The 56,395-nt window shown below is 59.9% G+C and carries 54 protein-coding genes and 1 riboswitch (1 of these 55 cut by a window edge); of the genes, 12 read left to right on the top strand and 42 right to left on the bottom strand.

All coding sequences use genetic code 11. The features are described from left to right. Positions 1-536: 536 nt before the first annotated feature. Together rmuC and PspCFBP13508_RS24410 are read right to left on the bottom strand one after the other, a co-directional pair. Positions 537-1,901, bottom strand: coding sequence for a DNA recombination protein RmuC (gene rmuC / locus PspCFBP13508_RS24405; protein WP_178084511.1), 1,365 nt, complete (start codon positions 1,899-1,901; stop codon positions 537-539). Between the two features lie 175 nt (positions 1,902-2,076). Beyond that, entirely contained in the window at positions 2,077-2,400 is a 324-nt protein-coding gene (locus tag PspCFBP13508_RS24410; protein ID WP_024012181.1) for a hypothetical protein, read from the bottom strand. A 912-nt stretch (positions 2,401-3,312) separates the two neighbouring features. Here PspCFBP13508_RS24410 and PspCFBP13508_RS24420 point away from each other — a divergent pair. The 3 genes from PspCFBP13508_RS24420 to PspCFBP13508_RS24430 all read left to right on the top strand — a co-directional run bounded on the left by PspCFBP13508_RS24420 (position 3,313) and on the right by PspCFBP13508_RS24430 (position 5,709). Continuing rightward, positions 3,313-3,537, top strand: coding sequence for a hypothetical protein (locus PspCFBP13508_RS24420; protein ID WP_016773719.1), 225 nt, complete (start codon positions 3,313-3,315; stop codon positions 3,535-3,537). Positions 3,538-3,808: 271 nt separating this feature from the next. Then, positions 3,809-4,291, top strand: a complete 483-nt coding sequence (locus tag PspCFBP13508_RS24425; protein ID WP_024012180.1) for a hypothetical protein — start codon at positions 3,809-3,811, stop codon at positions 4,289-4,291. Between the two features lie 146 nt (positions 4,292-4,437). Continuing rightward, positions 4,438-5,709 carry an outer membrane protein transport protein gene (locus PspCFBP13508_RS24430; RefSeq protein ID WP_056783953.1) on the top strand — a complete coding sequence of 424 codons (1,272 nt, stop codon included), beginning with the start codon at positions 4,438-4,440 and terminating at the stop codon, positions 5,707-5,709. Between the two features lie 203 nt (positions 5,710-5,912). Here PspCFBP13508_RS24430 and PspCFBP13508_RS24435 read toward each other — a convergent pair whose 3' ends face one another. The 14 genes from PspCFBP13508_RS24435 to cobO all read right to left on the bottom strand — a co-directional run bounded on the left by PspCFBP13508_RS24435 (position 5,913) and on the right by cobO (position 17,453). Next, positions 5,913-6,473: a hypothetical protein gene (locus tag PspCFBP13508_RS24435; protein ID WP_071171497.1), complete on the bottom strand. Its 561-nt coding sequence runs from the start codon at positions 6,471-6,473 to the stop codon at positions 5,913-5,915. A 54-nt stretch (positions 6,474-6,527) separates the two neighbouring features. Continuing rightward, positions 6,528-6,650 carry a hypothetical protein gene (locus PspCFBP13508_RS27775; RefSeq protein WP_024012178.1) on the bottom strand — a complete coding sequence of 41 codons (123 nt, stop codon included), beginning with the start codon at positions 6,648-6,650 and terminating at the stop codon, positions 6,528-6,530. Next, complete coding sequence (locus PspCFBP13508_RS24440; protein ID WP_137215939.1) at positions 6,647-7,855, bottom strand: MFS transporter; 1,209 nt, start codon at positions 7,853-7,855, stop codon at positions 6,647-6,649. Before PspCFBP13508_RS24440 ends, PspCFBP13508_RS27775 begins: the two co-directional genes overlap by 4 nt. Before the next feature lie 52 nt (positions 7,856-7,907). Beyond that, positions 7,908-8,312 (bottom strand): MarR family transcriptional regulator, encoded by a 405-nt coding sequence (locus PspCFBP13508_RS24445; protein ID WP_016773714.1) that lies wholly within the window; start codon positions 8,310-8,312, stop codon positions 7,908-7,910. A 175-nt stretch (positions 8,313-8,487) separates the two neighbouring features. Continuing rightward, positions 8,488-9,210 (bottom strand): adenosylcobinamide-GDP ribazoletransferase, encoded by a 723-nt coding sequence (locus tag PspCFBP13508_RS24450; RefSeq protein ID WP_137215941.1) that lies wholly within the window; start codon positions 9,208-9,210, stop codon positions 8,488-8,490. Between the two features lies 1 nt (position 9,211). Beyond that, positions 9,212-9,787: an alpha-ribazole phosphatase family protein gene (gene cobC, locus PspCFBP13508_RS24455; RefSeq protein ID WP_137215942.1), complete on the bottom strand. Its 576-nt coding sequence runs from the start codon at positions 9,785-9,787 to the stop codon at positions 9,212-9,214. Continuing rightward, positions 9,784-10,839 carry a nicotinate-nucleotide--dimethylbenzimidazole phosphoribosyltransferase gene (gene cobT, locus PspCFBP13508_RS24460; protein WP_137215944.1) on the bottom strand — a complete coding sequence of 352 codons (1,056 nt, stop codon included), beginning with the start codon at positions 10,837-10,839 and terminating at the stop codon, positions 9,784-9,786. Before cobT ends, cobC begins: the two co-directional genes overlap by 4 nt. Then, a complete protein-coding gene (gene cobU / locus PspCFBP13508_RS24465) occupies positions 10,836-11,357 on the bottom strand; it encodes a bifunctional adenosylcobinamide kinase/adenosylcobinamide-phosphate guanylyltransferase (protein WP_137215945.1) in 522 nt (173 codons plus the stop codon). The genes cobT and cobU overlap by 4 nt, the downstream gene beginning before the upstream one ends. A 120-nt stretch (positions 11,358-11,477) precedes the next feature. Next, positions 11,478-12,929 carry a cobyric acid synthase gene (locus tag PspCFBP13508_RS24470; RefSeq protein WP_137215947.1) on the bottom strand — a complete coding sequence of 484 codons (1,452 nt, stop codon included), beginning with the start codon at positions 12,927-12,929 and terminating at the stop codon, positions 11,478-11,480. After that, positions 12,926-13,918, bottom strand: a complete 993-nt coding sequence (cobD, locus tag PspCFBP13508_RS24475; protein ID WP_137215948.1) for a threonine-phosphate decarboxylase CobD — start codon at positions 13,916-13,918, stop codon at positions 12,926-12,928. Before cobD ends, PspCFBP13508_RS24470 begins: the two co-directional genes overlap by 4 nt. Continuing rightward, entirely contained in the window at positions 13,911-14,819 is a 909-nt protein-coding gene (gene cbiB, locus PspCFBP13508_RS24480; protein WP_137215949.1) for an adenosylcobinamide-phosphate synthase CbiB, read from the bottom strand. The genes cobD and cbiB overlap by 8 nt, the downstream gene beginning before the upstream one ends. After that, positions 14,816-15,466: a 5,6-dimethylbenzimidazole synthase gene (gene bluB / locus PspCFBP13508_RS24485; RefSeq protein WP_130912555.1), complete on the bottom strand. Its 651-nt coding sequence runs from the start codon at positions 15,464-15,466 to the stop codon at positions 14,816-14,818. The genes cbiB and bluB overlap by 4 nt, the downstream gene beginning before the upstream one ends. After that, complete coding sequence (locus PspCFBP13508_RS24490) at positions 15,463-16,845, bottom strand: cobyrinate a,c-diamide synthase (protein ID WP_130912556.1); 1,383 nt, start codon at positions 16,843-16,845, stop codon at positions 15,463-15,465. Before PspCFBP13508_RS24490 ends, bluB begins: the two co-directional genes overlap by 4 nt. Continuing rightward, positions 16,842-17,453 carry a cob(I)yrinic acid a,c-diamide adenosyltransferase gene (gene cobO, locus PspCFBP13508_RS24495; RefSeq protein WP_016773703.1) on the bottom strand — a complete coding sequence of 204 codons (612 nt, stop codon included), beginning with the start codon at positions 17,451-17,453 and terminating at the stop codon, positions 16,842-16,844. Before cobO ends, PspCFBP13508_RS24490 begins: the two co-directional genes overlap by 4 nt. An 81-nt stretch (positions 17,454-17,534) precedes the next feature. Then, a riboswitch (cobalamin riboswitch) is annotated at positions 17,535-17,765 on the bottom strand. A 162-nt stretch (positions 17,766-17,927) separates the two neighbouring features. On the opposite strand from cobO, the gene PspCFBP13508_RS24500 reads away from it, so the two are divergent. Then, the gene (locus PspCFBP13508_RS24500; protein WP_137215951.1) at positions 17,928-18,512 is read left to right on the top strand and encodes a hypothetical protein; all 585 of its coding nucleotides are present in this window, start codon (positions 17,928-17,930) and stop codon (positions 18,510-18,512) included. A gap of 66 nt (positions 18,513-18,578) precedes the next feature. Further along, positions 18,579-19,892 (top strand): sorbosone dehydrogenase family protein, encoded by a 1,314-nt coding sequence (locus PspCFBP13508_RS24505; RefSeq protein ID WP_130912558.1) that lies wholly within the window; start codon positions 18,579-18,581, stop codon positions 19,890-19,892. Between the two features lie 128 nt (positions 19,893-20,020). Here the strand turns inward: PspCFBP13508_RS24505 and PspCFBP13508_RS24510 are convergent, their stop codons facing one another. The 5 genes from PspCFBP13508_RS24510 to PspCFBP13508_RS24530 all read right to left on the bottom strand — a co-directional run bounded on the left by PspCFBP13508_RS24510 (position 20,021) and on the right by PspCFBP13508_RS24530 (position 24,659). Next, positions 20,021-20,557 (bottom strand): C40 family peptidase, encoded by a 537-nt coding sequence (locus PspCFBP13508_RS24510; RefSeq protein ID WP_016773700.1) that lies wholly within the window; start codon positions 20,555-20,557, stop codon positions 20,021-20,023. A 215-nt stretch (positions 20,558-20,772) separates the two neighbouring features. Next, positions 20,773-21,390: an NlpC/P60 family protein gene (locus PspCFBP13508_RS24515; protein WP_016773699.1), complete on the bottom strand. Its 618-nt coding sequence runs from the start codon at positions 21,388-21,390 to the stop codon at positions 20,773-20,775. Positions 21,391-21,581: 191 nt separating this feature from the next. Continuing rightward, positions 21,582-22,286 carry a DnaA regulatory inactivator Hda gene (gene hda, locus PspCFBP13508_RS24520; protein WP_007919828.1) on the bottom strand — a complete coding sequence of 235 codons (705 nt, stop codon included), beginning with the start codon at positions 22,284-22,286 and terminating at the stop codon, positions 21,582-21,584. A 206-nt stretch (positions 22,287-22,492) separates the two neighbouring features. Further along, positions 22,493-23,566: an AI-2E family transporter gene (locus PspCFBP13508_RS24525; RefSeq protein WP_137215953.1), complete on the bottom strand. Its 1,074-nt coding sequence runs from the start codon at positions 23,564-23,566 to the stop codon at positions 22,493-22,495. Positions 23,567-23,600: 34 nt separating this feature from the next. Then, positions 23,601-24,659, bottom strand: coding sequence for a DUF2066 domain-containing protein (locus tag PspCFBP13508_RS24530; protein WP_137215955.1), 1,059 nt, complete (start codon positions 24,657-24,659; stop codon positions 23,601-23,603). A gap of 373 nt (positions 24,660-25,032) precedes the next feature. On the opposite strand from PspCFBP13508_RS24530, the gene purM reads away from it, so the two are divergent. Genes purM through PspCFBP13508_RS24545 form a run of 3 tightly spaced genes read left to right on the top strand, consistent with a single transcriptional unit; the run spans position 25,033 to position 27,463 of the window. After that, positions 25,033-26,091, top strand: a complete 1,059-nt coding sequence (purM, locus tag PspCFBP13508_RS24535) for a phosphoribosylformylglycinamidine cyclo-ligase (RefSeq protein ID WP_016773695.1) — start codon at positions 25,033-25,035, stop codon at positions 26,089-26,091. Next, on the top strand, positions 26,091-26,741 hold the full coding sequence (purN, locus tag PspCFBP13508_RS24540) for a phosphoribosylglycinamide formyltransferase (RefSeq protein WP_137215957.1): 651 nt from the start codon (positions 26,091-26,093) through the stop codon (positions 26,739-26,741). The genes purM and purN overlap by 1 nt, the downstream gene beginning before the upstream one ends. An 8-nt stretch (positions 26,742-26,749) precedes the next feature. After that, entirely contained in the window at positions 26,750-27,463 is a 714-nt protein-coding gene (locus tag PspCFBP13508_RS24545) for a DUF3108 domain-containing protein (protein WP_056783915.1), read from the top strand. 236 nt (positions 27,464-27,699) lie between these two features. On the opposite strand, the gene PspCFBP13508_RS24550 is transcribed toward PspCFBP13508_RS24545, so the two are convergent. Beyond that, positions 27,700-29,325, bottom strand: coding sequence for a methyl-accepting chemotaxis protein (locus PspCFBP13508_RS24550; RefSeq protein ID WP_137215958.1), 1,626 nt, complete (start codon positions 29,323-29,325; stop codon positions 27,700-27,702). 138 nt (positions 29,326-29,463) lie between these two features. Beyond that, positions 29,464-30,486: an amidohydrolase family protein gene (locus PspCFBP13508_RS24555; RefSeq protein ID WP_178084510.1), complete on the bottom strand. Its 1,023-nt coding sequence runs from the start codon at positions 30,484-30,486 to the stop codon at positions 29,464-29,466. A 153-nt stretch (positions 30,487-30,639) separates the two neighbouring features. Between PspCFBP13508_RS24555 and PspCFBP13508_RS24560 the strand changes: the two genes are divergently transcribed. Continuing rightward, entirely contained in the window at positions 30,640-31,056 is a 417-nt protein-coding gene (locus PspCFBP13508_RS24560) for an OsmC family protein (protein WP_137215961.1), read from the top strand. A gap of 61 nt (positions 31,057-31,117) precedes the next feature. Continuing rightward, the gene (locus PspCFBP13508_RS24565) at positions 31,118-31,984 is read left to right on the top strand and encodes a pirin family protein (protein WP_137215962.1); all 867 of its coding nucleotides are present in this window, start codon (positions 31,118-31,120) and stop codon (positions 31,982-31,984) included. Positions 31,985-32,311: 327 nt separating this feature from the next. Here PspCFBP13508_RS24565 and PspCFBP13508_RS24570 read toward each other — a convergent pair whose 3' ends face one another. The 4 genes from PspCFBP13508_RS24570 to PspCFBP13508_RS24585 form a co-directional block, all read right to left on the bottom strand. Next, the gene (locus PspCFBP13508_RS24570) at positions 32,312-33,040 is read right to left on the bottom strand and encodes a dienelactone hydrolase family protein (protein WP_137215964.1); all 729 of its coding nucleotides are present in this window, start codon (positions 33,038-33,040) and stop codon (positions 32,312-32,314) included. A 69-nt stretch (positions 33,041-33,109) separates the two neighbouring features. Then, positions 33,110-35,014: a molecular chaperone HtpG gene (htpG, locus tag PspCFBP13508_RS24575; protein WP_130912565.1), complete on the bottom strand. Its 1,905-nt coding sequence runs from the start codon at positions 35,012-35,014 to the stop codon at positions 33,110-33,112. An 81-nt stretch (positions 35,015-35,095) separates the two neighbouring features. Beyond that, positions 35,096-35,548, bottom strand: coding sequence for a PaaI family thioesterase (locus PspCFBP13508_RS24580; RefSeq protein WP_016773686.1), 453 nt, complete (start codon positions 35,546-35,548; stop codon positions 35,096-35,098). Beyond that, positions 35,545-36,021, bottom strand: coding sequence for a PaaI family thioesterase (locus PspCFBP13508_RS24585; RefSeq protein ID WP_024012154.1), 477 nt, complete (start codon positions 36,019-36,021; stop codon positions 35,545-35,547). Before PspCFBP13508_RS24585 ends, PspCFBP13508_RS24580 begins: the two co-directional genes overlap by 4 nt. Before the next feature lie 158 nt (positions 36,022-36,179). On the opposite strand from PspCFBP13508_RS24585, the gene PspCFBP13508_RS24590 reads away from it, so the two are divergent. Then, positions 36,180-36,416 carry a hypothetical protein gene (locus PspCFBP13508_RS24590; RefSeq protein WP_007959016.1) on the top strand — a complete coding sequence of 79 codons (237 nt, stop codon included), beginning with the start codon at positions 36,180-36,182 and terminating at the stop codon, positions 36,414-36,416. Positions 36,417-36,477: 61 nt separating this feature from the next. On the opposite strand, the gene PspCFBP13508_RS24595 is transcribed toward PspCFBP13508_RS24590, so the two are convergent. From PspCFBP13508_RS24595 to sdhC, 12 genes are all read right to left on the bottom strand, one after another. Beyond that, positions 36,478-36,879 (bottom strand): MAPEG family protein, encoded by a 402-nt coding sequence (locus PspCFBP13508_RS24595; protein ID WP_016773683.1) that lies wholly within the window; start codon positions 36,877-36,879, stop codon positions 36,478-36,480. Continuing rightward, positions 36,879-37,616: a DUF599 family protein gene (locus tag PspCFBP13508_RS24600; RefSeq protein ID WP_137215966.1), complete on the bottom strand. Its 738-nt coding sequence runs from the start codon at positions 37,614-37,616 to the stop codon at positions 36,879-36,881. Before PspCFBP13508_RS24600 ends, PspCFBP13508_RS24595 begins: the two co-directional genes overlap by 1 nt. A 267-nt stretch (positions 37,617-37,883) precedes the next feature. Further along, on the bottom strand, positions 37,884-39,197 hold the full coding sequence (gene brnQ / locus PspCFBP13508_RS24610) for a branched-chain amino acid transport system II carrier protein (RefSeq protein WP_137215968.1): 1,314 nt from the start codon (positions 39,195-39,197) through the stop codon (positions 37,884-37,886). A 361-nt stretch (positions 39,198-39,558) separates the two neighbouring features. Then, positions 39,559-40,443, bottom strand: a complete 885-nt coding sequence (gene sucD / locus PspCFBP13508_RS24615) for a succinate--CoA ligase subunit alpha (protein WP_016773680.1) — start codon at positions 40,441-40,443, stop codon at positions 39,559-39,561. Then, positions 40,443-41,609 (bottom strand): ADP-forming succinate--CoA ligase subunit beta, encoded by a 1,167-nt coding sequence (gene sucC / locus PspCFBP13508_RS24620; RefSeq protein ID WP_137215969.1) that lies wholly within the window; start codon positions 41,607-41,609, stop codon positions 40,443-40,445. The genes sucD and sucC overlap by 1 nt, the downstream gene beginning before the upstream one ends. A 182-nt stretch (positions 41,610-41,791) precedes the next feature. After that, positions 41,792-43,228, bottom strand: a complete 1,437-nt coding sequence (gene lpdA / locus PspCFBP13508_RS24625; RefSeq protein WP_016773678.1) for a dihydrolipoyl dehydrogenase — start codon at positions 43,226-43,228, stop codon at positions 41,792-41,794. Positions 43,229-43,336: 108 nt separating this feature from the next. Continuing rightward, complete coding sequence (gene odhB, locus PspCFBP13508_RS24630) at positions 43,337-44,563, bottom strand: 2-oxoglutarate dehydrogenase complex dihydrolipoyllysine-residue succinyltransferase (RefSeq protein WP_024012151.1); 1,227 nt, start codon at positions 44,561-44,563, stop codon at positions 43,337-43,339. Positions 44,564-44,607: 44 nt separating this feature from the next. Beyond that, a complete protein-coding gene (locus PspCFBP13508_RS24635; RefSeq protein ID WP_042607586.1) occupies positions 44,608-47,439 on the bottom strand; it encodes a 2-oxoglutarate dehydrogenase E1 component in 2,832 nt (943 codons plus the stop codon). 251 nt (positions 47,440-47,690) lie between these two features. Beyond that, positions 47,691-48,395 carry a succinate dehydrogenase iron-sulfur subunit gene (locus tag PspCFBP13508_RS24640; protein WP_016773675.1) on the bottom strand — a complete coding sequence of 235 codons (705 nt, stop codon included), beginning with the start codon at positions 48,393-48,395 and terminating at the stop codon, positions 47,691-47,693. A gap of 11 nt (positions 48,396-48,406) precedes the next feature. After that, positions 48,407-50,179: a succinate dehydrogenase flavoprotein subunit gene (gene sdhA / locus PspCFBP13508_RS24645; RefSeq protein WP_024012149.1), complete on the bottom strand. Its 1,773-nt coding sequence runs from the start codon at positions 50,177-50,179 to the stop codon at positions 48,407-48,409. A gap of 3 nt (positions 50,180-50,182) precedes the next feature. Next, positions 50,183-50,551 carry a succinate dehydrogenase, hydrophobic membrane anchor protein gene (gene sdhD / locus PspCFBP13508_RS24650; protein WP_008049683.1) on the bottom strand — a complete coding sequence of 123 codons (369 nt, stop codon included), beginning with the start codon at positions 50,549-50,551 and terminating at the stop codon, positions 50,183-50,185. After that, positions 50,545-50,919 carry a succinate dehydrogenase, cytochrome b556 subunit gene (gene sdhC, locus PspCFBP13508_RS24655; RefSeq protein WP_016773673.1) on the bottom strand — a complete coding sequence of 125 codons (375 nt, stop codon included), beginning with the start codon at positions 50,917-50,919 and terminating at the stop codon, positions 50,545-50,547. Before sdhC ends, sdhD begins: the two co-directional genes overlap by 7 nt. 363 nt (positions 50,920-51,282) lie before the next feature. On the opposite strand from sdhC, the gene gltA reads away from it, so the two are divergent. Further along, positions 51,283-52,572 carry a citrate synthase gene (gltA, locus tag PspCFBP13508_RS24660; protein WP_101158686.1) on the top strand — a complete coding sequence of 430 codons (1,290 nt, stop codon included), beginning with the start codon at positions 51,283-51,285 and terminating at the stop codon, positions 52,570-52,572. Between the two features lie 931 nt (positions 52,573-53,503). On the opposite strand, the gene PspCFBP13508_RS24665 is transcribed toward gltA, so the two are convergent. From PspCFBP13508_RS24665 to PspCFBP13508_RS24675, 3 genes are all read right to left on the bottom strand, one after another. Further along, positions 53,504-55,162, bottom strand: coding sequence for a cation acetate symporter (locus tag PspCFBP13508_RS24665; RefSeq protein WP_016771015.1), 1,659 nt, complete (start codon positions 55,160-55,162; stop codon positions 53,504-53,506). Next, positions 55,159-55,470, bottom strand: coding sequence for a DUF485 domain-containing protein (locus PspCFBP13508_RS24670; protein WP_016771016.1), 312 nt, complete (start codon positions 55,468-55,470; stop codon positions 55,159-55,161). The genes PspCFBP13508_RS24665 and PspCFBP13508_RS24670 overlap by 4 nt, the downstream gene beginning before the upstream one ends. Positions 55,471-55,710: 240 nt before the next feature. Beyond that, on the bottom strand, positions 55,711-56,395 hold the 3' portion of the coding sequence (locus PspCFBP13508_RS24675) for a glycine betaine ABC transporter substrate-binding protein (protein WP_041479599.1). The gene runs 167 nt beyond the window's last position; the window shows 685 of its 852 coding nt (coding positions 168-852); its start codon lies off the right edge, out of view — the gene reads right to left on this strand; it ends in the stop codon at positions 55,711-55,713.

Below are 56,395 nucleotides of genomic sequence, written 5' to 3' on the forward strand. Positions count from 1 at the left end.
TCGTTTACGGAGTGCTCAAGTCAGGACTGCCATATGACCCGAAACTTGCGCTTGCCCGGTGAGGCTCAAGACGGTATCTACAGTTGGGTTGCGTGAATTCGATAGGAATTGGTTGACCTTGAGATCGCTATCGCGAGCAGGCTCGCTCCCACAGAAAAGCAAAGCAGCGAAGCTGCCCGCGGCGAAGCCGCACCATTCAACAATGAGCGCAAGCTCGAGTGCTTTTGATCTTGATCCACCGGCGACGTCGGAAGGCTGAGCGCAGGGATTGATCCGGGCGTGGGAGCGCAGCGACCGTCTGGCGCAGCCAGACACAGCGGAAGGAGGTGCAGCGAAGCAAACCGGAGCCGCTGCGCCCGGATCAGTCCCGGAGCGAAGGAACCCGAGCTTGCGAGGGCCGAACGTAGGAGCAAGCGTTTTTTTGCTTACTTTTTTTAGGCGTTTGTAAAAAAAGTGAGTCGCCGTAAGGGCGAAACCGCCAGCCGCCACGACCGCAGCAACGGATATGCCCCCAAAATCAGCCCAAAAAACGACGCCTACTCAGGCAACTCAACCAACCCATCAACATCAGTCATCGCCCGCTCGAGCAAATCCGCCGGCAAACTCTTGCTCGCCCGTGCACCGAGCAACTTCAACTGCTCACTGCGGCTGACCAGATTACCGCGCCCCTCTGTCAGCTTGTTGCGCGCTGAGCTGTAAGCCTTGTCCAGTTGCTGCAGACGATTGCCCACTTCGTCCAGATCCTGAATAAACAAGACGAACTTGTCGTACAGCCAACCCGCGCGCTCGGCGATTTCCCGGGCATTCTGGCTCTGCCGCTCCTGCTTCCACAGACTGTCGATCACCCGCAACGTGGCCAGCAGCGTAGTCGGGCTGACGATCACGATATTGCGGTCGAAAGCGTCCTGGAACAGCGACGGCTCAGCCTGCAATGCCGCAGAAAACGCCGCCTCGATCGGCACGAACAGCAAAACGAAATCGAGGCTGTGCAAGCCTTCCAGACGCTTGTAATCCTTGCCGGCCAGGCCTTTGACATGGTTGCGCAGCGACAACACGTGCTGCTTGATCGCGATCTGCCCCAACGTGTCGTCATCAGCCGCAACATATTGTTGATAGGCCGTGAGGCTGACTTTCGAATCCACCACCACTTGCTTGTCGCCGGGCAGGTAAATGATCACATCAGGCTGGAAGCGCTCACCGTCCGGGCCTTTGAGATTGACCTGAGTCTGATACTCGCGGCCCTTCTCCAGACCCGCGTGCTCAAGAACGCGCTCGAGGATCAGTTCGCCCCAATTGCCCTGGGTTTTCTGGCCCTTGAGCGCGCGAGTCAGATTGGTGGCTTCGTCGCTCAGACGCAGGTTCAACGCCTGCAAACGCTCCAGCTCTTTGGCCAGCGAAAAACGCTCGCGGGCCTCGGCCTGATAACTTTCTTCCACGCGTTTTTCGAAGGACTGGATGCGTTCTTTCAACGGATCAAGCAACTGCCCGAGGCGTTGCTGGCTGGTCTCGGCGAAACGCTGCTCACGCTCATCGAAGATCTTGCCGGCCAGCTCGGCGAACTGCGCGCGCAGCTCATCACGCGAGCCTTGCAGATCGCTGAGGCGTTGTTGATGGCTTTCCTGCTGCTCGCGCAACTCGGCGCTCAGCGAGGCAGCATGGGCGTCGAGGCGACGCAGTTCAGCGTCCTTGTTTGCGCGCTCGAGATTCCAGGCGTGGGAAGCATCGCGAGCGTCATCGCGCTCGATCTGCAGCAATTCGACTTCACGACGAAGTGCTGCGAGGTCTGCCTGTTTGGCGGCATTGGCCTGGCCGAGATCGGCGATTTCATCGCGGCTCGCTTCAAGCTGCGCGGTGAGGCCGTCCTGAGCCAGTTGCGCCATGGCCAGGCGCTCCTCGAGCAAGGCCAGATCGGCCTGGGCGTTGCTGGCCCGGCGTTGCAGTTGCCAGGCGAGTGCCAGCAGCGGCAATCCTGCCGCCGCGAGACCGAGCAAGATGCTGGTCAAGTCCATAGCCATAGCGACTCCTGCCAATCGGATAAAGCCTGAAGGTTAACCAAGGTGTCTGGGCTTGGACAGCTCAGTCTTCGATCAGACCGAGTTCCTGCTGCGCGCGACGGTCGCCGGCGCGGGCGGCCTGACGCAGCAGCTCCTGGCCGATACGCCGGTCACGGGCATTGCCGCACTCCCGGCAAATCAATTGGCCGAGACGGCTTTGTGCGGCGACCACGCCTTCTCGGGCCGGTTGCTTGAGCAGACGGCCGGCCAGGTGCTTGGCGCTGGGACTGTCGCTCAGGCGCGGCGCATCGAGCAGCCATTCGGCCACACGCACGGAAAAACGCTTGGGAGCGGTAACAGAGGTCGGATTGGAGGTAACAGAGTCTGATACTGAGCGAAACTTCATAAAGCACTGCGGGACAGATCGGAAGGCGCGCCACTTTACTCTCTTTTTCTTACAGGTAAAGTCGAAAAAAACCCGGCACGCCCGTGCTAGAGCAAGCGCTAGGGACAATCCACAGAAGCTGTGGATAAGTCAGTGGACAACCGCTCTGTGATCCTCGCAAAGCCTTATGGAATGGGGCTCGCAGTCAAACTGACGATTTTTTCACCAACAAAAAAAGACGATATTTTTCATTGACTTAAACTTTTGATACAGGCAGCGACTGGAGTCAGGATCGATGTGACAGTTGCGTTACGCTCTGCGCAACTAATGTGCACAAGTACCTGCGACACGGTTATATGCATGCGCTTTTTCGGGTCATTTTGCGCAACTGCGAACAATCTAAAGGCTCTGCGAAAAGCCTGCACGCCGACGGACGGTGCGACACGACCTTTCCCTGTGATCCCTTTTTTTGGTCAAGGGGTTTGCTTCGCCGGAACGGATCCGTTACTATCCGCGGCGTTAGTACCAAGCTGAAAGTCAATTCCGGTCGAATATCTCCCCACGGTCAACTTCCAACAGGAAGCCACTGCCGAAAAAAGCGGGAACGACCCCTCGATGGTTTCCAGGTAAATCTTGCGACAACGCAGCCTTTGAATAAAAGCAAAGGGCGTTGCGAAGAACACTTACTCTGACCGAACCAACCTGCAAATTGATCAGGATCTTCACCCCGGGCCCAGAACCTTTGCCCTCGCTGTGATGCCTGTCCTCCTAAGTACCTACCTGCCAGCCCAAGCGCGCTCATTTATCAGCGCTTCAAACTGGCTGCTTTGTTCCAGTCGGGTTCTTCGTTCGATCAATGGTGATCAACGTTACTGGAACGTTTTAACGTTGCACGGTTCTTATCCGTGTCATTTGTAGGAACACCTAATAACTATGTCTACTCAAATCCAGACTCAGGATGCCATTCGCACCCTAACCAACGCTTTTGCTCCAATGAACTGCCTGATCATGGCCGCTCGCAAAGGCTGCTTCAGCTTCACCGTGGTCAATGAACACGGGATCGCTCGTCACAGCGAGCGCTTGTACCCCGATCAATACTCCAGCGCCGAGCCGCTGCAGGCCGTGATCGAGCGTACCCGTCAGGCACTGGTTGCCTGAAAGCCGAACAGGCTGCAAAAGCAAAGCCCTGCTGAAAAGCGGGGCTTTTTATTGCCTGATATTTCACTGTTAACGCTGCGCTTCTAAGCATATTCCGATCTAACGTTTGGAATGCGATGGCAGAAATATTTTAAAAACAGACCTTTACACGCTGAATATGACACTACACTTCAACTCAAGCGGCGTGACCCGCTTGCGGCGAGCCTGATTCGATCCACTGCTGCCAAAGCCCCTTCAGGACTCGCCCTCAATAACAAGAACCGAGGGTGTTATGGGTATCGCTGCCAGCGAACTGTGCCGCTATGTGATCCGTCCCACACTGATTTATCTGGGACGCCACTGCGCAACCGCCGAATCCCTGCTGCTGGGCATCGCTGCCAGCCAGTCCGCCCTCGGCTCTGCCCTGCATGACCGCCGTGGCCACGGCCTCTATCGGATCGCCGAGCACCGCCACCAGGCGCTCTGGGATGATTACCTGGCGCTTGATCCGGAGCGCGCCAGCCTGGTGCGCGGCCTGGCCAGTCAGCATGCGTTCCTCAGCGGTCCGCATCTGGAACTGACCGTGAACCTGCGTTACGCCACGGCCATCGCCTGGCTGCTGGTGGAAGAACAAAACCCCACCCTCCCCGCTCCGACCGACCTGCTCGGCATGGCGCGTATCTGGCGCCAGACCTTTCAACCGCAAGGCCGTTTGCGCGACTTCACCTATGCGTGGCAAACCTGTGTTTCACCGCTGAATCAGGTCGCTTGCTGACCGGGCGGTTTCACAAGTTCTCCCATCAGGTCGCCATTTTGGTCGGATTGTCCTACAAAACCGCTCTAACTCAAGGCATACAGGCTATAGCGCTGGGACGAAAATGTTGGTAATTTTCGCCCCGGTGATCACCAGGAGTTCTAATAATGAAAAAAGTCATGCTCAAAACCACCCTTAGCCTCGCCGTTACCCTTGCCTCTACACAAATCTTCGCGGCAGGTTTTGCCCTCAACGAACAAAGCATCAGTGGGATGGGGACTGGTTTTGCCGGGCGATCTTCTTCTGCCGACGACGCAAGCACTGTTTATGGCAACCCGGCAGGCATGGCGCGCATCAAGCGCGAACAAGTCACCGGCGGCGTCGCCCTGGTCGACGCGCATACCGATATCAGCGATACCAGCTCCAGCCCTAATGGCGGCAGCAACAAGGGCGACATGGTGCCCCTCACCGCCGTACCGATGGGCTTCTATGTAAAACCGATCGATGATCACTGGGCATTCGGTCTCGGTGTATATGTGCCATTCGGCCTGATCACGGATTATGAAAACGGCTTCGCCGGTCGTTACTTCGGCAGCAAGTCCGAAGTGCAAGTCATCACCTTCCAGCCAACCGTCAGCTATGCCTTCAACGACAAGGTGTCGATCGGTTTCGGCCCGACCATCAACCGCATCGACGGCTCGCTGGAATCCAACCTGTCGATCACCCAGGCACTGCCGGACGGCAAGGTCAAGATCAAGGGTGACGACACCGCGCTGGGTTACAACGTCGGCTTGCTGGTCCAGGCCACCGACACCACCCGTGTCGGCCTGACCTACCACTCCAAGGTCGACTACAAGCTTGAAGGCGACACCAAGGTCAACTACAACGCTCTGGCGCTGGTGGGCGTTGGCGCCAACCAGAAGTACGACGCTTCGTTGAAGATCACCACGCCGGAATCCGTGGACCTGTCGGTCACCCAGGCGATCAACGATCGCTGGAACGTCTACGCCGGCACCACCTGGACCCGCTGGAGCCAGCTGGACAAGATCACCGTGAAGAACTCCGGCGTGCAGCCTCTACTGGCCGGTCAGTTCGGTTCGATCAACGAAGACCAGAACTGGCATGACTCCTGGGCCTATGCCGTGGGTACCTCGTACCAGTTGAACAAGGAATGGGTCCTGCGTACCGGTCTGACCTTCGACCAGTCGCCAACCAATAACGAAGACCGCTCGCCGCGTATCCCGACTGGCGACCGCACCATCTTCAGTATCGGTGCCGGCTGGAGCCCGACCGACGACCTGACAATCGACGTCGCGTACTCGTACCTGAAAGAAGAGTCGGTCAACATCCGCAACGAAAACGCTCGTGGCCAGACCTACGATGCCAAGTATGAAAACTCGGCAAACGGCTTCGGTGTCGGCGCGACTTACCGCTTCTGATGCACCGTGGCGAGGCTAACCCCTCGCCCACGAAAAAGCCCCGCTCTCTTTACAGAGGCGGGGCTTTTTCATGCCTGAAAATTTGTACAACCCGTAGGAGCTGACGAGTGCAACGAGGCTGCGATCTTTTGATCTTGAATTCGAGGATCAAAAGATCGCAGCCTCGTTGCACTCGTCAGCTCCTACAGGATCATCACAAGGCTTCAGGGCTTCAGCGGTTTGGAGGCAATGGCCTTTTCGATCGCGGCGATAAACTCGGGGTCATCCGGTTTGGTCAAGCTGGAAAAACTTGCCACCACCTTGCCCTGCCGGTCGACCACGTACTTGTAGAAATTCCACTTCGGCGCATTGCTCTGCGCGGCCAATACCTGGAACAGGTGCGTGGCGTCATCGCCGCGAACCTTCTGCGGCTCGGTCATGTTGAACGTCACGCCATAATTGGCGTAGCAGACCTTGGCGGTTTCCGCGCTGTCCTTGGACTCCTGCTTGAAGTCATTCGACGGCACACCAAGCATCTCCAACCCTTGCGCCTTGTAGCGCTTGTTGAGCGCCTCGAGGCCTTCGAACTGCGGGGCGAAACCGCAGAAGCTGGCGGTATTAACCACCACCAGCGGCTTGTCGGCGTACTGCTTGCACAGATCGATGGATTCCTTGGCGCGCAGCTTTGGCAACGAGCCTTGCAGCAGCTCAGGACAGTCGGCGGCCTGGGCCAGGCCAGTCAACGCCATCAGCAACGCGGGAACAGCACACCAGCGCATCAACATGTCGAACTTCCTTGGGCAGTCATCAGGCTTCGACGTTACTCGCCGCGCTGCCATCTAGCAAATGCTCATGCCCAACTGCATCAGCGCCAGACCGCCGCGTTGCCAGCCCCACCACACCAGCGCCAACAGCGCAGCAGCCAGTGCGGTCACGGCGAATCGCGCGCAGATCCGGCTCATGCTGCACTCGACGCGGCTTGCAGGCGCGCCACCGGACGCTCACGCACCGGCCAGTTCAACGCCGCCGCCAGCAGGCTCAAGAGAACCGCCACTTGCCAGATCAAGTCATAACTCCCGGTTCGGTCGTACACCACCCCGCCCAGCCAGCCGCCAAGGAACGAGCCGAGCTGATGGAACAGAAAGACGATGCCACCGAGCATGGACAAATTGCGCACGCCGAACAAGGTCGCCACCGTACCGTTGGTCAACGGCACCGTCGACAGCCACAGGAAGCCCATGGCCATACCGAACAGATACGCTGTGGTGGTCGTCACCGGCAACCACAGGAACAGCACGATCACCACCGCGCGCAGTAGATACAACGCCGTCAACAGACGCGGTTTCGACATGCGGCCACCAAGCCAGCCGGCCGTGTAAGTGCCGAAGATATTGAACAGCCCGATCAACGCCAGCACCGTAGTGCCGACGGTCGCCGGCAGATGCTGATCGACCAGATACGCTGGCAAGTGCACGCCAATGAACACCACCTGAAAACCGCAGACAAAAAAGCCGAACGCCAGCAGCCAGAAACCGGAGTGCGAGCAGGCCTCACGCAGCGCTTCGGAAAGAGTCTGTTCATGGCCAAGCACCGGCAGTGGCTTGTCCTTGAGCATGCTCACCAGCGGCACAATCATCGCCACCAACAGGCCTAGCACCAGCAATGCGGCCGACCAGCCGAGCCAGCCGATCAAACCGAGCGTGCCCGGCAACATGGCGAACTGGCCGAACGAACCGGCGGCGCTGGCGATACCCATGCCCATGCTGCGTTTCTCTGGCGGCACAGCGCGACCCACAACACCAAGAATGACCGAAAACGAAGTGCCCGAAAGACCGATACCGATCAGCAGACCGGCACTGAGTGACAGAGTCACTGCCGAATCAGACAGGCCCATGCACACCAGGCCCGCCGCGTAGAGGATCCCCCCGACCAGCACCACTTTCGCCGCGCCGAAGCGGTCGGCCAGGGCGCCGGTGAATGGCTGCGCCAGGCCCCAGATCAGGTTTTGCAGGGCGATGGCGAAGGCAAACACTTCGCGGCCCCAGCCGAACTGCGCACTCATCGGCGACAGGAACAGACCGAACCCGTGGCGCACGCCCAATGACAACGCCAGGATCAGCGCACTCCCCAGCAACACCCAACCGCACGTACGCCACATCGATGTCATTGTTATTCTCCAGTCGCGGGTATATACCCGCTTGAGCGCGAAAAAACCGGCGTCAGGCCAGTTCGTCGAGCAGTTTGAGCAAGGTTTCGCGCTTCTCGGCACCGAGCCGGTCGATCAGCCGCTGTTGCGCCGCTTCCCACGCCGGCAATGCCGCTGCCAGCCGCTGCACGCCGGTTTCGGTGAGGCGCACGATACGGTTGCGCATGTCCTCGCCTTCGGCCAGCGCCACCAGACCTTCGCCCTCGAGCACGCGCAAGTTGCGCCCCAAGGTGCTGCGATCCAGCCCCATGGCCTCTGCCAGTTCGGAAATGCTCGGTTGCTCCAGTCGCTGCAGATTGCACAGCAGAGAATACTGGGCAACGTTGATCCCGAAGCCGTCGAGAGCGCCGTCGTAATGCCTGCTGACGCCACGCGCGGCGCGACGCAGGTTGGTGCACAAACACTGAGAAGGAAGCATGATGCGTGTATATACCCGCGAGTGTGTTAAATCAAGTTACAGATGAGTTTACTCTGAACATCATTGTTGCCGGTGAGGCCGCCTTCGCGAGCAGGCTCGCTCCCACAGGGGATTGCATTTCGAAGGTGGGAGCGAGCCTGCTCGCGAAGGGGCCGGCATCATCTCCGCAAATCCTTCAGACCAAAGCGAGCCCCACCAACACCCCCATCTCCAGCAATTCCAGCAACGCCCCCGCCGTGTCCCCGGTAGCCCCGCCCAACCGCCGCATCATCAAACGCCGCAGCCAGACAAACCCGACCAGCGAAATCAGCACCGCGCCGATACCCGCGATCAACACGCAGCCCAGCGCACTTACCCCCAGCACCCACCACCCCGCCTTACGCGGCAGATGATCGGCCAGTGCCTGACCCAAGCCACCCGCACGCACATACGGCGTAGTCAGAAACAACCCCAACAGCGCCGCTCGCCCGAGCACCGGGACGATGATCAGCGCCAGGGTATGCCCTTGTTCGATCAACGTCAGCAGCGCGGCAAATTTGAGCAACAGAACCAGCACCAGCGTGACCACCGCAATCGGCCCGCTGCGCGGATCTTTCATGATCGTCAGCGTGCGCTCGCGATCACCAAAACCGCCGAGCCAGGCATCGGCGCTGTCGGCCAGGCCATCGAGATGCAGCGCGCCGCTGAGCAATACCCACACGGTCAGCAACAGCGCCGCATGCAGCAACAACGGCGCGCCGGCCAACAACAGATTCAACGCGAAGAGGATCAGCCCGAACAGCAATCCCACCAGCGGATAAAACAGCAGCGAACGGCCGAGCTGGTGCGGCTCGGGCATGCCCGGCAGGCGAATCGGCAGGCTGCTGAGAAACTGCAAGGCGATCCACAGCGGCAACATCTCAGTGACCTTCCTTGAGCGCGCCATCAGCCTCGACCGTCAGCGCAAACAGCGCGCCGTGGCCGACCTCGACATTGAGCAACTGTTCGCGCGGCAGCCCTCGCGCCTGCGCCAGCAACAAACGCATCACGCCGCCGTGGCTGACCAGCAGAATCCGTTCGCCGGTGTAAGCCGCGTGCAATCGCGCGACCGCCGCCAACACCCGCGCGGAAAACGCGCTCACCGGCTCTCCCTGCGGTGGCGTGAAGCCATAGGGATCAGCCCAGAACAGCCCCAGCGCTTCGGCATCCGTCTCCATCAATGCCGCCGCGCTCTGCCCTTCCCACGCGCCGAAATGCAGCTCTTGCAGATCCTTGTCCAGATGCACGGACAGGTTCAATTGCTCACCGAGTTCGGCGGCGAAGCGCGCGCAACGCTGCAATGGCGAACTGACGATGCGATCCCACGGCCCGCCGTCGATCACCGCCGCACGCATCTGCGTCCAGCCGTTTTCAGTCAGCGCATCGTCGAGGCTGCCGCGCAAGCCGCCGCCGAGTTCCGTTTCACCGTGGCGCAGCAGATCCAGGCGCAGGCTCATGCCGGGCGATCCGCCACGGCCGCTTCGGCGAACGTCGCCATTTGTCCGTGCAGGTCACACGCCAGGCGCAACAACGGCACTGCCAACGCCGCGCCACTGCCCTCGCCCAGACGCAAGCCGAGCTCCAGCAGCGGCTCGGCGCTCAAGGTTTCCAGCACATGGCGATGGCCCGGCTCGGCACCGCGATGGCCGAACAACAGCCACTCGCGACAGGCCGGATTCAAGCGCACCGCGACCAGAGCCGCGACCGTGCAGATGAAGCCGTCGACCAGCACCGCAATGCCTTCCTGCGCGCAGGCCAGATAGGCGCCGACCAACGCGGCAATCTCGAACCCGCCGAGATTGAACAGCGTCTGCAAGGCATCGCCACGCTGCGCGGCATGCAGCGCCAGAGCGCGTTCGATGACGTGCGCCTTGTGGCTGACGCCAGCGGCATTCAGCCCGGTGCCGGGACCAGTCAGGTGCGCCACCGGGCAATCGAGCAAGGCACAGGCCAGCGCACTGGCCGCCGTGGTATTGCCGATGCCCATCTCGCCGCCGATGAACAACTGGGTGCCGGCGGCTTTCGCGCGCAAGACGCTGTCGCGACCGGCCTGCAAGGCCGATTCGCCCTGCGCCTGAGTCATCGCTGCGCCCTGAGCGAAGTTCGCCGTTCCCGCGCCGATGTTCAGATGGCGCACGCCGGGCAGATTCAGCGCCGGATTCACCGTGCCCAGATCGACCACTTCCAGCTGCGCGCCGAGCTGACGCGCCAGCACGCTGATCGCCGCGCCGCCGCTGACAAAGTTGAGCAGCATCTGCCCGGTAACTTCTTGCGGATAAGCCGATACGCCTTCGGCTACCACGCCATGGTCGCCAGCGAAAATCGCGATCCAGACTTGATCCAGCGTTGGCTTGAGCTGACCTTGCAGACCGGCCAGTTGCACGGCCACCGATTCAAGGCGCCCCAGCGAACCGGCCGGTTTGGTGAGTTGCTGCTGGCGCTCGGTCGCTTGCGCGATGATGTCCGAGTTCACGGTGTTGCACGGGTTCAGCCACCAGGTCGGGCTCATAACGCAGGTCCTTTCAAAGTCAGGGGCAGGCCGGCAACAGTCAGGACAACTCGCTGACAACGCTCGGCCAGAGCTTGATGCAGCCAACCGGCTTCATCGACATAGCGGCGGGTCAATTCGCCCAGCGGCACGACACCCATTCCGGTCTCGTTGCTGACAAAAATGATTTCACCCGGCAACGACGCCAGGCAATCGAGCAAGGCTTCACGCTCGGCGGCGAGACGTTCGGCGTCGTCGAGCATCAGCAGATTGGTCAGCCACAGGGTCAGGCAATCGACCAGCAGGCAGCGCTCGGCGCCGGCGGATTCGCGCAGCACGCGGGCCAGTTCCAGCGGCTCTTCGATCAACGCCCATTGCGCCGGGCGGCGTGCGCGGTGATGGGCGACGCGTTGATTCATTTCGCCGTCCAGCGGTTGGCTGGTGGCGATGTAAGTCACCGCCAGATGGCTGTCACTGGCGAGTTTTTCCGCCAGACGACTCTTGCCGGAGCGGGCGCCGCCGAGGATCAGTTGGAGCATGGGTTCATCCAAAAATGTGTGGTGAGGCAACCGGCCCCTTCGCGAGCAGGCTCGCTCCCACCGTTGATCGCATTTCCCTGTGGGAGCGAGCCTGCTCGCGAAGAGGCCAGCCCGGACAACTCAAATCCCACAGAGCTGACGCAACAGCCCGGTATCCAGATGCTTCTCCACCAGATCCGCCAGCCGTTCGATGTCGCGTTCGCGCAAGCCGTGGTAATCGACTTCCTGCACATCACTCAACCCGGCCCAGCGCAGCAACGCCGCACTTGCCTCGGGGGATTCGAACAAGCCATGCAGATAGGTGCCGAACACCTGGCCATCGGCACTTTGCGCGCCATCGCAACGACCGTCGTCCAGATGCACCGCCGGGTTTTCCAGTGCCGGCCCGCTGGTCACGCCAGCATGGATTTCATAACCAATGACTGCGGCGTTTTCCAACGCCAACCGCCCGCGCACGTTGCGCAGTTGCTTCTCGGCTTCGAGCTGCGTTTCGAACGCCAGCAGACCCAGCCCCGCGCTGGAGCCGGCAGCGCCTTCCAGCCCGAGCGGGTCGTGCACCTGCTCGCCGAGCATCTGCAGACCGCCGCAAATCCCCAGCAGCTTGCCGCCGTAGCGCAGATGCCGATTGATCGCCGCGTCCCAACCGTTGGCGCGCAGATAAGCCAGATCACTGCGCACGCTTTTCGAGCCCGGCAGGATGATCAGGTCGGCGGCGGGAATCGCCTGCCCCGGGCCGACAAATTGCAGATCCACCTGCGGATGCAGACGCAGCGGGTCGAAGTCGGTGTGATTGCTGATGCGCGGCAGCACCGGCACCACCACTTTCAACACCTGCTCGGCCTTGTCGGTCTGGCGTTGGTCGATGCCGTCCTCGGCTTCAAGGTGCAGATCCATCACGTACGGCAACACGCCGACCACCGTTTTGCCGGTGCGTTGTTCCAGCCAGTCGAGGCCCGGTTGCAACAAGGCGATATCGCCGCGAAAGCGGTTAATGATGAAGCCTTTGACCCGCGCCTGTTCACTCGGCGAAAGCAATTCCAGGGTACCGACCAGATGCGCAAACACGCCGCCGCGATTGATGTCGGCGATCAGCAGCACCGGGCAATCCACCGCTTCGGCAAAGCCCATGTTGGCAATGTCGCCGGCGCGCAGATTGATCTCCGCCGGCGAACCGGCGCCTTCGACCATTACCAGCGGATACGCAGCGCTGAGTCGCTCGTGCGAGGCGAGCACCGCTTGCATCGCGATGGCCTTGTAATCGTGATAGGCGACGGCGTTCATCGTCGTCACCGCGCGGCCATGAATGATCACTTGCGCGCCAGTGTCGCTGTTGGGTTTGAGCAGCACCGGGTTCATGTCGGTGTGCGGCTCGAGACCGGCCGCTTGCGCCTGCACTGCCTGCGCGCGGCCGATCTCGCCGCCGTCAGCGGTGACTGCGCTGTTGAGCGCCATGTTCTGCGGTTTGAACGGCACCACCGCCACGCCCTGGCGAGTGGCCCAGCGGCACAACGCGGTCACCAATGTGCTTTTGCCGGCATCGGACGTGGTGCCTTGCACCATCAGAGTGGTCATGGATTGTCCTTGGCGAAAGCTTGCAAAGCCTGTTCGAGACGCAGCTCTTGCGCGGCATCGGCCGGCAGGCCGAAACGTACACTGCTGTTGTGGCTGAACAGGCGCAGGAGGATGCCGCGCCGGGCGAGGAATTCGTGCAGCGCTTCGGCGTGCTCGGTGATCAGCCACTGAAACAGCGCGCAGCCACCCTGCGGTGCAAAACCGCAACGGGTCAGCAGCGCCGCCAACCGTTCGCTCGCTTCGTCGCTGCGAATCCGCTGACGGGTATGGCCCTCGGTGTCTTGCAGGCACGCCGTACCGAGCACTCGCGTCGGCCCGCTCACCGCCCACGGCCCGACCTGTTCGGCGAGCAGTTTGAGCAACTTGCGTTCGGCCAGAACGAAACCGAGGCGCACCCCGGCCAGACCGAAAAACTTACCGAACGAACGCAACACCACCAGCCCGACCTGATGCGCATAGGGCGCCAGGCTCAGTTGCGGCGTGGTGTCCATGAACGCTTCATCGACCACCAGCCAGCCGCCGCGTTGCGCCAGCCGCGCATGCCAGTCGAGCAGGCGTGCCGGGGTCAGGCTGAGGCCGGTCGGATTGTTCGGATTGACCACCACCAGCACATCAAGACTGTCGAGAAAGAACTCGACTTCCTGCTCGAGCACTTCACGGACGATGTAACCGCTGCGCCGCCAGGCTTCGGCATGCTCGGCATAGCACGGCGACAACACGCCGACCTTGCCGGCCCGGCGCAGACGCGGCAGCAACTGGATGGCCATTTGCGAGCCGGCCACCGGCAACACCTGCGCGGCGCCGTAGTAATCGCAGGCGGCCTGTTCCAGACCGTCGTCGCTTTCCGGCAAGCGCGCCCAGGCGCGTAGCGGGATCTCCGGGATCGGGAACGGCCACGGCGCGAGGCCGCTGGACAGGTCAAGCCAGTCGGCCTCGGCGATCCCGTAATCGAGTGCAGCCTTGCGCAGCCGGCCACCGTGCTCAAGCATAAAATTCCGCCCCCAGGCAAAGCATCAGCAGCCACAACCATACGCCGCGCTGGACCAATTGCCAGCCACGCTCGATGGAATCGGCATCGGCCGGCGCACCTTCGCCCAGTTGCGGGCGCTCATGCAGTTCGCCGTGATAGATCGCCGGGCCACCCAACTCGACGCCCAGCGCACCGGCACCGGCCGCCATCACCGGGCCGGCGTTGGGGCTGTCCCACTGCGGCGCCTGGGTGCGCCAGCATTTGAGCGCGAGGCGGGTTTTGCCCAGTAGCGCGTAGGTCAACGCCACCAGACGCGCAGGAATGTAGTTCAACACGTCGTCGATTTTCGCCGCCGCCCAGCCGAAACGCTCGAAGCGTTCGTTGCGATAACCCCACATCGCATCGAGGGTATTGCTCAAGCGATACAGGACCACGCCCGGCGCGCCGGCGACGACAAACCAGAACAGCGCAGCGAACACCGCATCGCTGCCGTTCTCCAGCACCGACTCAGTCGCGGCGCGGGCAACCGCAGTGCCGTCGAGTTCATCGGTCTGGCGGCTGACCAGATAACCGACACGCTTGCGCGCCTCGTCCAGATCATCGGCGCGCAACGCCGCCGCAACCGGCGCAACATGTTCGCCGAGGCTGCGCATGCCGAGGGCGCAATACAACGCGAGAATCTCGACAATCCAGCCGACATAAGGCGCCCAGGAAAATGCCGTGGCGAGCAAGGTCAGCGGCAGTACCGCGAGCACCCACGCGGTCACGCCATGGCTGCGCCAGCCACGGCCGCCGGCGTTGAAGCGTTGCTCGATGCGCCCGGCAAAATTGCCGAACGCCACCAGCGGATGCCAGCGTTTCGGTTCACCGAGCAGCGCATCCAGCGCTACTGCGGCGACACTCAGCAACGCCACACTCATTGACTCACTCCCCAGTAATTTTCGTACAGCAGCTCGTTGAGCGGCCGCGCCTGCGCCCAGCCTTCAAGTACCAGCATCGGCGCCGGATAGAATTCCCTGACCGGGCCCAGACACAACACCGCCAGCGGTTTCGCACCGGCCGGCAACTTGAGCAAATCCGCCAAGGCTTGCGGTTCGAACAGCGAGACCCAGCCCATGCCCAGGCCCTCGGCACGGGAGGCCAGCCACAGATTCTGGATCGCGCAGGACAACGAGGCCATGTCCATTTCCGGCAACGTGCGCCGACCGAAAATGTGTTTTTCGCGATCGTCCATCAGCGCCGCGACCAGCACCTCAGCGCAGTCGTTGATGCCTTCGACCTTGAGCTGCATGAACTCATCGCTGCGCTCGCCAAGGGCTTCGGCGGTGCGGATGCGCTCTTCTTCCACCAGATCGCGGATCTGCCCGCGCAGAGCACGATCGCTTATACGGATGAAGCGCCACGGCTGCATCAGGCCGACGCTCGGCGCTTGATGAGCAGCTTCGAGCAGACGGCGCAGCAGCTGCGGTTCGACGCTGCCGCCGGTGAAGTGGCGCATGTCGCGGCGTTCGGCGATGGCTTTGTAGACCGCTGCGCGTTCGGCTTCGGAGAATGTATTGTCGGTCATGGCCCTTTCGCGAGCAGGCTCGCTCCCACAGGGTTCAGGTCATCCATTGTGGGAGCGAGCCCGCTCGCGAAGGCGGCCTCACGATCTGGCGCAAACAATGCCGCAATCGCAGTCGGATTCGATGGGAAATAAAAGTGCACGTACGACGCCGTCATCCGTCCCTCGCGATAAACCGCCTCGGCCCCACGCCCGCCATTGGGACTCAGCCCACGGGCAATCGGCGTCAGCTCGGTGGTGGTCAGGGAATGATGATAGGTATGCCCACGCAACTCCCCTTCCGGCAGCTCAACTGCCTGCAACGCCAGCGCCGCCAGACGCTTCTGCATCACCGCATCGCCCTTGAGCAAACCGACCAGCTCAGCACGAGTACCTTCGACATCAGTCAGCGAATCCAGCAGATAAAGCATGCCGCCACATTCGGCGAGCAACGGCTTGCCCGCCGCGTGGTGCGCGCGGATTGCTGCAAGCATTGAGGCGTTTTGCGCCAGCGCGACGTGATGCAGCTCTGGATAGCCGCCCGGCAGATACAGGCTGTCCGCCTCGGGCAATTGCGTGTCGCGGATCGGCGAGAAAAATTGCAGCTCGGCGCCCATCGCCCGCAGCAGATCGAGACTGGCGCCATAGGTGAAGGCAAAGGCTTCATCGCGGGCAACAGCGATGCGCACACCTTTTAATAGAGGCTCGGCGGCAATGACGTCAGGCGCGGCGAATTCAACGGCCGGTGGCAGCGCGACTTGGCAACTGCTGGCCAGCGCATCGGCGGCCGCGTCGAGACGCAGATCCAGATCATTCAATTCGCTGGCCTGAACCAGACCGAGGTGGCGGCTCGGCAATTCGATGCCCGTCTCGCGGGACAGCGCGCCGTACCAGCGCAGACCTTCAGTGAGGCTGCCTTCGAGCAATTGCGCATGGCGCAGGGTGCCGACGCGGTTGGCCAGCACGCCAGCGAACGGCAAGTCCGGCTGATACTTCGCCAGGCCCAGCGCCAAGGCGCCAAAAGTCTGCGCCATGGCGGTGCCGTCGATCACGCCGAGCACCGGCACACCGAAGTGGCGCGCCAGATCAGCGCTGGATGGCGTGCCGTCGAAAAGGCCCATCACGCCCTCGATCAGAATCAGGTCGGCTTCGGCGGCGGCTTCCCACAACAGCCGGCGACTTTCCTGCTCGCCGACCATCCACATGTCCAGTTGATACACCGGCGCACCGCTGGCGCGTTCGAGGATCATCGGGTCGAGAAAATCCGGCCCGCATTTGAACACGCGGACCTTGCGCCCCTGATTGCGATGCAAACGGGCGAGCGCGGCGGTGACAGTGGTCTTGCCCTGACCGGAGGCCGGCGCGGCGATCAGCACCGCCGGGCAGTGACGTGGTTGCTTCAAAGTTCGACGCCTTTCTGCGCTTTGATCCCGGCCTGGAAGGCGTGCTTGAGCATGCCCATCTCGGTAACCGTGTCGCCCATCTCGATCATTTCCGGCTTGGCGCCGCGACCGGTGACCACCACGTGTTGCATCGGCGGACGCGCCTGCAAATCGCTGAGCACCTGATCGAGATCGAGGTAGCCGTGCTTGAGGGCGATGTTCAACTCATCGAGCACCACCAGGCCGATCGAAGGGTCGCGCAACAATTCGCGGGAGACTTCCCAAGCGGCGGTCGCCGCGGCGATGTCGCGCTGACGATCCTGGGTTTCCCAGGTGAAGCCTTCGCCCATGACGTGGAAACGCACCTGCTCGGGGAAGCGGCGGAAAAACAATTCTTCGCCGGTGCTGTTGCGGCCCTTGATGAACTGCACCACGCCGCACTGCATGCCGTGGCCCATGGCGCGGGCGAGCATGCCGAATGCCGAGCTGCTCTTGCCTTTGCCGTTGCCGGTCAGCACCAGCACCAGGCCACATTCGTCGGGCGAGTTGGCAATGCGTTCGTCGATCACGGCTTTCTTGCGCTGCATGCGCGCCAGATGGCGTTCGTCACGCTCGGGGGAATCAGTCATGGGGGAGCTCTCCGTTGAGGCTGGATAACGGCGGGCAGGCACAAGAATAGACGGCAAAAAGCCTGGCATCGCCCACCGTGATGCCGCTGAGATGGATCAGGCCGGTCTCCGGGCTCATGAGCGGCGTTTCGCCTGACTGCGCGCCTTCCCGCTTCTTTCGAAGCAGTGGCTCAAGGCGCAGTTTTCACTCATTTACCGTTGCGGGGGCAGCGCCGGGATCGTCGTGGCTTCGCTTGCGGACCACACTCACCGGCTTCCCTGTTTCACTCTGTCGACGCGGGGCCACAGAGCACCTGAAACAAGCGGCGAAGGTTAGAGGGTTGGGGGTGGAGCGTCAATTGAAGAGGCGCTTTGCGCGCGAATAACTGCCGCTGATCAAATGTGCAGCGGCAATCTTGTGCCAGACTGTGACAAGTGATATCAAAGAGCCATGCTTTTTTCAAAAAGCCCACTACAACAATAAGGATGACGACGATGCAAGGCATGATCATCAGCAACCCGCGCCTGGAATTCCTGCGCCCGGTGCTGGAACGCTGGTTTGACTGTATCGATCGCTACAACACCGTTCGCGGCGACAACGACACGCCATATTGGCACGACGAAAAAGCCAATCTCGGCCTGCTCGCGGCAGCGGCGTGGATGGCTGAAATGGTCACGCTGAACGACACGGCCACGCGCAAACAGAACGAAGAAGGCGAACGCAATGCGCGCGCCGATCTGTTGATTGCCGGCAGCGAAGACCGGGCATTCATTCAGGCCACGCAACGCTGGCCACGGGTCAACAACCTCAACCTGACCCAGGCCCTGCTCGACATCACCCATGATGCCAAGCGCATCAGCTACGCCAGCGATCTCAAGCTCGGCTGCCTGTTCGTTGCTCCGCAAAAAGCCCAGCACAGCGCCAGCCCCGAAGAACTGCAGGACATGGTCGACGACCTGCAAAAGGAACACACCTGCGCAGTCGCCTGGTATTTCCCCTACGCCTATCGCAAATTGCACAGCGACGCGGGCAACTATCATCCGGGCATCGCCGTGCTGTTCAAGGAAGCCCGCAGTTGAGCAGTTGAACCATCGGGCCTGCGCCCTCCTCTATGTTTAGGAATGCATTCATAGGGAAGATCAGCAATGCGCAAGGCCCAACTCGCTCTCATCATCGCCGTCGCTGGCGGGCTCGCCGCCTGCGGTGAAACCTCCAGCCTGCAAGTCTCCGACGGCACCGGTCCGTCACCGAAACTGCCCGAACCGAACAAGACGCTGATCCCGACAGTCAACATCGCCCCGGCGGTGGGCTGGCCGGAAGGTGCGAAACCGACGGCAGTGGCCGGTACCCAGGTCGCCGCGTTTGCCGAAGGCCTCGATCACCCGCGCTGGCTCTACGTGCTGCCCAACGGCGATGTGCTGGTGGCGGAAACCAACGCGCCGCCCAAGCCTGATGACAGCAAAGGCATTCGCGGCTGGGTGATGAAGAAAGTCATGGGCAAGGCCGGCGCCGGCGTGCCCAGCCCGAACCGCATCACCCTGTTGCGTGATGCCGACCACGATGGCGTCGCGGAAACCCGCACGGTGTTCCTGCAGAACCTCAACTCGCCGTTTGGCATGACGCTGGTTGGCAACGATTTGTACGTAGCCGACACCGACCGCCTGCTGCGCTTCAACTACGAGCCGGGCGCCACCGAGATCAAAACCCAACCGATCAAAGTCGTCGACTTGCCCGGCGGCACGCTGAATCACCACTGGACGAAAAACGTCATCGCCAGCAAGGACGGCAACAAGCTCTACGTCACCGTCGGCTCGAACAGTAACGTTGGCGAAAACGGTCTGGATCAGGAAGAAGGCCGCGCGGCGATCTGGGAAGTCGATCGTGCGACCGGCAATCACCGGATCTTCGCTTCGGGCATTCGCAACCCCAACGGCCTCGCCTGGGAACCTACCAGCGGCGCATTGTGGACAGCGGTCAACGAGCGTGACGAAATCGGCAGCGATCTGGTGCCGGACTACATCACCTCGGTCAAGGACGGCGGCTTTTATGGCTGGCCGTTCAGCTACTACGGGCAGCACGTCGATGTGCGGGTCAAACCGCAGAATCCAGATCTGGTGGCCAAGGCCATCGCGCCGGATTACGCTGTCGGCCCACACACCGCTTCGCTGGGCCTGACCTTCGCCGAGGGCAACCGCTTGCCGGCGCAATTCAAGGAAGGCGCATTCATTGGCCAGCACGGCTCGTGGAACCGCAAACCGCACAGTGGCTACAAGGTGATTTTCGTGCCGTTCACTGGCGGCAAACCGACTGGGCAGCCGGTGGATGTGCTGACCGGTTTCCTCGACAAGGACGAGAACGCGCTGGGCCGCCCTGTGGGCGTGGTGATCGATCAGCAAGGTGGCTTGCTGGTGGCGGATGATGTCGGGAACAAGGTGTGGCGCGTTTCGGCCAGCAAATAAGCTGAGCACGACGTAAAAAAATGTGGGAGCGAGCCTGCTCGCGAAAGAGGTTTATCAGTCAAATCATTGTCGACTGACACTCCGCCTTCGCGAGCAGGCTCGCTCCCACAGTTCGTTATGCATTCGAGCTAGGGGTTATGCGCCAACTGCCCCGGCTGCAACACCCGCTTGGCGCTCAAATACGCCTTCTGCCAATAGGCCTTCGACAGGCTATCGAGCTTGACCGTGCCGCCCGTGGCCGGGGCATGCACGAAGCGCCCCTCACCGACGTAAATCCCCGCATGACTGACCTGCGAGCCGCCATTGGTGGCGAAGAAAATCAGGTCGCCGGTCTGCAAGCCTTCCTTGCCAACATTTGGCGCCTGCATGACGATCATTTCGCGGGTCGAGCGTGGCAGCGAAATTCCCGCCGCGTCGCGGTAGACAAACCCGATCAGACCACTGCAATCGAAACCGGAATCCGGCGTGTTGCCACCCCAGCGGTACGGTGTGCCGACCAAGCCGAGGGCGCGGAACAGCACGTCTTCAGCAACGGGGGAAAAAGCCTGGGAAGGACCGAACACGATCGGCGCGCGAACCACGGGGGCTGGCGGCGGTGTGCGGCTGGCGCAGGCGCTGAGCAGCGCGGCGCAAAGGATCAAGGTGAGGCGGGCCGACATCGTCATAAGCAGAACATCCTGATCTGGCTGCGGCTTTCTCTGCCGGATGGACAGAAACAAAACCGCCTGCGTCATCACGCAGGCGGTTTGCCATCAATATAGATTCAGGATTCTAGCGGCTACGCGGCAAACTTCAAGTAAGACTTTAACTTCACCTTGTAAAGTTTAGGTCTACTCCGTTGCCGTGCCGTTTTGTCGCCGCGGAAGCAGCGACATCGGGCTTACTTGCGGGCAGTGACCACGGTCGGCGCCATGGCGAGTGCACGCTTGGCTTCGATGAAAGTCTTGCTCCAGTAGCTGTCACCCAGGCTGTCGATGCGAACACCGCCGCTGCGACGACTGCTGGAGTGAATGAACTGGTTGTCACCCAGGTAGATGCCGGCGTGACTGACACGACCGCGACGACCATTGGTGGCGAAGAACAGCAGATCACCCGGCTCAAGATTGCTGCGCGAAACCAGCGGCGCATCAACGTTGATCATTTCGCGAGTGGAGCGCGGCAGGTTCATGCCCGCCTCTTCGCGGAACAGGTAACCGATGAAACCGCTGCAATCGAAGCCGGCTTCAGAGGTACCGCCGAAACGGTAACGGGTACCGATCAGGGACATGCCGCGTTCGAGGATGCTGTCAGCCAGAACAGGAAGCTGATAAGGCTTGCTGCCGTTGAACTGGTTGAGTTCTTTTTCGGTGTCCAGCTCTTCCTGGTAAATAACGGAAGACTGGGCAGTAGCAGAATTCTTGACCTGTTGCGGCGGCTCTTGAACCGGAGAATGAGCAGCACAACCGAATAACAGGGTGACGAGTGCGAGAGGCACGAGGGGTGCGAAGCGCTTTAGCATGGGCACGACCGTGGCTGATAGTTGTAAAGAAGCCGAGACTATGCCCGCTATCGTCCTCATTTGCAAATTCAATCGAACTATATGTGACTTCCCGGTTTCGCGTTTACATCTAAGCGCGTAACTCGCCTGGCCGGTGGATCGCCGCAGATACGCGGGTTTTCTGGCGCCTGAAAGCTGGCAAAAGCCCACTACTACCAGCCCAAAGTTTCCTTGAGAAAAGGAATTGTCAGCTTGCGTTGCGCTTGCAGGGACGCCTGATCAAGTTGCTCGAGCAGATCGAACAGCGCGCTCATGCTGCGCGTGCCGCGAGTGAGAATGAAGTGCCCGACTTCATCGGTCAGGTGCAACCCACGACGTGACGCGCGCAATTGCAGCGCACGCAATTTGTCTTCATCGGAGAGTGGGCGCATCTGGAAGATCAACGCCAGGGTCAGGCGGGATTTCAGGTCGGCGAGCTTCACTGGCAATTCGCGCGGCGAAGTGGACGCGGCGATCAGCAGGCGCCGACCGCTGTCACGCAGGCGATTGAACAGATGGAACATCGCCTCTTCCCAGTCCGCCTTGCCGGCAATCACCTGCAAGTCATCCAGGCAGACCAGTTCGTACTGTTCGAGGTTGTCGAGGATTTCCACGCCGCGGTCCATCAACTCGGCCAGCGGCAGATACACCGCCGGTTCGCCCATCTGCTCGAAGCGCAGGCACGCGGCCTGCAACAGATGCGTGCGCCCGACGCCGTGCTTGCCCCACAGGTAGATCAGGCTCTCCGTCCACCCGGCGTCGGCTTCGCAGAGACGCTCGACATAGCCGAGTGCAGCGGCATTGGCGCCTGGGTAGTAGTTGATGAAGGTGGCGTCGTCACGCAGACGCACACCTAGGGGCAGCTGAATCGGTTTCATGCTGACTGAACAGTTCTCAAAGGAACCGTTAGTGGCCTCTGTGTAAAGTTGGCGAAGTTTATACCCGTGAGGCTGAGCGCACAATGCGACAGACCCCAAGCAAAATCAAAGGTTTGCGTTGACGCAGCGGTTTTGTGACGGATTCTCTGGCGCCCTCGCCTGCACGACACGGGCCAGCCCGGCCAAGCGCCGGGCTGGCCCTCGCATCACAGCTCGGGTTCGTCGACGCCGCTGTAGATCCCGGAATCCTTATACAAGTCGTGGACATGACGCACCAGCACCATGATCACCGCCGCCACCGGCAACGCCAGCAGAACGCCGGTGAAACCGAACAGCTCGCCGCCAGCAAGGATCGCGAAGATCACCGCCACCGGGTGCAGGCCGATACGATCCCCGACCAGTAGTGGCGTCAGCACCATGCCTTCCAGCGCCTGACCGACCATGAACACTGCGACGATCCCGACCATCGGGTACAGATCGCCACCGAACTGGAACAACCCGGCGATCAACGCCGCACCGATGCCGATGACAAACCCCATATACGGCACGATCGCTGCGAGCCCGGCAATCAGGCCGATCAACAGCCCCAACTCCAGACCGACGACCATCAAGCCAGCGGCGTAAATCACACCCAGCGCAACCATCACCAGCAACTGTCCACGCACAAATGCGCCGAGCACTTCGTGGCACTCACCCGCCAGCGCAACCACGCGCTCTTCGCGATCACGTGGCAGCAGGCTGCGGATCTTGCCCATCATCACGTCCCAGTCGCGCAACAGATAGAAGCTCACCACCGGGATCAGCACCAGATTCGCCAGCCAGCCGATCAGCGCCAGGCTCGAGGCCGTGGCCTGACTCAGCACCACGCCGACGATGTCGGTGGTCTGGCCCATGTGCTCGCTGATCGCGGCTTTGACCTTGTCGAATTTCCAGAAACCGTCCGACAAACCAAGCTTCGCTTGCGCCCACGGCACAGCGGTGTGCTGCAACCAGTCGAGCATCTGCGGCGCCAGCTCGTACAGACGCACCAGCTGCTTGGCGAGCATCGGTACCAGCACCAGCATCAACGCCGTGACGATCAAGGTGAACAAGGCAAACACGGCAATCACGCCCCAGGTTCGCGACAGCCCGAGCCGCTCCAGACGATCAACCAGCGGATCGAACAGATAAGCCAGCAACAACGCGACCAGAAACGGCGTGAGGATCGGGTGCAGCAACCATACAAACGCGCAAAGCAGGACTACCCCACCGAGCCAGAACCAACGCCGCGTATCGGCCATTTACCACTCCTGATGCTTCTATATAAGGAAAGACTTACCAGCGAAACCGCAACGACGGTGTCGCCGCTGCCGGGGTCGGCGCTGCGACCGCAGGCGTACCATCCGCCGCTGGCTGGGCAGGCGCCACCGGGGCCGGCGCTTCGGCCGGCAGTTCCTGCAACTTCGCCAGCGACAATTGCGCGCGCAATTGATCGACGCTGCCATTGACCCGGTAGACAATGCGATCGCCCTGCACGCTTTGCAGACGCACGCCGAACGGTTCGAGTAACCGCAGCAGCGCCGCATAATGCTCCAGATTCATGCCCTGCACTTCCAGGGTCTGCTGACCCGACGCGCCGGGCTTGGCGACAAATCGCGGCGCAAGACGCTCGGCTACCGCCAGCATCACCGCATCGGCAACAGCTGCCTGATCGGCGCCCTGTACGCTGCCGGCCTCTTTCTGATCACCGAGCCACAAGCGCCATTTCGCCTGCCACTGCCCGCCCTCTTCGCGCGCGTGCACCGCCAGCAAGGCGTCGGCGCTGTAGCGTTCCGAAGCACTGCGCAAGGGCGCGGGGTCAGCGCTTTCCAGCGCCGGCGCGGTGGCCACCAGTTGCTCGCTGAGATCAGCCAGGGGCAAACGCAGTGGCAAACCGCGATGTTGCGCAGCCGTGCGCAACGCTGAGGCTGCGGTTTGACCGTCACCGACCAGGCTCGCACCTTCGGTCGAGTCGTTCAGCCACCAGCCGAGGATCGACGGCCGACTCGCGCCCCACACCGGCAAGCCGGCCCGGCGCAAGGCCTGCTCGGTGGTTGCCGGATCGAAATCGACTTTCAGCACTTCCGGTGGCCCGGCATCGAAACCGAACTGGCTGATGATCTGCTGCGGATCCTTGCGAATCGGCGCCAACCCCGGGTTCTGCGCGGCTTTCGGGTCGCCGGTCAGGCGCAGCACCAAAGTATCGAGCGCCGCCTGCGTGGCGCGATCGCGCTCTTCCGGCGCCTGGCCGTTGACCGGCTGACGCACCTGATACAGGCCTTTGAGGTTTTCGGCATGACTCGCCAGGCTGACCAGCGTCAGGCAGCCTACAAATAACAATTTACAAAAACGCATGGAAAATTCCCGTCGACAGGGGCGGCTGGAACACGCCGCGTGAACCGGTTGAGCAAGGCTGTGACCCCCACCCCTGGCAAAACATTCACACAGTGGCGGTAAGTTTTTGCACAGTCCTAACGATAGACGGTTAATCGCCACACCTTATACAGGCAGTCATAGCCTGCGATTGCAAAAAATTTCCGCCGATATGGCCCTGCCCGTCGGTGCGAGGATGGCCGCTGCCCCTCAAGCCTGATAAAATCGCGCGCCTTCGCAGACCGGCAACAGCCGGGCCCCTCGAAACTCGCGTGAGGCGATCGCCCATCGAGTTCGATGTTCCCGCTGAACTCGGTCGTTACCCCCTGAATCCCCTCCCCTAAAGGCCTGGATCATGAGCAAGCAACCCTCCCTGAGCTACAAGGACGCCGGTGTAGACATCGACGCCGGTGAAGCATTGGTCGAACGCATCAAGAGCGTCGCCAAGCGCACTGCGCGCCCGGAAGTCATGGGCGGCCTGGGCGGTTTCGGCGCCCTCTGCGAAATCCCGGCCGGTTACAAGCAGCCGGTGCTGGTGTCCGGCACCGACGGCGTCGGCACCAAGCTGCGTCTGGCGCTGAACCTGAACAAGCACGACAGCATCGGCATCGACCTGGTCGCCATGTGCGTCAACGATCTGGTGGTATGCGGCGCCGAGCCGCTGTTCTTCCTCGACTACTACGCCACCGGCAAACTGAATGTCGACACCGCTGCCCAAGTGGTTACCGGCATCGGCGCTGGCTGCGAACTGTCGGGTTGCTCGCTGGTTGGCGGCGAAACCGCTGAAATGCCAGGCATGTACGAAGGCGAAGACTACGACCTGGCCGGCTTCTGCGTCGGCGTCGTGGAAAAAGCGGAAATCATCGACGGCTCGAAAGTCGCCACCGGTGACGCGCTGATCGCCCTGCCATCGTCCGGCCCGCACTCCAATGGCTACTCGCTGATCCGCAAGATCATCGAAGTCTCCGGCGCCGACATCGAAAACACCCAGCTCGACGGCAAACCGCTGACCGACCTGCTGATGGCCCCGACCCGCATCTACGTCAAGCCATTGCTCAAGCTGATCAAGGACACTGGCGCGGTCAAGGCCATGGCCCACATCACCGGTGGCGGCTTGCTCGACAACATCCCGCGCGTACTTCCAAAAGGCGCACAGGCTGTAGTTGACGTGGCCAGCTGGACGCGCCCGGCCGTATTCGACTGGCTGCAGGAGAAAGGCAACGTTGATGAAACCGAGATGCACCGCGTATTGAACTGCGGCGTCGGCATGGTCATCTGCGTGGCTCAGGAGCACGTCGAAGTTGCCCTGAACACCCTGCGTGACGCCGGCGAGCAGCCTTGGGTCATCGGTCAGATCGCCGTGGCCGCCGAAGGCGCTGCGCAGGTCGAGCTGAAGAACCTCAAGGCTCACTGATGCCAAAGCCCTGTGATGTCGTGGTGCTGTTGTCCGGCACCGGCAGTAACTTGCAGGCTCTGATCGACAGCACGCGGACCGGCGACAGCCCGGTCCGCGTCGCTGCGGTGATTTCCAACCGCGCCGACGCCTACGGCCTGCAACGCGCCCGCGACGCGGGTATCGCCACCCGCTCGCTGGATCACAAGGCATTCGAGGGCCGCGAGGCCTTCGATGCCGCACTGATCGAACTGATCGACCAATTCAACCCCAAACTCGTGGTACTGGCCGGCTTCATGCGCATTCTCAGCGCTGATTTCGTGCGCCACTACCAGGGTCGCCTGCTCAACATCCACCCGTCGCTGCTACCCAAATACAAAGGGTTACACACTCATCAGCGCGCGCTGGAGGCCGGCGACACGGAACATGGCTGCTCCGTGCACTTCGTCACCGAGGAACTCGATGGCGGACCACTGGTCGTACAAGCAGTATTACCGGTAGAGTTGCACGACACGCCGCAGAGTCTGGCGCAACGGGTCCACGTTCAGGAACACCTGATTTATCCGATGGCGGTACGCTGGTTTGCCGAAGGCAGGCTGACACTCGGTGACCAAGGTGCTTTACTCGACGGCCAGCTACTCGCCGCCAGCGGCCACTTGATTCGACACTAGGAGATATTATGCGTCGCGCCCTGCTCTTCGCTTGCGCTCTGCTCGCCCTGCCCTTCGCGCAGGCAGCGGACCTTCAACCGTTCTCCGCCAGCTACACCGCCGACTGGAAGCAGCTGCCCATGAGCGGCACCGCCGAACGCAGCCTGACCAAGGAAGCCGACGGCGTCTGGAAGCTCAGCTTCAAGGCATCGATGATGATCGCCAGCCTGACTGAAGAAAGCACCCTGAAGCTGGACAAGGACACGCTGCTGCCGCAGTCCTACCACTTTGAACGTGGCGGTCTGGGCAAAGCGAAAAAAGCTGATCTGGACTTCGACTGGGCCAATAAACTGGTGACCGGCACCGACCGTGGCGACGCGGTGAAAATCCCGCTGAACCGCGGCATGGTCGACAAGTCAACCTACCAACTGGCGCTGCAGCACGACGTTGCCGCCGGCAAGAAAAGCATGAGCTATCAGGTGGTTGATGATGGCGAAGTCGATACCTATGATTTCCGCGTGCTGGGTTCGGAAAAGGTCGACACCAAGGCCGGCCAGATCGACGCGATCAAGGTCGAACGCGTGCGCGATCCGACACAAAGCAAGCGCATCACCGTGCTGTGGTTCGCCAAGGACTGGGATTACCTGCTGGTGCGTCTGCAACAGGTCGAGACTGACGGCAAGGAGTACAACATCATGCTCCAGGACGGTACGGTCAACGGCAAGACTGTCAAAGGCAGCTGATCGACCGCAACAACAAAGAGCCCCGCGAATGCGGGGCTTTTGTTTATCTGTTGATACTGCGCGGCGGCCCTACCCCTCACCCCAGCCCTCTCCCGAGGGAGAGGGAGCCGACCGAGGTGTCTGCCGCTAACCATCGACCTGAGAAACCGAGTCGAATATGGATTCCAAAGCATCGCACGATTAGTCCCCTCTCCCTCCGGGAGAGGGTTAGGGTGAGGGGCTTTTGAAGGTCAAACTCACACCGAAAACCGCGCCACCATTCCGTTCAGATCCACCGCCAACTTCGACAATTCCTGACTCGCCGCACTGGTCTGATTGGCCCCCGCCGATGTCTGCATCGCCAGATCACGAATATTAATCAGGTTGCGATCCACCTCCCGCGCCACCGCTGCCTGCTGTTCCGAGGCACTGGCGATGACCAGGTTGCGCTCATTGATCAAGGTAAACGCCGAGGCGATTTCCTCCAGGGCCGAGCCTGCGCTCTTCGCCAGTTCGAGGGTCGAGCGCGCCCTTGAGTTGCTCTGCTGCATCGAGCTGACCGCTGAATCGGTGCCCTGCTGAATCCCGCCGATCATCTGCTCGATTTCCTGGGTCGACTGCTGGGTGCGATGCGCCAGCGCGCGCACTTCATCCGCCACTACTGCAAAACCACGCCCGGCATCACCGGCGCGCGCGGCTTCGATCGCGGCGTTGAGCGCGAGCAGATTGGTCTGTTCGGCAATCGAGCGAATCACGTCCAGCACTTTGCTGATGCCATGAACCTTTTGCGCCAGCGCCTCGACCTGCGCGGCATTGTTGGTGACATCGCCGGCGAGAAACTCGATCGACGTCACCGTCTGCTGCACTTGCTCGCGTCCTTGCCGAGCGATGCGGTCGGATTCACGGGAAGCTTCGGACGTGGCCACGGCGTTGTTCGCCACCTCTTCCACCGCTGCTGTCATCTGGTTGACCGCAGTGGCGGCCTGTTCGATTTCCTGGCTTTGCTGATGCAGGCCGCGAGTAGCATCTTCGGTAACGCTGCTCAGCTCTTCGGCCGCCGAGGCCAATTGCGTGGACGACTCGGAGATCCGCCGGATCGTGTCGCGCAGATTGTGCTGCATGCTTTTCAGCGCTTGCAGCAGGCGCGCCGGCTCGTCTTTGCCAACGATGTGAATGTCACCGGTCAAATCCCCGCCGGCCACGACTTCGGCCACGCTGAGCGATTGCGACAATGGCACGACAATGCTGCGCGTCAGCAGCAACGCCAGGCCGACGGTAATCAGCGCAGCCATGGCGATCATTACTGTGACCCACAGTCGCGATTGCTTGAAGACCAAGCGCGCTGCCTCAGTGGCGAGACCGGCATTTTGCTTGTTCAACTCGACCAGCTGACGCAGGGTGGCAGCGATTTCATCGGCCAGCGGACTCATCTGATCATTGAGAATCGCCGAAGCGTCTGCCACCCGATTCTGCGCTGACAGCTGTAGGACTTGTGCCTGAAGCTCAAGGTATTTGTGCTCGGTGCCCTTGAAGCGTTCGAACAATACGCGCTCTTCCGGCAAAACGATCAACGCGTCATAACGCTGCTGCGCCTCACTCAGACCGCTGCGCAGTTCGTCGAGCTTGGCGACATTCTGCTCCAGTGCCTTGGGGTCACGGTTGAGCAACAGGCGCATGGTCAGTGCGCGCAGGCGCAGCATGTCCTGACTCATCTCACCGACCGCCATCACGCTTGGCAGCCAGTTGTTGTCGACTTCATCGGACTGCGCACGCATGTTCGACATTTGCAGCAAGGCGAACGCGCCAAGGGCGAACACCATCAAGGCCAGTAGGCCAAAACCGAGACCGGCACGCGGGGCAATATTGAGACTACGGATATTCATCACTCTGGCTCCTTCCAAAAGCGCTGCATCAGCCTGCAGCGGGTTGCTTTAGAAGGTATCGGCATTGCCGTGAAATTGCGTAAGACGAAAAGGCAATAGGCAGACGAGCGGCTAGTCCGAACCCGTGGCTTTGACGTTTCAGCGCGGACCGGCGGGTTTACCTGTGTCGCGCGGCAATATCGCCAGGAAGTTGTCCCTTGCTACCTTTCGCGCCACCGCTTCCGGCAGCGCATCGAGAAACGGCTTGTAGCTGTGCATTTCCTGACCGAGCTTGTTGAACCGTCCTACCACGTCAGAGCCGAGCATGAAGCGCTCGGGATGCTTCTCCACCAGCGCCAGCCATTCCGCACGCGGCTTGCCCTGCTCGTCCAGCAAGTACGGCGTGAGCATGCTCCACGACAGGTCGATAAACAGATTCGGATAGGCCTCAAGCATGCGCGTCAGGGTTGGCAGGAGAAACGGCAACTGGGTCTGATGCCGATGGATCTCGGCGCTGGTGCCGGCGTGCGCCCAGATGAATCGCGTGTGCGGATGATTACGCAGCGGCTCTTCAACTTCCTTCAGGTACAACGGATTTTTCTCACGCTTGGAAGTGATGTTGGAATGCAGCATCACCGGCAGATCGTTTTCCGCGGCGAGGTGATAGATCTTGGTCATCGCCTCGTTGTTGGCCCGGGGTGTGTCGCCGGAGGTCAGCGCGGTCAGGTCATCGTGCCGGGTGAACACCTCGCCGATGCCCTGCCACAAACCCGGATACAGGTCGAGCATGCGCTGGATGTGCGCGGCGGAATTCTTGTCATTGGGATTGAAGCCGGACAGGAACGGATGAAAGTACTGGCGCTCCTCCGGCGCAAGTTTTTCCACCGCGTCGGCAATGATCACATCGGTGGCGCTGTACCAATAGGCATCGGCGTCATCACCGGCGTAATAGCGCGGGCGCTTGGGTTCGTCTTCATGCCATTTCTTCGCCACGGGAATGCCGGAAATCATCACATGCTCGACGGAATTTTCTTTCATGGCCGTGAGCAATTTCTGCATGCCGGCGCTTTCCTGGAAAAAATCCACGTAATGCAGGTGCGCATCGCTGTAGGTGTATTCGCGGGCACTGGCGCTGCCAGCGAACAGCAGCAGACAGGCAAGACTCAGACGAGACAAGGACACAAGTAATCTCCGGCAGATGGGCATAGCCTAGACCGCGCCCGAACGACAAGGGTTCATCCCTGCGGAAAAGCGGAACGCCCACTGCCGGGAATGCTCTATAACTGCAAGGTCTGTTTTGTTCGAACGATTTTTCCTGCCGCCTGTGAGGTTTCCATGACTGTTACCGTCAATACCGTCTCTGCCGAAGGTTTTCGTCACACCGTCCAGATCGACGACCACGAATTGTTTGCCGATGTACCGAAAACCGCCGGTGGTGAAGGCACCGCACCAGAGCCACACGATTACTTCGACGCTGCGCTGGGCGCCTGCAAAGCGCTGACCGTGAAAATGTATGCTAAGAAAAAAGACATCCCGCTGACCGGCGTGGGAGTCGAAGTGAAGCGCGACAACAGCGAAGAGCAGAAAGGCAAATATGCCCTGCATGTCACCCTCACCCTTAAAGGTGTACTGACCGACGCCCAGCGCCAGGAACTGCTGCGCGTGGCCGATCGCTGCCCGATTCACAAATTGATGACCACCAGCGAAGTCAGCATCGAAACTCACGCACCACAAGGCTTCGACAGCCAATAATCCTCCTGATGCCAGCGGCGGGTTATGCTTCTGGCATCACCCGCTCAGCCTGGAATGCACCATGGACACGCCACTCCTGATCATCCGCCCGCGCGCCGAAGACGTCGAAGGCCAGCCGATTCTGCGCCCGCTGCCGTCAGCCAAATGCCGCAATGTCGGACCTTTCGTGTTTTTCGACCACATGCTCGAAACGATTTATCCGACGGGCAAAGGTATGGACATCCGACAGCATCCGCACATTGGTCTGTCGACGCTCACCTACTTGTTCGAAGGGCAATTGCAGCACAAGGACAGCCTGGGCTCCGATCAGGTGGTCGGTGCCGGCGATGTCAGCTGGATGACCGCTGGCAGCGCCATCGCCCACGTCGAGCGTACGCCAGCGCCACTGCTCGCCGAGACCTTCACCCTGCATGGCCTGCAAGTCTGGCTGGCCTCGCCCAAGGCACACGAAGAAGGCCCGGGGCATTACAGTCATCACCCGGCAGCGACGTTGCCGGTCAGCGATAACCTTGGCGTGCAGATTCGCATGATTGCCGGGTCAGGCTTTTGCCTGGAATCGCCAGTGCCGGTGCTTTCTCCTACGCTGTATGCGGAAGTGAAGATGCAAACCGCGACCACACTGCTGATTCCCACCGAGCATGAAGAACGCGCGGTGTATGTGTTGAGCGGGGATGCGAAGTTGAATGGCGAGGCGATCGAGCCGCATGCGCTGGTGGTGTTGCCAGCCGGCGAAGAGATGAGCCTGTTTGCCGAAAGCGATGTGCACGCGGTGGTGTTCGGCGGCGCGGCGCTGGACGGTCCGAGGCGGATCAACTGGAATTTTGTTGCAAGCGATCCGGCGGCGATTGATGAGGCACGGCGCAAGTGGGCGGCCGGGAATTGGCCGACGGTGCCGGGGGAAGTCGAGCGGATCGAACTACCGCGCTAGGCCGCTTACCCTCACCCCAGCCCTCTCCCAGAGGGAGAGGGAGCCGACCGAGGCGTCTTGCGTTATACATTAACCTGAAAAAATCCCGGCGATTATGGATTCGCCTATTCCCGTTCAGGTCGACGCCACTCCCGAGCAACCCCCAATCAGTCCCCTATCCCAGAGCGATAGGGAGCCGACCGAGGCGTCTTGCGTTATACATCGACCTGAAAAATCCCGGCGATTATGGATTCGCCTGTTCACGTTCAGGTCGACGTCACTCCCGAGCACCCCCCAATCAGTCCCCACTCCCTCCGGGAGAAGGCTAGGGTGAGGGGCTTTTCGCTTTTAACCGTTGAACACTTCATCCAGCAAATCATGCATCGACTTGAACGCGCGCTTGGCGGTCTTTTCGTCGTACATCATCTTGCCCGGCACATTGGCGTGCGGATCGGTAAACGAGTGCACCGCGCCGCCGTAGCTGAGCAGTTGCCAGTCGACCTTCGCTGCGTTCATTTCCTCTTCGAACGCCGGCAATTGCTCCTTCGGCACTAACGGATCGGACGCGCCGTGCAGCACCAGCACCGAGCCCTTGATGTTCTGCGCATCCGCCGGGTTTGGCGAATCCAGCGTGCCGTGGAACGACACCGCCGCTTTTACCGGCGCGCCAGTGCGGGCCAGGTCCAGCGCACAGCAACCACCGAAGCAGAAACCGAACACTGCCAGTTTCGACGTATCGACCGCTGCTTCGCCCTGGCTCTGCAATTGCTCGAAAGCCACTTGCAGACGTTTGCGCAACAGCGCGCGGTCGTCCTTGAGCGGCATCATTGCTGCCAGCGCCTCATCAGCGTTCTGCGGACGTACGCTCTGGCCGTAGACATCCGCGATCAGCACCACGTAACCCTTGGCCGCTACCGCTTTGGCGATGTCTTCGGCACCGGCGCTGACGCCCATCCAGTTCGGCGCCATCAGCAAACCCGGGCGCGCAGCCTTATGCTCGGCGTCGAACGCCAGGCGGCCTTCATAGGCTTGGTCGTCAATCTGATAGACCACGGAACGTACAGTGACTTGGCTCATTTCTGACTCCTGATTGTGTAAACACCAGAACGAAAAAACCCGCCGAAGCGGGTTTTTCCTACAACATGATCAAACCGACAGTTCAACCAGCAACTTGTTCAGACGGCGCACGTATGCGGCCGGATCCTTCAAGCTGTCGCCCGCCGCCAGAGCGGCCTGATCGAAGAGGATGTGCGACAGGTCGCCAAAACGCTCTTCGCTCTGCTCGCCATCGAGTTTCTCGATCAGCGGGTGGCTCGGGTTGAATTCGAAGATCGGCTTCGAATCCGGGACTTTCTGCCCGCTGGCTTCGAGGATCTGGCGCATTTGCAGGCCCAGGTCCTGTTCGCCGATGGCCAGAATGGCCGGCGAATCGGTCAGACGATGGGATACGCGGACTTCAGCCACGGAATCGCCCAGCGCAGTTTTCAGACGCTCGACCAGGCCTTCTTTGGACTTGGCGACTTCTTCTGCGGCTTTCTTGTCCTCTTCCGAGTCCAGGTTGCCCAGATCGAGGTCACCGCGCGCCACGTCGACAAACGTCTTGCCGTCGAATTCGCTGAGGTAGCTCATCAGCCACTCGTCGATGCGATCGGTCAGCAGCAGCACTTCGATGCCTTTCTTGCGGAAGACTTCCAGGTGCGGGCTGTTCTTGACCTGCGCGTAGGTTTCGCCGGTGAGGTAGTAGATCTTGTCCTGACCTTCCTTGGCGCGGGCCAGGTAGTCAGCCAGACCGACAACCTGCTCGCCGTCGTCGCCCTGGGTCGATGCGAAACGCAGCAGACCGGCAATTTTCTCTTTGTTGGCGAAATCTTCTGCCGGGCCTTCTTTCATGACCTGACCGAAGTTTTTCCAGAAGCCCTTGTATTGCTCAGGCTCGTTCTTCGCCAGTTTTTCCAGCATGTCGAGCACACGCTTGGTCAGCGCGGTTTTCATCGAGTCGATGATCGGGTCTTTCTGCAGGATCTCACGCGACACGTTCAGCGACAGGTCGTTGGAATCGACCACGCCTTTGATGAAGCGCAGGTACAGCGGCAGGAACGACTCGGCCTGATCCATTACAAACACACGCTGCACGTACAGCTTCAGGCCTTTCGGCGCTTCACGCTGGTACAGGTCAAACGGCGCGCGGGCCGGCACGTACAGCAGCGAGCTGTACTCGAGCTTGCCCTCAACCTTGTTGTGGCTCCACGACAGCGGATTCTCGAAGTCGTGAGCGATGTGTTTGTAGAACTCCTGGTATTCCTCGTCTTTGACTTCAGTGCGCGGACGGGTCCACAGGGCGCTGGCACGGTTGACGGTTTCCCATTCAACGGCGGGGGCCTCTTCGCCTTCGGCCGGAGTGACTTCCTTCGGCAGTTCGATCGGCAAAGCGATGTGGTCGGAGTACTTCTTGATGATGTTGCGCAGACGCCAGCCATCCGCGAATTCGTCTTCACCGGACTTCAGGTGCAGGACGATGCGGGTGCCGCGCTCTGGCTTGTCGATAGTGGCGACTTCGAACTCGCCCTCGCCTTTCGACGACCAGTGCACGCCTTCGCTGGCATCGGTGCCGGCGCGACGGCTGTAAACATCAACCTTGTCGGCAACGATGAAGGCCGAGTAGAAGCCGACACCGAACTGGCCGATCAGGTGCGAATCTTTCTTCTGATCGCCGGACAGGTTTTTCATGAAATCGGCGGTGCCGGATTTGGCGATGGTCCCCAGGTGGGTGATCACATCGTCACGGTTCATGCCGATACCGTTGTCTTCGAGGGTGACGGTCTTGGCGTCCTTGTCGAAGCTCACTCGGATTTTCAGCTCAGCGCCACCTTCGAGCAACTCCGGCTTGGCCAGGGCTTCGAAGCGCAGCTTGTCGACAGCGTCAGAGGCGTTCGAGATCAATTCGCGAAGGAAAATTTCCTTATTCGAATACAGCGAATGGATCATGAGGTGCAGCAGCTGCTTTACCTCGGTCTGGAAGCCCAGGGTTTCCTTTTGAGTTTCCACACTCATGGTCATCAAACTCCAATCAGATGGCATTGGCCGCGACCCGAATGGTCTGCGGCGGGTTGTCATCTGAGTTGGGGGCGCTGTTCAGGATTTCAAGGGCTCATCAATTTTGAAGTGCGCGCGGGCCGTGGCGATCGGTTCGGCCTCGGTACTCTGCCACGCAGTGACCGCAACGTTGGCGACGCGACGGCCCTGGCGGCACACCTGACACCTGGCCCAAGTGTCGCGAAACTGCCCGGCGCGCAGGTAATCGAGGGAAAAATCGATGATCTTCGGCACACCCGGCGTGCCGGTGAAAATCAGCAGATGCAGGGCTGCGGCCAGCTCCATGAACCCGGCAATCACCCCGCCATGGATCGCCGGCAATAAAGGGTTACCAATGTTGTCCTTGTTCGCCGGCAGCTTGAACAAGAGCTCATCGCCGACTCGCGAGCACTCGATACCGATCAGCCCGGCATAAGGAATCAATGCCAGCAGCGGCGCGTAATCGCCCTGCGCGTGAGCCTGTTGCAGCTGCTCCCTGAGATCGTTGCTCATTGGCTCGCTCCCTTGATCGCGCCAGCGAAACCCTTGCTGCCCTTCAGACCGATGCCCATGCGCATGAATGTGCCGACGACGTGGGCAATCGGTTGCTCGGGATCGTCCTGGTAGGCAAAACCACGGGCAAAGATCACGTCGGTGGTGACGCGATAGCACTGGGCAAAGCCGTACACGGCTTTGTTCGGTTCGGCGGCGTGCATGTAGTCGATGCGCAGATCGAGGGTCGGACAGACTTCGAACTCCGGCAGCACGCACAGGGTCGACATGCCACATGCAGTGTCCATCAACGAAGTGATGGCACCGCCATGGATGACTCCGGTTTCGGGATTGCCGACGATTTTTTCGCTGTACGGCAGGATCACCGTCAGCCCTTCACTGGAGGCACTGTGCACCTGCAGACCGAGGACCTGACAGTGGCGCAATGCCGAGAGAAAGCGCGTCGCGCGCTCAAAAACGGGGTTTTCGGCCATGTGATAATTACTCGCGTTTGGGCCTTGTGCCAGTATTGAGAAAAGCGGCAAAAGTTCCGTGATAAAACAAACTTATATATCTGAAACAATTGAGGAACTTAACCCGTAGCGCCGAGTTCTTAAGGCCAGTAGTTATTTTCCATAAGGAGATACACCCCATGCGTAAGACTTTAGCTATTGCCTTGATGTTGACCGCTTCCCTCGGTCTCGCTGCCTGCGATAAAAAATCCGAGGACAAAGCTCAAGATGCCAACCAACATGCTGAGCAAGCTCAGCAAGACATGAACAAAGCTCAGGATAAAGTGAACGACGCAGCAAAAGAAAACGCCGAAGCTGCCAAAGCTCAGGCTGAATCGAACGCCGCTGCTCAAGAAGAAGCCGCCAAAAAGCAATAAGCTTTCTGGTGTGAAAGAAAACCCGCCAAGTGCGGGTTTTCTTTTGCCTGCGATTTACCGGTTAGAGCAACACGGTTCTAAAAGTCGGACTAATCATCAGCAACAACGAACAGATGAAGCCAACTAGCCACATCAGGCTGCGCAACTTCGCCAGGTCGGCCAGATAGAACCACAGATAGAACACTCGCGAGATCACGAAGATGATCGCCAGCGCATCGATCAGCCAACCCGCGGTTTGCGTGGTGTGCGCCATCAGCACACCGACCGCGAACAGAATGAAGGCTTCGATGCTGTTCTGATGGGCCGCCAGCGCCCTCGCACCGAAGCCGGTCAACTGCGCCTGTTGCTGCCGCGGCAGGTGATTGTCATAGCCGCCCTGCTCTTTCATGGCCTTGGCCACCGGCATGCGCGCCACGTAGATCAATAAAGCACTGATAAACACACACCAGAACGGAATACTCATCAAACAGCCTCTTTGTTCGCCTCAGGGACGGGCGCCTCTGTAGGGGTATAGACCATGACATCGAGAACGTCGGAATGAAACTCGCGGCGATACAACACCACCACGACGCCCGCGCTCATGATCATGAACAGCCACGGGCTGACGAACCACGCCAGCATGCTCATGCCGAAGTAATAAGAACGCAGGCCGAAGTTGAACTGGTTGGCCGCCATCGAAATCACCCGCGCCGCCCGTGAAGCGAAGGCCTTGCGTTCCTGCTCGGTCACTTGGCGCTCGCCGATCATCGGCGCTGAACCGACCAGAATCGCCGCGAAGTTGTACTGCCGCATGCACCAGCTGAAAGTAAAGAACGCATAGACGAACACCAGTGCCAGGCACAGCAACTTGATCTCCGACATGCCCTGCGACGCCTGCTGCACCATCGGAATATCCGCCAACAACGACACGGCTCGGTCGGACGCGCCGAGCACGGTGAGAATACCGGCGAGGATGATCAGCGTGCTGGAGGCGAAAAAAGAGGCGTTGCGCTCCAGATTGCCGATCACGCTGGCATCGGCGATGCGGTTGTCACGCAGCAGCATGCGGCGCATCCAGTCTTCGCGGTACAGGTGCAACACGCTGGCCAGACACGCCGTATCGCGGGCCTTCCAGGTGGCATAACGGGTATACCCGCCCCAGCAGATGACAAACCAGACGGCGGCAAGCAGGTGGATCAGATTGGCTTGGATGAACGACATGCAATTCCTTGTGAAATGTGATCACGGTATGAATGACCTGTGGGAGCGAGCCTGCTCGCGAAAGCGGCGTACCACGCAACACTCATGGCGGCTGACATAACGCATTCGCGAGCAGGCTCGCTCCCACATAACGATTTCGGCAACCCTTCGACGTTAGCTCAGCAAAAAAGACACTGCCTCCCGCGCATAAAAAATGCCCCGTATCGATTGATACGGGGCATTTCTGTTTAACCGTGCTCGACCCACTTGTGGCGGGTCCGAACCACGTCAGGCAGTGACTTCGCTGCGCTTGCCCAGCAGGCGATCACAGACCACGGCGACCACCAGGGTCATCACGCACGGCACCAGCCACGCCAGACCCTGCTCGCTCAGCGGCAGATGGGTCAGCTGAGTTGGCATCCAATCGGCCAGACCAGCGCCTTTCAGGGCGTCGATGGTGCCGAAAACGAAGGAAACCAGCATCACCGGGCCGAGAATGCGCCCGTGCTCATGCCAGAAATCCTTGCAGAAGCTCAGCGCGACCAGAACGATGCACGGCGGGTAGATCGCGGTGAGTACCGGAATCGAGAAGGCGATCAGTTTGGTCAGACCGAGGTTGGAGACCAGCAGCGAGAACGCCGCGAGGATAATCACCAGCGTCTTGTAGGACAGTGGCAGCACACGGCTGAAGTATTCAGCGCAGGCACAGGTCAGGCCGACCGCCGTGACCAGACACGCCAGCGAGATCAGCACCGCAAGGAAACCGCTGCCCAGCGAACCGAAGGTGTGCTGCACGTAAGCATGCAACACCGCCGCGCCGTTGGTCGCGCCGACGGCAACTTCATGGCTGCCGGACCCGAGGCGGAACAGGCTGACGTAGACCAGCGCAAGACCCACGCCGGCAATCAGCCCGGCGATGATCGCGTAACGGGTGATCAGCGCCGGCGATTCGACGCCACGGGAGCGGATCGCGTTGACGATGACGATGCCGAACACCAGCGCGCCGAGGGTGTCCATGGTCAGGTAACCATTGATGAAGCCTTGGGAAAACGGTGCCGCCACATACTCTGGAGTGCCGTGACCGATGTCACCCGCCGGCAAGGCGAACGCGGCGATGCCCAGTACTGCCAGCGCAATGATTTTCAGCGGCGCGAGGAAGCGGCCCACGGTATCCAGCAAACGCCCAGGGTAGAGCGAAATGAAGAACACCAGCAGAAAGTACACCGAGCTGTAGAGGAACAGCGCCAGCGGGCTCTCGCCGGTCAACGGCGCCAGACCCACTTCGAAGGAAACGGTCGCAGTACGCGGAGTGGCGAACAGCGGCCCCACAGCCAGATAGCATGCCGCCGCGAGGATACCGCCGGCGATCTTGCCGATCGGGCTGCTCAACACATCCATCGCGCCGCCAACCTTGGCCAGCGCCACCACGGTAACCACCGGCAAACCTACGGCGGTGATCAGAAAGCCCAGCGCGGCCATCCAGACATGAGGCCCGGCCTGCAAGCCGACGATCGGCGGGAAGATGATGTTACCGGCCCCGACAAACAGGGCAAACGTCATAAAACCAAGTGCCAGGATGTCCTGACCTTTCAAAACTTTCATTAAGGTAATACCACACTACTGAAATCGGAATTTAGAGGGGGATTGCCCTGTTGGATTAGGGAAATGCTGTCGATCCGTATGGGACTGACCCTTAAAGCGCGTGGCTGCCTTGTGGGCGGCGGACGCAAAAATGGCTGCCAGCCTAACGAATTTGCCTGACAAACGCACTGTTGGAGGGCGAACTATCCGATACGCGACGTTTCCGTGTCGCGTTTACATAAGAAAAGCAGCTGTAAGCTACAAGTTTCAAGCTGCAAGCTTCTATCTCGCAGCTAGCCGCTTGAAGCTTGCCGCTGCTCTGAAACGACAAAGGCCACCCGAAGGTGGCCTTTGCTGCTGGAGCTAAAAAGTCAGCCCAAGCTTACTTCTTCACTTCCCAGCCAGTCAGCTCGGCCAGGGCCTTGCCGATGTCTGCCAGCGAACGCACGGTTTTAACGCCTGCGTCTTGCAGCGCAGCGAATTTCTCGTCTGCAGTGCCTTTGCCGCCAGAGATGATTGCGCCAGCATGGCCCATGCGCTTGCCCGGAGGAGCAGTCACACCAGCGATGTAGGAAACAACCGGCTTGGTCACGTTAGCCTTGATGTAGGCAGCCGCTTCTTCTTCAGCCGAACCGCCGATCTCGCCGATCATCACGATCGCCTCGGTCTTCGGGTCTTCCTGGAACAGCTTCAGGATGTCGATGAAGTTCGAACCCGGGATCGGGTCACCGCCGATGCCGACGCAAGTCGACTGACCGAAACCGGCGTCAGTGGTCTGCTTCACAGCTTCGTAGGTCAGGGTGCCGGAACGCGAAACGATACCGACCTTGCCTGGCAAGTGAATGTGACCTGGCATGATGCCGATCTTGCATTCGCCTGGGGTGATCACGCCTGGGCAGTTAGGGCCGATAAGGACTACGCCCAGCTCGTCGCACTTAACCTTGGCGTCCAGCATGTCCAGGGTAGGAATGCCTTCGGTGATGCAGACGATCAGCTTGATGCCGCCGAATGCCGCTTCCAGGATCGAGTCCTTGCAGAACGGAGCCGGAACGTAGATCACGCTGGCGGTAGCGCCAGTGGCAGCTACTGCGTCTTTGACAGTGTTGAACACTGGCAGACCCAGGTGCTCGGTGCCGCCCTTGCCCGGAGTTACGCCGCCAACCATCTTGGTGCCGTATTCGATGGCTTGCTGGGTGTGGAAACTACCTTGCGAACCGGTAATACCCTGGCAGATAACTTTGGTGTCTTTATTGATCAGGACGCTCATTATTTGCCCTCCGCAGCTTTGACAACTTGTTGAGCAGCGTCGGTCAGGCTGGTAGCAGCGATGATGTTCAAACCGCTTTCTGCCAGTACTTTAGCGCCCAGCTCAGCGTTGTTGCCTTCAAGGCGAACAACAACCGGGATTTTCACGCCGACTTCTTTCACGGCGCCGATGATGCCTTCGGCAATCATGTCGCAGCGAACGATGCCGCCGAAGATGTTGACCAGTACTGCCGCCACGTTCTGGTCGGACAGGATGATCTTGAACGCTTCAGTAACGCGTTCCTTGGTAGCGCCACCACCTACGTCGAGGAAGTTGGCTGGCTTGCCGCCATGCAGGTTGACGATGTCCATGGTACCCATGGCCAGACCGGCACCGTTGACCATGCAGCCGATGTTGCCTTCCAGGGCTACGTAGTTCAGTTCGAACTTGGCAGCGTGCGCTTCGCGCGGATCGTCCTGCGACGGATCGTGGAAAGCCTTCAGCTTAGGCTGACGGTACATGGCGTTGGCGTCGATGTTGATCTTGGCGTCGAGGCAATGCAGATCGCCGTCAGCCTTGATCACCAGCGGGTTCACTTCCAGCAGAGCCAGGTCGTGGTCTATGAACAGCTTGGCCAGACCGACGAAGATCTTGGCGAACTGAGTGACCTGCTTGCCTTCCAGACCCAGCTGGAATGCCAGCTCGCGACCCTGGGATGGCTGAGCGCCAACCAGTGGATCGATAGTGGCCTTGAGAATTTTTTCTGGAGTGTCGTGAGCGATTTTCTCGATGTCCACGCCACCTTCGGTGGAAGCCATGAACACGATGCGACGGCTCGAACGGTCAACGACAGCGCCCAGGTACAGCTCTTTAGCGATATCAGTGCACGATTCAACCAGGATCTTGGTGACTGGCTGGCCATTGGCGTCAGTCTGGTAAGTCACCAGACGCTTGCCCAGCCACTGCTGTGCGAAGGCTTTGGCGTCTTCTTTGCTGCGAACCAGCTTTACGCCGCCCGCTTTACCGCGACCACCGGCGTGAACCTGGGCTTTGACGACCCACTCGTTGCCGCCGATCTTGTCGCAAGCTTCTGCTGCTGCTTCCGGGGTGTCTACTGCATAACCAGTGGAAACTGGCAGGCCGTATTCAGCGAACAGCTGCTTACCCTGATACTCGTGAAGATTCATGCTTTTTACCGTCTTCGTTAGGTACTGCGCATTCGGCGCTGCGCTCGTTTGAGTGCCGCGCCACCTGTGACTGCTGCTTGCGTAGCTGGGCTACGCAAGACTGCGTCCGGCGGACATTCCGCGGTGAGTCTTGCTCGCAAGGCTCACGACGGGCCGCTACCGCCGTGGTTTCTTATTATGTCTTAACGCTTCTTGCGGTTGGCAATGTGAATGGCGCCGCCATTCACTGCCAGAGCAGCTTCGTGCAAGGCTTCGGACAGGGTCGGATGGGAGAAAACCATCATGCCCAGGTCTTCAGCGCTGGTGCCGAATTCCATACCGATCGCGCCCTGCTGAACCAGTTCTGCAGCGCTCGGGCCAATCACGTGCACGCCCAATACGCGGTCGGTCTTGGCATCGGCGATGACCTTGACGAAACCACCGGTATCGTTGGCAGCCATGGCACGGCCGGAAGCGGCGAACGGGAAGGTGCCGACGTTGACTTCAACGCCTTCGGCCTTCAGCGCCTGCTCGGTTTTGCCAACCCACGCGATTTCCGGGTGAGTATAAATAACCGAAGGGATCAAATCATAGTTCATCTGAGCCTTGTGGCCCTTGATGCGCTCGACAACCATGATGCCTTCTTCCGAAGCCTTGTGGGCCAGCATCATGCCGCGAACCACGTCGCCGATGGCGAAGACGCCCGGTACAGCTGTGACGCAATGGTCATCGACCGCGATGAAACCGCGCTCGTCGATTTCCACGCCGCAGTCGGCAGACAGCAGATCAGTGGTCACCGGACGGCGACCAACGGCTACGATCAGCTTGTCGAAAGTGATGGTCTGTTCGCCGTTGGCATCGGTGTAGTTGACGACGACTTCTTCGCCGTTGACTTTCGAACCGGTAACGCGAGCGCCCAGCTTGATGTCCAGACCCTGTTTGGTCAGGGTTTTCAGCGCTTCCTTGGAAACAGCGGTGTCCGCTGCCATCAGGAAAGTGTCCAGTGCTTCGAGAACAGTCACTTCTGCACCCAGACGCGACCATACCGAACCCAGCTCCAGACCGATCACGCCAGCGCCGATCACGCCCAGGCGTTTAGGTACGGACTGGAATTCCAGAGCGCCAGTCGAATCGACGATGACTTTCTGGTCAACCGGAGCCGGTGGAATGTCGATCGGACGCGAACCTGGCGCGAGGATGACGTTTTCCGCTTCGATGACTTCAACCGAGCCGTCCGGCTTGGTGACTTCGACTTTCTTGCCAGCCAGCAGCTTGCCGTGGCCCTGGATCGAAGTAACGCCGTTGGCCTTGAACAGGGTGGCAACGCCGCCGGTCAGGTTCTTGACGATGCCAGCCTTGCGGCCAACCATCGCAGCGACGTCCATTTTGACTTCGCCGGTCGAGATACCGTGAACGTTGAAGCTCTCTTTGGCTTCCTTGTATTTCCACGAGCTGTCGAGCAGCGCCTTGGAAGGAATGCAACCTACGTTCAGGCAGGTACCGCCCAGGGCTTGCTTGCCCTCTGCGTCGGTGTACTTCTCGATGCAGGCAGTGGTCAGGCCCAACTGAGCAGCCTTGATGGCGGCTACATAGCCACCAGGGCCGGCACCGATCACTACTACGTCAAATTTCTGCGACATTCAAAAAATCCTCTTTAGCAATAAAGCTACAAGCCGCAAGCTCCAAGCTGCAAGCCCACCCGCTCGCCTTGAGCTTGAGGCTTGTAGCTGAAAGCTTGCAGCTGCTTTTTAGATATCCAGCAACAGACGAGCCGGATCTTCCAGCAGGTTCTTGATGGTCACCAGGAAGGTCACAGCTTCTTTGCCATCGATCAGACGGTGATCGTAGGACAGAGCCAGGTACATCATCGGGCGGATCACGACCTGACCGTTGATGGCCATCGGACGCTGGATGATGTTGTGCATGCCCAGGATCGCTGCCTGCGGCGGGTTGACGATCGGCGTCGACATCATCGAACCGAAGGTACCACCGTTGGTGATGGTGAAGGTACCACCGGTCATCTCGTCCATCGACAGTTTGCCGTCACGGGCTTTCTTGCCAAATGTTGCGATGCCGCCTTCGATTTCAGCCAGGCTCATCAGCTCGGCGTTACGCAGAACCGGTACCACCAGGCCACGGTCGCTGGAAACGGCAACGCCGATGTCCGCATAGCCGTGGTAAACGATGTCGCCGCCGTCGATCGACGCGTTGACAGCCGGGAAGCGTTTCAGCGCTTCGGTGGCCGCTTTCACGAAGAACGACATGAAGCCCAGGCGTACGCCGTTGTGGGACTTCTCGAACAGGTCCTTGTACTTCGAACGCAGGGCCATGACTTCGGTCATGTCGACTTCGTTGAACGTGGTCAGCATCGCCATGTTCGACTGGGCTTCAACCAGACGCTTGGCCACGGTGGCACGTACGCGAGTCATCGGTACGCGCTTCTCGATGCGGTCGCCGGCAGCGAACACAGGCGCAGCAGCCGAAGGAGCAGCAGCCTTGGCAGGCGCGGCAGCCGGAGCAGCTTTCTTCGCAGCAACTGCTGCTACCACGTCTTCCTTGGTCACACGACCACCTTTGCCGGTGCCGGCAACGGAAGCGATGTTGATGCCGTTCTCTTCAGCCAGCTTGCGAGCGGCAGGAGCTGCGATCGGGTCATCTTCGCCATCGGCAGCAGCCGGTGCGGCAGCGGCAGTAGCAGCCGGAGCAGCAGCGGCGGCAGGAGCGGCAGCAGCAGCGCCGCCCTCTTCGATCGAGCCCAGGACCTGGTTCGACAGAACGGTAGCGCCCTCTTCGGCAACGATTGCGCCCAGCACGCCGTCCGCTTCAGCCAACACTTCGAGCACGACCTTGTCGGTTTCGATGTCGACGATCAGGTCGTCACGCTTGACGGCCTCACCTGGTTTCTTGTGCCAGGTGGCAACGGTGCCATCGGCAACCGATTCCGGGAATGACGGGGCTTTGATTTCGATAGCCATTATCTGTGGGTCCTTAAAATTCGGTTTCAGTCAGCGCGAAGGCGTTAAACAGTGAAAGCATCTTGCAGCAGTTTTTCCTGCTGCTCGGCGTGCATCGATGCGTAACCACAAGCTGGCGCAGCCGAAGCCTCACGGCCCGCGTACTCAAGTACGAGAGTCTTGTCGAGGTTGGCGATGCTACGACGCAAGTGATGCTGGCTGCAGTACCAGGCACCCTGGTTCATCGGCTCTTCCTGACACCAAACGGCGTGTTTGACGTTGGTGTATGGAGCCAGGACTTCTTTCAAGTCGTCCTCAGGGAACGGATACAGCTGCTCGATACGCACGATGGCGATATCTTCGCGGCCTTCGGCACGGCGTTTTTCCAGCAGGTCGTAGTAGACCTTGCCGCTGCACAGAACCACGCGCTCGACCTTTTTCGGGTCCAGTGCGTCGATTTCCGGGATCACGGTCTGGAACGAACCTTCGGCCAGATCTTCCAGCGTCGAGATGGCCAGCTTGTGGCGCAGCAGCGACTTCGGCGTCAGCACGACCAGCGGCTTGCGCAGCGGACGGATCACCTGACGACGCAGCAAGTGGTAGATCTGTGCTGGCGTGGTCGGCATGCACACCTGGATGTTGTGCTCGGCGCACAGCTGCAGGTAACGCTCAAGACGTGCCGAGCTGTGCTCAGGGCCCTGGCCTTCGTAACCGTGTGGCAACAGCATGGTCAGACCGCAGAGACGGCCCCACTTGTGCTCGCCGCTGGTGATGAACTGGTCGATCACGACCTGAGCACCGTTGGCGAAGTCGCCGAACTGGGCTTCCCAGATCACCAGCGCGTTTGGCGTGGTGGTCGAGTAACCGTATTCGAATGCCAGTACCGCTTCTTCCGAGAGGAACGAGTCGTACAGGTCGAAACGTGGCTGACCGTCGTACAGGTTCTGCAGCGGAATGTAGGTGCCCGCGTCTTTCTGGTTGTGCAGCACAGCGTGACGGTGCGAGAACGTACCGCGGCCGATGTCCTGACCAGTCATGCGAATCGGGTGACCTTCGAACGCCAGAGTCGCGTACGCCATGGTTTCGGCGTAACCCCAGTTGATCGGCAGGCCGCCGGCTTGCATCTTCTGACGGTCTTCGTAGATCTTCGCGACCTGGCGCTGAACGACGAAGCCTTCCGGAATTTCAAGCAGCTTGGCGGACAGTTCTTGCAGGGTCTTGAGATCGAAACGCGTGTCGTGACGCGCGGTCCAGGCGTGGCCCAGGTACGGACGCCAGTCGACGAACAGCTCTTTGTTCGGCTCCTTGACCAGCGATTTCACCACGTGCAGACCGTTGTCCAGCGCGTTGCGGTATTCGTCGACCTTGGCCTGAACACGTTCAGCGTCGAGCACACCGGCTTGGGTCAGGCGTTCAGCGTACAGCTCGCGGGTGGTGCGCTGCTTGGTGATCTGCTGATACATCAGTGGCTGGGTGCCGCTTGGCTCGTCGGCCTCGTTGTGGCCGCGACGACGGTAGCAGACCAGATCGATCACCACGTCACGCTTGAACTGCATGCGGTAGTCGATGGCCAGCTGGGTCACGAACAGCACGGCTTCCGGATCATCACCATTCACATGGAGAATCGGCGCCTGGATCATCTTGGCAACGTCGGTGGCGTACTCGGTGGAACGCGAGTCCAGCGGGTTGCTGATGGTGAAACCGACCTGGTTGTTGATCACGATGTGCACGGTACCGCCGGTCTTGAAACCGCGGGTCTGAGACATCTGGAAGGTTTCCATGACCACGCCCTGACCGGCGAATGCCGCGTCACCGTGGATGGAGATCGGCAGAACTTTCTCACCGGTCAGGTCGTTGCGACGGTCCTGACGGGCGCGCACCGAACCTTCGACCACCGGGGAAACGATTTCCAGGTGGGACGGGTTGAACGCCATGGCCAGATGAACTTCGCCGCCGGTGGTCATCACGTTGGACGAGAAGCCCTGGTGGTATTTAACGTCACCGGAACCCAGCTCGACCTTCTTCTTGCCTTCGAACTCGTCGAACAGCTCGCGCGGGTTCTTGCCGAAGGTGTTGACCAGAACGTTCAGACGGCCACGGTGGGCCATGCCGATGACGACTTCCTTGGTGCCGTACGAGCCGGAACGCTGGATCAGTTCGTCGAGCATAGGAATCAGGCTTTCGCCACCTTCCAGACCGAAACGCTTGGTGCCCGGGTATTTGGTACCGAGGTATTTTTCCAGGCCTTCACCGGCAGTCACGCGCTCAAGCAGGTGGCTCTTGATGTCGGCGGAGTACGTCGGACGACCACGCACGCTTTCCAGACGCTGCTGGAACCATTGGCGCTGCTCGGAATCGGTGATGTGCGTGAATTCAGCGCCGATGGTGCGGCAATATGTCTGCTGCAACGCTTCGTGAATTTCGCGTAGGCTCGCTTCCTCTTTGCCGATGAACAGGTCGCCGGCACGGAAGGTCGTATCAAGATCGGCATTGGTCAAGCCGTAATGATTGATCGACAGGTCTGCAGGTGCAGGACGCTGCCACAGCCCCAGCGGGTCAAGCTGGGCTGCCTGGTGGCCACGCATACGGTAGGCCTGGATCAATCGCAGCACTTCAACTTGCTTCTTCTCGTGCTCACTGCTCACGCTGCCGGCGGAAACCGGTTGGGCGCGGCGCTGGTTCTTTGCCAGCAGCACGAAATGATCGCGAATCGTCGAGTGCGAAACATCAGTGGCAGAGTTGCCGTCGGCTGGCAACTTCTGAAAGTAGGTGCGCCACTCTTCTGGCACAGCGTTAGGGTCGTGCAGGTAGAGCTCATAAAGCTCTTCCACATAGGCAGCGTTTCCACCTGAAAGGTAGGCGCTGTTCCACATGCGCTGCATCACGCTTTCTTGCATGCTTGGTCACCCTCGGTTAGGGGAACACCATCGGTGTCGACACCGAGCAAACTTGCAGAAGTCCGAATGCAGCGACTAAAACAAGCCACCTAGGATCACACTGATAGTCCGGGTACCAGCCCGGATGCCCCTGCTTGTCTCATTTCTTCAAAAGAAGAGCTGCAGCTTATGGCTACTGCTCTGGTTATAGCCATGACGCGGGTTGAAGCCCGCGCCACAGCCTCTACGGTGCAACGGTTACAGCAGCTGAATCACACGCCGCTCGAAAGCAGCATGTTACGGATGTGACCGATGGCCTTAGTCGGGTTCAGGCCTTTCGGACATACGTTGACGCAGTTCATGATGCCCCGGCAGCGGAAAACGCTGAACGGGTCGTCAAGTGAAGCCAGACGTTCGCTGGTCTTGGTGTCACGGCTGTCTGCCAGGAAGCGGTAGGCTTGCAGCAGTGCAGCTGGACCCAGGAACTTGTCCGGGTTCCACCAGAAGGACGGGCAAGAGGTCGAGCAGCAGGCGCACAGGATGCACTCGTACAGACCGTCGAGCTTTTCGCGTTCTTCTGGCGACTGCAGACGCTCGATGGCCGGAGCCGGCGTGTCGTTCTGCAGGTAAGGCTTCACCTTCTCATATTGCTTGTAGAAGATGCTCATATCGACGACCAGGTCACGGATAACCGGCAAACCTGGCAGCGGACGAACGATCAGTTTGTTGCCTTTTACAACGGCAGACAGCGGCGTGATGCAGGCCAGACCGTTCTTGCCGTTGATGTTCATGCCGTCGGAGCCGCAGACGCCTTCACGGCAGGAGCGACGATAGGAGAAACCTTCGTCCTGCTCTTTGATCAGGGCCAGCACGTCCAGCACCATCAGGTCTTTACCACCGGTATCGACCTGGAAATCCTGCATGAACGGCGCAGCGTCCTGATCAGGGTTGTAGCGATAAACACTGACTTGCAACATGGCGGTCACCCTTAATAAGTCCGGACTTTAGGTTCGAAAGTCGGAACAGTCTTCGGCGAGAAGTTCACGGCACGCTTGGTGACGCGCTTGTCACCCGGGAAGTACAGGGTGTGGCACAGCCAGTTTTCGTCATCACGGTCTTCGAAGTCTTCACGGGCGTGAGCGCCGCGGGACTCTTTACGTACTTCGGCCGCGATGGCGGTAGCTTCAGCCACTTCCAGCAGGTTCTGCAGTTCCAGCGCTTCGATACGTGCAGTGTTGAACGCTTGCGACTTGTCGTTGATTTTCACGTTGGCGATACGCTTGCGCAGATCGGCCAGCTGAGCGATGCCCTTCTGCATGTATTCGCCGGTACGGAATACACCGAAGTAGTTCTGCATGCAGCTTTGCAGCTCGCGACGCAGGGTGGCAACGTCTTCACCGTCGGTACGGTTGTTCAGCGCGTTCAGACGCGACAGTGCAGCTTCGATGTCGGACTCGGTAGCGTCGTCGTATTCGATGCCATCGGTCAACGCCTTTTCCAGGTGCAGGCCGGCAGCGCGACCGAATACCACCAGGTCGAGCAGCGAGTTGCCGCCCAGACGGTTCGCACCGTGAACCGATACGCAAGCCACTTCGCCTACCGCGAACAGGCCAGGAATGATCTGGTCCTGGCCTTCGGCGTTCTGGGTGATCGCCTGGCCATGAATGTTGGTGGCAACGCCGCCCATCATGTAGTGGCAGGTCGGCACAACCGGAACCGGAGCAACGACCGGGTCAACGTGGGCGAAAGTCTTCGACAGTTCGCAGATGCCTGGCAGACGGCTGTGCAGCACTTCCTCGCCCAGGTGGTCGAGTTTCAGCATCACGTGGTCGCCATTCGGACCGCAACCGTTGCCGGCGATGATTTCCTTGACCATCGAACGGGCAACCACGTCACGACCAGCCAGGTCTTTCGCGTTCGGAGCATAACGCTCCATGAAACGCTCGCCGTGCTTGTTGATCAGGTAACCACCTTCACCACGGCAACCTTCGGTAACCAGTACACCGGCGCCGGCGATGCCGGTCGGGTGGAACTGCCACATTTCGATGTCTTGTACCGGCACGCCAGCACGCAGAGCCATGCCGACGCCGTCACCGGTGTTGATCAGGGCGTTGGTGGTGGACGCGTAGATACGGCCTGCACCGCCAGTCGCCAGAACGGTGGCCTTGGCACGGATGTAGGAGGTTTCGCCGGTTTCGATGCAGATCGCGATCACGCCCACGAATTCGCCTTCCTGGTTTTTCACCAGATCAACAGCGTAGTACTCGTTGAGGAACGTGGTGCCGGCTTTCAGGTTGCCCTGATAAAGCGTGTGCAGCAGCGCGTGACCGGTACGGTCGGATGCTGCGCAGGTACGTGCAGCCTGACCGCCCTTGCCGTAGTCCTTGGACTGGCCACCGAACGGACGCTGGTAGATGCGGCCTTGCTCGGTACGCGAGAACGGCAGACCCATGTGGTCCAGCTCGAAAACAGCGGCCGGGCCTTCCTGACACATGTATTCGATAGCGTCCTGGTCACCGATGTAGTCGGAACCCTTGACGGTATCGTACATATGCCAGCGCCAGTCATCGTTCGGGTCAGCGGAAGCGATGGCGCAAGTGATGCCGCCCTGTGCGGATACAGTGTGCGAACGGGTCGGGAAAACCTTGGTGATCACCGCAGTCTTGTGGCCGCCCTGTGCCAGCTGCAGCGCAGCGCGCATGCCGGCACCGCCACCACCAATAATGATGGCGTCGAAAGAAATCGTTGGAATGTTAGCCATGAATCAGATACCCCAGAGAATCTGCACACCCCAGACGAAGTAAGCGAACATCGCAACGCCGCATACTGCCTGGAAAAGGAAACGTATCGCCGTTGCGGACTTGCCGAACGCCATTGGCGTCAGGTAGTCGGTCGCGATGGTCCACATGCCGACCCAGGCGTGAGCGCCCAGAGCAACAAGGGCCAGCAGGCTGAAAATACGCATTCCGTTGTGAGCGAACAGTTCATGCCACTGGGCATACTCGAGGCCGGGATTGGCGACGATGTATCCGATCAGAAAGATGAAGTAAGCCGCGAGAACGACCGCAGACACACGCTGTGCCATCCAGTCATAGAGGCCCGAACGCGACAGGTTAGTGACGTTAGTTACCATATCCAGACTCCTGCCAGAACGATTACCACCACGGAAACGGCGATAACGATTTTCGAGCCCAGTTTGCCGCCTTCCAGCGTCTCACCGATGCCCATGTCCATGATCAAGTGGCGCACACCGGCTACCAGGTGATACAGCAGAGCGGACAGGATGCCCCAAATCACTAGCTTGGCTAGCGGACTGGTCAGACACGCTTTCACCTGACCGAAGCCTTCCTCGGAGCTCAGCGACTTGTCCAATGCGTAAAGCATGATGGCAAGGCACACGAAGAGGATGACACCGGAGATACGGTGAAGAATGGACGTGTAAGCAGTGACTGGGAGTTTGATGGTCCTTAGGTCTAGGTTTACAGGTCGTTGGCTTTTCACGGCTTTTTTTTCACACTGAAGAGCCCCTAACAATCAGGGCAAAGTTGTTGGGGAGTGCACTGGTCAGGTAACCACCACCCAGGGATGCGACCCCCAATGAAAGCAAGCCCAAAAGCCCTTGGCGGTCGGTGGCCGAGTATAGACAGTTAGGCTACTAATGACAACGCGTTCACCTACCCCCAATAGCGGATTGCACAAGTTGCATAAAAGGCGTAAATGGCAGGCAATTTCGAGGAAAAAGTCGGCTTAAAGCCTTCTGGAGCAAGACTTTAGGCAAATTGACATTCGAATTTATCTCACTATAGTGGTGCGGGCCCTGCGTGGGGGGTCTGTCTGATGGTTCAAGCATAAATAGGAGGCCACATGGCTGACAAAAAAGCGCAGTTGATCATCGAGGGCGCAGCCCCCGTCGAGCTGCCCATTTTAACCGGCACCGTTGGTCCCGATGTAATCGATGTTCGGGGCCTGACGGCCACGGGCCGCTTCACTTTCGACCCGGGTTTCATGTCGACCGCTTCGTGCGAATCGAAAATTACCTATATCGACGGCGACAACGGCATTTTGTTGCACCGCGGCTACCCGATCGAACAGCTGGCTGAAAAGTCGGACTACCTGGAAACCTGCTACCTGCTGCTCAACGGCGAATTGCCGACCGCAGAACAGAAGGCCCAGTTCGTCAGCACCGTGAAAAACCACACCATGGTTCACGAGCAGCTGAAAACCTTCTTCAACGGTTTCCGTCGCGACGCCCACCCGATGGCCGTCATGTGCGGTGTAGTCGGCGCCCTCTCGGCCTTCTACCACGACTCCCTGGACATCAATAACCCGCAGCATCGCGAAATCTCCGCGATCCGTCTGGTTGCGAAGATGCCGACCCTGGCAGCGATGGTTTACAAGTACTCCATGGGCCAACCCATGATGTACCCGCGCAACGACCTGACGTACGCGGAAAACTTCCTGCACATGATGTTCAACACCCCGTGCGAGATCAAACCGATCAGCCCGGTACTCGCCAAGGCCATGGACCGGATCTTCATCCTCCACGCCGACCACGAGCAGAACGCTTCGACCTCCACCGTGCGTCTGGCCGGCTCTTCGGGTGCCAACCCGTTCGCCTGTATCGCCGCCGGTATCGCCGCACTGTGGGGCCCTGCCCACGGCGGCGCGAACGAAGCCGTGCTGACCATGCTCGACGAGATTGGCGATGTGTCGAACATCGACAAGTTCATCGCCAAGGCCAAGGACAAGAACGATCCGTTCAAGTTGATGGGCTTCGGTCACCGCGTCTACAAGAACCGCGACCCGCGCGCGACTGTCATGAAGCAGACCTGCGATGAAGTGTTGAAGGAACTGGGCATCAACAACGATCCGCAACTCGAACTGGCCATGCGCCTGGAAGAGATCGCCCTGACCGACCCGTACTTCATCGAGCGCTCGCTGTACCCGAACGTCGACTTCTACTCGGGGATCATCCTCAAGGCGATCGGCATTCCAACCAGCATGTTCACGGTGATTTTCGCCCTGGCACGTACCGTGGGCTGGATTTCGCACTGGAAGGAAATGCTCTCGAGCCCGTACAAGATTGGCCGTCCGCGCCAGCTGTACACCGGTTACGAGTCGCGTGACATTACTTCGCTGGAAGATCGCAAATAAGGTTTTTTCTTTTTGTGATGGTTTAGTGGTGTGTCAGGAACGGCCTCTTATATAGAGGCCGTTTTTGTTTGGTTTGCCCTCCAGAATTCTGAGCATATCCGTTGCTGCGGTAACGGCTTCTTATGGTTTCGCTCTTACAGCGAGTCACCTTTTCCAAACGCCGGAGTGCCGGCCCAGCGAAAAGGTAACCCAAAAGGCTTTGCCCCGGCGTACGGCCCGCTCGCTAAAGCTCGGGGTACCTTCGTTACGGGACCGATCCGGGCGCAGCCTGCCGAAGGGGCAAAAGATCAAAAGCCAGATCAAGAGCCAGATCAAAATCAAGAGCCAGATCAAAATCAAAAGCCAGAGCAAAATCAAAAGCCCCTCACCCTAGCCCTCTCCCGAAGGGAGAGGGGACTGACCGAGGTGTTTGGAGGCATACGCCGACATGCAATATCGAGTTGAACTCAGACTTTGAAATGCCCACAAATCGGCTCCCTCTCCCTTCGGGAGAGGGCTGGGGTGAGGGGCGAATCCAACGCAGATCCAAAGCAGACCACACGCTATTCACCACTCAACAATGAGCGTTAGCTCGCGTGCTTTTGATCTTGACTCACCGGCGACGTCGGAAGGCTGAGCGGAGGGATTGATCCGGGCGTGGGAGCGCAGCGACCGTCTGGCGCAGCCAGACACAGCAGAAGGAGGTGCAGCGAAGCAAACCGGAGCCGCTGCGCCCGGATCGATCCCGCAGCGAAGGGACCCGAGCCTGCGAGGGCCGTACGTAGGAGCAAGCGTTTTTTTGCTTACTTTTTTTAGGCGTTTGTAAAAAAAGTGAGTCGCCGTCAGGCGAAACCGCCAGAAGCAACACCCGTAGCAACGGATATTAACCCAAAACCAAAACGCCCCGATCTCTCAACCAGGGCGTTTTCTCAATCAAAACTACAAGCAAAGATTAGTGCGAAACCGCCCCACTCGCCCCCAACCCGGTCTGCGAACGCACAAACTGCGGGAAGAACAGCGCCCGCTCATTGTCCGCAGCCGCCGACTTGTCAGTAATCGAGAAGAACCAGATCCCGATGAACGCAATCATCATCGAGAATAGCGCCGGATACTCGTAAGGGAAGATCGCCTTCTCGTGATGCAGAATCTGCACCCAGATGGTCGGGCCGAGGATCATCAGACCAACAGCACTCACCAGACCGAGCCAGCCGCCGATCATAGCGCCGCGAGTGGTGAGCTTCTTCCAGTACATCGAAAGCAGCAGTACCGGGAAGTTGCAGCTCGCCGCGATGGAGAACGCCAGGCCGACCATGAACGCGATGTTCTGGCTTTCGAACAGAATGCCCAGACCAATCGCCAGCACTGCCAGGGCGATGGTGGTGATCTTCGACACGCGAATCTCATCCTTCTCGTTGGCTTTGCCCTTCTTGATCACACTGGCGTACAGGTCGTGAGAAACCGCCGAAGCACCCGCCAGCGTCAGACCGGCTACCACAGCCAGAATGGTTGCGAACGCCACTGCCGAGATGAAGCCAAGGAAGATGCTGCCGCCCACCGCGTTGGCCAGGTGCACCGCCGCCATGTTGTTGCCGCCGAGCAAGGCGCCCGCTGCATCTTTGAAGGCCGGATTGGTGCTGACCAGCAGGATCGCGCCGAAGCCGATGATGAAGGTCAGGATGTAGAAGTAGCCAATGAAGCCGGTAGCGTACAGCACGCTCTTGCGCGCTTCCTTGGCGTCACTCACGGTGAAGAAGCGCATCAGAATGTGCGGCAGGCCAGCGGTACCGAACATCAGTGCCAGACCCAGCGAGAATGCCGAGATCGGATCCTTGACCAGACCGCCAGGGCTCATGATCGCTTCGCCCTTGGCGTGAACCTTGATCGCTTCGGAGAACAGCGTGTTGAAGTCAAAGCCCACGTGCTTCATCACCATCAGCGCCATGAACGAGGCACCGGACAGCAGCAACACTGCCTTGATGATCTGCACCCAAGTGGTCGCGAGCATGCCGCCAAACAGCACGTACATGCACATCAGCACACCGACCAGAATCACCGCAACGTGGTAATCGAGGCCGAACAGCAGCTGGATCAGCTTGCCGGCACCGACCATTTGCGCGATCAGGTAGAACGCCACCACCACCAGCGAACCGCAGGCGGACAGGGTGCGAATCTGGGTTTGCCCGAGGCGGTAGGACGCCACGTCGGCAAAGGTGTATTTACCCAGGTTGCGCAGGCGTTCGGCGATCAGGAACAGAATGATCGGCCAGCCGACGAGGAAGCCGATCGAGTAGATCAAGCCGTCGTAGCCCGAGGTGAACACCAGCGCGGAAATGCCCAGGAAGGACGCCGCCGACATGTAGTCGCCAGCGATCGCCAGGCCGTTCTGGAAACCGGTGATCTTGCCGCCCGCCGCATAATAATCGGCGGCCGAGTTGTTTTTCTTCGAAGCCCAGTAAGTGATGTACAACGTCGCGCCGACGAAGGCCACGAACATCAGGATCGCCGGGATGTTCAGCGGCTGTTTGGCCACCTCCCCCGTCAACGCGTCAGCCGCCCAGACACTCGGCGCGAAAGCCGCAACGCTCAATAGAGCCAGTAGACGCCGGATCATTGCTGAGCCTCCTTGAGAATCGCATTGTTCAGGTCGTCGAACTCGCCATTGGCGCGGCGCACGTAGATGCCGGTCAGGACGAAGGCTGAAATGATCAGGCCGACACCGATCGGGATGCCCCAGGTGATCGAGGATTCAGGACTGAGTTTCGCCCCGAGCACGTGCGGCCCGTATGCGATCAGCAGGATGAATGCGGAGTACAGCCCAAGCATGATTGCCGAGAGAATCCAGGCGAATCGTTCCCTTTTCTGAACCAGCTCCTTGAATCGGGGACTGTTTTGAATCGAGAGGTAAATGCTGTCGTTCATTGTTTTTATCCTCGCAGCACAAATTATTGTTGGAACGTAGCTAATGTATGCGGCTGCGAGAGAGGTTCCAGACGACCTTAGTAGTAGATGGCCATGATGTTTTGGCCATTTTCCGGTACTCAGAAAAAAACTGTGGGAGCGAGCCTGCTCGCGAAGGCGTCCTATCGGTCGATATCGCATCAACTGACAGATTGCATTCGCGAGCAGGCTCGCTCCCACGGGGGTGTGGCGGTGTTTAAATTACTTGGTCCAGTCAGCTACACGATCCGGGTGTTTGGCCACCCAGTCCTTGGCCGCTGCATCAGGCTTGGCACCGTCCTGAATCGCCAGCATGACTTCGCCGATTTCGTCTTTCGACGCCCACTGGAAGTTTTTCAGGAACTTGGCCACTTCCGGCGCCTTGGCGTCCAGGCCTTTGCTGCCGATGCTGTTCACGGTTTCAGCCTGGCCATACACACCTTTCGGGTCGTCGAGGAAGCGCAGCTTCCACTTGGCGAACATCCAGTGCGGCACCCAACCGGTGACAGCGATGGATTCGTTCTTCTTCTCGGCGCGGGTCAGCTCGGCAATCATGCCGGCGCCGGAACTGGCCTTGAGGCTGTACTTGTCCAGACCGTAATCCTTGATCGCCTGATCGGTCTTGAGCATTACGCCTGAACCGGCGTCGATGCCGACAATGCGGTTTTTGAAGGTGTCGTCGGTTTTCAGGTCTTCGATCGATTTGGCTTTGACGTACTCCGGCACGATCAGGCCAATCTTCGCGTCCTTGAAGTTCGGGCCGTAATCGACGACCTGATCCTTGTTTTTCGTCCAGTAGTCACCGTGGGTCACGGGCAGCCAGGCCGAGAGCATCGCATCGAGTTTGCCGGTGGCCACGCCCTGCCACATGATCCCGGTGGCGACGGCCTGCAGCTTCACGTCATAA

This window comes from Pseudomonas sp. CFBP13508 (genome assembly GCF_005233515.1).
Classification (GTDB): Bacteria; Pseudomonadota; Gammaproteobacteria; order Pseudomonadales; family Pseudomonadaceae; genus Aquipseudomonas; species Aquipseudomonas mercuritolerans.

Bases quoted from the DNA above. Each gene is read 5' to 3' on its own strand.
- PspCFBP13508_RS24410 (WP_024012181.1), bottom strand. From the start codon at position 2,400: ATGAAGTTTCGCTCAGTATCAGACTCTGTTACCTCCAATCCGACCTCT.
- PspCFBP13508_RS24420 (WP_016773719.1), top strand. From the start codon at position 3,313: ATGTCTACTCAAATCCAGACTCAGGATGCCATTCGCACCCTAACCAAC.
- PspCFBP13508_RS24425 (WP_024012180.1), top strand. From the start codon at position 3,809: ATGGGTATCGCTGCCAGCGAACTGTGCCGCTATGTGATCCGTCCCACA.
- PspCFBP13508_RS24430 (WP_056783953.1), top strand. From the start codon at position 4,438: ATGAAAAAAGTCATGCTCAAAACCACCCTTAGCCTCGCCGTTACCCTT.
- PspCFBP13508_RS24435 (WP_071171497.1), bottom strand. From the start codon at position 6,473: ATGTTGATGCGCTGGTGTGCTGTTCCCGCGTTGCTGATGGCGTTGACT.
- PspCFBP13508_RS27775 (WP_024012178.1), bottom strand. From the start codon at position 6,650: ATGAGCCGGATCTGCGCGCGATTCGCCGTGACCGCACTGGCTGCTGCG.
- PspCFBP13508_RS24440 (WP_137215939.1), bottom strand. From the start codon at position 7,855: ATGACATCGATGTGGCGTACGTGCGGTTGGGTGTTGCTGGGGAGTGCG.
- PspCFBP13508_RS24445 (WP_016773714.1), bottom strand. From the start codon at position 8,312: ATGCTTCCTTCTCAGTGTTTGTGCACCAACCTGCGTCGCGCCGCGCGT.
- PspCFBP13508_RS24450 (WP_137215941.1), bottom strand. From the start codon at position 9,210: ATGTTGCCGCTGTGGATCGCCTTGCAGTTTCTCAGCAGCCTGCCGATT.
- cobC (WP_137215942.1), bottom strand. From the start codon at position 9,787: ATGAGCCTGCGCCTGGATCTGCTGCGCCACGGTGAAACGGAACTCGGC.
- cobT (WP_137215944.1), bottom strand. From the start codon at position 10,839: ATGAGCCCGACCTGGTGGCTGAACCCGTGCAACACCGTGAACTCGGAC.
- cobU (WP_137215945.1), bottom strand. From the start codon at position 11,357: ATGCTCCAACTGATCCTCGGCGGCGCCCGCTCCGGCAAGAGTCGTCTG.
- PspCFBP13508_RS24470 (WP_137215947.1), bottom strand. From the start codon at position 12,929: ATGACCACTCTGATGGTGCAAGGCACCACGTCCGATGCCGGCAAAAGC.
- cobD (WP_137215948.1), bottom strand. From the start codon at position 13,918: ATGCTTGAGCACGGTGGCCGGCTGCGCAAGGCTGCACTCGATTACGGG.
- cbiB (WP_137215949.1), bottom strand. From the start codon at position 14,819: ATGAGTGTGGCGTTGCTGAGTGTCGCCGCAGTAGCGCTGGATGCGCTG.
- bluB (WP_130912555.1), bottom strand. From the start codon at position 15,466: ATGACCGACAATACATTCTCCGAAGCCGAACGCGCAGCGGTCTACAAA.
- cobO (WP_016773703.1), bottom strand. From the start codon at position 17,453: ATGACTGATTCCCCCGAGCGTGACGAACGCCATCTGGCGCGCATGCAG.
- PspCFBP13508_RS24500 (WP_137215951.1), top strand. From the start codon at position 17,928: ATGCAAGGCATGATCATCAGCAACCCGCGCCTGGAATTCCTGCGCCCG.
- PspCFBP13508_RS24505 (WP_130912558.1), top strand. From the start codon at position 18,579: ATGCGCAAGGCCCAACTCGCTCTCATCATCGCCGTCGCTGGCGGGCTC.
- PspCFBP13508_RS24510 (WP_016773700.1), bottom strand. From the start codon at position 20,557: ATGACGATGTCGGCCCGCCTCACCTTGATCCTTTGCGCCGCGCTGCTC.
- PspCFBP13508_RS24515 (WP_016773699.1), bottom strand. From the start codon at position 21,390: ATGCTAAAGCGCTTCGCACCCCTCGTGCCTCTCGCACTCGTCACCCTG.
- hda (WP_007919828.1), bottom strand. From the start codon at position 22,286: ATGAAACCGATTCAGCTGCCCCTAGGTGTGCGTCTGCGTGACGACGCC.
- PspCFBP13508_RS24525 (WP_137215953.1), bottom strand. From the start codon at position 23,566: ATGGCCGATACGCGGCGTTGGTTCTGGCTCGGTGGGGTAGTCCTGCTT.
- PspCFBP13508_RS24530 (WP_137215955.1), bottom strand. From the start codon at position 24,659: ATGCGTTTTTGTAAATTGTTATTTGTAGGCTGCCTGACGCTGGTCAGC.
- purM (WP_016773695.1), top strand. From the start codon at position 25,033: ATGAGCAAGCAACCCTCCCTGAGCTACAAGGACGCCGGTGTAGACATC.
- purN (WP_137215957.1), top strand. From the start codon at position 26,091: ATGCCAAAGCCCTGTGATGTCGTGGTGCTGTTGTCCGGCACCGGCAGT.
- PspCFBP13508_RS24545 (WP_056783915.1), top strand. From the start codon at position 26,750: ATGCGTCGCGCCCTGCTCTTCGCTTGCGCTCTGCTCGCCCTGCCCTTC.
- PspCFBP13508_RS24550 (WP_137215958.1), bottom strand. From the start codon at position 29,325: ATGAATATCCGTAGTCTCAATATTGCCCCGCGTGCCGGTCTCGGTTTT.
- PspCFBP13508_RS24560 (WP_137215961.1), top strand. From the start codon at position 30,640: ATGACTGTTACCGTCAATACCGTCTCTGCCGAAGGTTTTCGTCACACC.
- PspCFBP13508_RS24565 (WP_137215962.1), top strand. From the start codon at position 31,118: ATGGACACGCCACTCCTGATCATCCGCCCGCGCGCCGAAGACGTCGAA.
- PspCFBP13508_RS24570 (WP_137215964.1), bottom strand. From the start codon at position 33,040: ATGAGCCAAGTCACTGTACGTTCCGTGGTCTATCAGATTGACGACCAA.
- htpG (WP_130912565.1), bottom strand. From the start codon at position 35,014: ATGAGTGTGGAAACTCAAAAGGAAACCCTGGGCTTCCAGACCGAGGTA.
- PspCFBP13508_RS24580 (WP_016773686.1), bottom strand. From the start codon at position 35,548: ATGAGCAACGATCTCAGGGAGCAGCTGCAACAGGCTCACGCGCAGGGC.
- PspCFBP13508_RS24585 (WP_024012154.1), bottom strand. From the start codon at position 36,021: ATGGCCGAAAACCCCGTTTTTGAGCGCGCGACGCGCTTTCTCTCGGCA.
- PspCFBP13508_RS24590 (WP_007959016.1), top strand. From the start codon at position 36,180: ATGCGTAAGACTTTAGCTATTGCCTTGATGTTGACCGCTTCCCTCGGT.
- PspCFBP13508_RS24595 (WP_016773683.1), bottom strand. From the start codon at position 36,879: ATGAGTATTCCGTTCTGGTGTGTGTTTATCAGTGCTTTATTGATCTAC.
- PspCFBP13508_RS24600 (WP_137215966.1), bottom strand. From the start codon at position 37,616: ATGTCGTTCATCCAAGCCAATCTGATCCACCTGCTTGCCGCCGTCTGG.
- brnQ (WP_137215968.1), bottom strand. From the start codon at position 39,197: ATGAAAGTTTTGAAAGGTCAGGACATCCTGGCACTTGGTTTTATGACG.
- sucD (WP_016773680.1), bottom strand. From the start codon at position 40,443: ATGAGCGTCCTGATCAATAAAGACACCAAAGTTATCTGCCAGGGTATT.
- sucC (WP_137215969.1), bottom strand. From the start codon at position 41,609: ATGAATCTTCACGAGTATCAGGGTAAGCAGCTGTTCGCTGAATACGGC.
- lpdA (WP_016773678.1), bottom strand. From the start codon at position 43,228: ATGTCGCAGAAATTTGACGTAGTAGTGATCGGTGCCGGCCCTGGTGGC.
- odhB (WP_024012151.1), bottom strand. From the start codon at position 44,563: ATGGCTATCGAAATCAAAGCCCCGTCATTCCCGGAATCGGTTGCCGAT.
- PspCFBP13508_RS24635 (WP_042607586.1), bottom strand. From the start codon at position 47,439: ATGCAAGAAAGCGTGATGCAGCGCATGTGGAACAGCGCCTACCTTTCA.
- PspCFBP13508_RS24640 (WP_016773675.1), bottom strand. From the start codon at position 48,395: ATGTTGCAAGTCAGTGTTTATCGCTACAACCCTGATCAGGACGCTGCG.
- sdhA (WP_024012149.1), bottom strand. From the start codon at position 50,179: ATGGCTAACATTCCAACGATTTCTTTCGACGCCATCATTATTGGTGGT.
- sdhD (WP_008049683.1), bottom strand. From the start codon at position 50,551: ATGGTAACTAACGTCACTAACCTGTCGCGTTCGGGCCTCTATGACTGG.
- gltA (WP_101158686.1), top strand. From the start codon at position 51,283: ATGGCTGACAAAAAAGCGCAGTTGATCATCGAGGGCGCAGCCCCCGTC.
- PspCFBP13508_RS24665 (WP_016771015.1), bottom strand. From the start codon at position 55,162: ATGATCCGGCGTCTACTGGCTCTATTGAGCGTTGCGGCTTTCGCGCCG.
- PspCFBP13508_RS24670 (WP_016771016.1), bottom strand. From the start codon at position 55,470: ATGAACGACAGCATTTACCTCTCGATTCAAAACAGTCCCCGATTCAAG.